A 42026-nucleotide genomic window follows, 5' to 3' on the forward strand; every position below is an offset into this window, starting at 1 on the left:
CCACCTCGTCGAGCATGGCCGCCGTCAGCCTTCCGGTGAGCCCTTCCCACCCCTCGGGCTTGCTGCGGTCGCCCAGGGAGTAGAAGACCTTGACGCGCGAGTCCACGGAGGCGATGTAGGCCAACTCCTGGTGGAAGGCAAAGCCTCCGGCTTCCGCTCCGTGGTACAGCACCACGACATCGGCCTGTCCGGGCAGGGAGTGGATAGTCCGCAACATCGACATGATGGGGGTGATGCCTGCGCCGGCGGCCAGCAGGAGGTACCGTGCCCGCCGGTCTGCGTCGGGCAGGTGGAATGCCCCGACCGGTCCGAGCATCTCGAGGACGGTGCCGGGTTTGACGTTCTCGTGCACCCACGGTGAGACCAGTCCTGTGGGGTCGCATTTGACTGTGATGTCGAAGGTCCACGGCTTGGTGGGGGAGCTTGACAGCGAGTAGCTGCGGTCCACCGCGTCCTGGTCCTCGCCGTTCACGGGAAAGGCGATGTTCACGTACTGGCCCGGGCGGAACGCCAGGGGCGCACCGTCGGAGCGGCGGAACACGAAGGTCATCATGCCGCCCACCTCGGGAACGGTCTCGACACATTCGGCCATGAACTCCTGCGGATGCCAGGGACCCAACGCGCGGGCGGCACGGGCGGGTCCCTCGGTGCTGCCCATCACCCTGTTCCACGGCATCTCAAGACCGCGAATTCGCTGTGGTTCCTGGATTGCCGTCTCAGTGAGGAGTTCAATCATGCCAGGTGCTCCTGCACGCGCTGCACGTACCAGTTGATGAACGCCTCGACCTGGTATTCGCTCTTCATGTACGGGCCGGGCTCATAGGCGGGGCTGCCGGCGCCCTTCTGGCACAGCTCCACGAACGCCTTGTCCTGCAGATTGGTCTGCTTCCAAGTGTGGGTAAGTTTCTCCAGGTCGTAATCGACGCCTTCCTCGGCGTCGTCAGCCACCAGCCAAGTGGTGCGTACCAGTGTCTGGTGTTCGTTCACGGGGAAGACGGCGAACGTGATGACGTGGTCCCCGAGGAAATGGAACCAGCTGTTGGGCTGCAGGTGCATCGAGCAGCGGCCAAGGCGGAAGTCCCGCAAGTCGCCGAGCAGCTTCTTGGAGAGCCTGTGCCCGTCGGGCGAGAACGATTCGCCGTCACCGTCGAGTGAGTCTCGTGAGATGCGGATTCCCGCCACGCGGGTGTCGAGCTCCTCGATGACCTCATAGGGAAGGCCATAGCGGCGGCAACGGTCCTCGAGCGAGGACTGTGCCTCCTTGTTGCGGTCCCACACCTCCTCGAGATGGGGCGGGATCAGGCCCTCCGTCAGCCCCCAGGTGGGAAAGAGGGAACAGGCGAGTTCCGGGTGGCCGTCGCAGTGGTAGCACTCACGGTTGTTCTCCATGACGAGCTTCCAGTTGCCCTCCTCGATGATGTTCTGCTGGTAGGCGATTTTCGTCTTCGACAGATCGTGGGGCGCGAGGTAAGGCTCGAAGATCTTTCCGGTTTCGTCGAAATCCGTCGGCGGTTCGTCCGCAATGCAGACGAAGATGAGTCCGGCGAACACGCGGCTGTGGGCGCGCTTGAGACCAAAGCAGCCCTTGTCGAACTTCGTTTCCCCCGGTGCCGAGGCATGGATCAAATCGCCGTTGGGGGAGTAGGTCCAGGAGTGGTAGCCGCAGACCAGGTTCCCCGTTGTCCCGGCGGCTTCGGTCAGGACCCGGGCGCCGCGGTGGCGGCACACATTGTGCAGGACGTTCACGCCGCCGTCGTCGTTGCGTAGAACGATCAGGGAGTAGGGCCCGTAGTCGACGGTGACGTAGTCGCCCGGTTCCGGCAGCTCGGCGATGCTGGCGGCGAAGATCCAGTGCTGGCCAAAAATGGCCTGCATGTCGATGCTGAAAATCGTCGGATCGGTGTAGAAGGGGGCATCGAGGGAATATCCCACCCGCCGGAAATCGAACAACTCGGTGATTTCCGCCAGCTGCTCGGCAGGCAATGACGAAGCGAGTTTTCCGCGTGAATTGATGGGCACGTTCACTGGAGCAGACATGTGTTTCCTCCCGGGAGGGGTGGGTAAGTGTGCGATTCGTGGGGACCACGGGTTGATGGATGCAACCGGCGTTGTCGAAAACCTTGTACTCATGAGATTAGGGACGATCGATCTGCAACAAAAGCGCAACATTTAGGAGAGAACAGTACACAATGAATGCATGATCGATCCACGGCTTATAACACTTCGGGTCTTTGCCCGGTGCGGCACCGTTGGCGCAACCGCGGAGCTCATGGGGTATTCTCCCTCCGCCGTCTCCGCGCAATTGCGGGAGCTCCAGCGCGTGCTTGGAATGCAGCTGCTGACGAAGGACGGCCGGGGTGTGCGGCTGACCGCCACGGGCCGCTTTCTCGTGGCGGGCTCGGACGCGCTCATTGCGGAATGGGAGAGCCTGCGCGCCGCGGCCATGGAGGCCGGCGAGCAGGTGCAGTCCCGTCTTGGCCTCGGCGGATTCTCCACGGCAGCCGCCCAGTTGCTCGCACCGTTGGCCGCTACCCTGCGCTCAACACGCCCCCTGCTGGAGGTGCAGGTACTCGAGGCCAACCCGGCCCGCTGCTTCGACTTGTTGGTTGCCGAGCGAATCGACCTCGCGGTCATCGTCGCCATGCAGTCCGACACCTATGCTGAGGACGATCCGCGCTTCGAGCAGACCGTTCTGCTCGACGATCCCCTGGACGTGATCATTCCCTCCGACCATCCGTTGGCATCGCGGGAAACGGTGACGCTCGAAGAGCTGGCGTCGGAACCCTGGATCACCGAGGCCGCCGGTTCCACCTACCATTCCCTTTTCACCGCGGCGTTCACGGCAGTCGGGGTGACACCGCGGATTGCCCATGAGGCCGTTGAATGGGAAACCCAGATCGCATTCGTTGGTGCGGGGCTGGGCGTGGGCCTGCTGCCGCGACTGGCGCCCCTGCATAGTGCCGAAAACGTGGTTCGACTGCGCATAACTGGCAAGGGGAGGCCCACGCGCCGCATTGTCGCAGCGGTGCGCAGGGGCAGCATCGCATCGCCCCTGATCCAGGAGTCGCTTGGCATCCTGCAGGTCAGCGCCAATCGGATCCTCACCGCCCGCCCCGAAGACGATCTCTGAAATCAGATGGCCGAGCCGCGTGTAAATGCTGGCTTCGCGGACGTGGTCCGTTGGGCGTCCCTGCCGGACCAGTTCCGTCATTACGGCTCCAAGGGCCGGACTATCGTGCGATCCTACAGTCCGGGCCCCGGCGTGGAGTGTTATTTGCTATGCGTGTGCCTAGGCGGCACGGGCCGGAACCGGCCGCGTACCGCCTAGGCGGGGCTGCTACTCACGGTGCGCAGCTATTTCCTGTCCGGATCCAGACGCTGGGGTCCGACGGTGGGGATTCTCCCCGTGGAAGTCCCTCCCAGACAATCCGAGTCGGGGCACTTTTCGGCGCAGTCGTGCTTTGTTACGAGGTCGAACTGCACGCCGCCGTGTTGTTCCACGCCGGTGCGTATGGCCCGCTCCACTACGGATGTAGCCAGGCGGCGCCGCAAGGAGAGGGGATCGCGACGCAGGTCCTTGGTGAGGGCAAAGCAGAGCAACATCATGACAATGACGAACGGTAGCGCTGCCACGATGGTGATCCGTTGCAGGCCAGCCAGGGCTTCCGATGGTTGATCACCGCCGGCCAGCAGCATGACCGCCGCCACGGCGCCGGTGAGGCAGCCCCAGAAGATGACCACTCCGCGGCGGGGGTGCTCGGCTCCATTGGAGCTGAGCGATCCCATCACGATTGAGGCAGCGTCGGCGCCAGTGATAAAGAAGATGGCGACCAGAGCCATGGCCAGCAAGATAACGGCAGTGATTGCCCAGTCGGGCATGCCCAGGTTCTTGATCAGGTCGAAGAGTGCTCCGTCGAAGTTGACGGACGGTGTCCCGTCGACCATGGTGACCAGGCCGGGGGTGTTGGCCTTGTCGGCTTCCTGCTGGACGTGGAAGGCTGCGCCTCCGAAGACGGAAAACCAAATCACGCTGACGACGCTGGGCACCAGCAGCACACCGGTGACGAACTGGCGGATGGTGCGGCCGCGGCTGATGCGGGCGATGAAGAGGCCTACGAAGGGGGTCCATGAGATCCACCAGGCCCAGTAGAAGATAGTCCAGCTGCTCATCCAGCTACGCAGTGACTCATCGCCGACCGCTTCAGTCCGCGACGACATCTCGGCCAGGTCTCGGGCATAGTCGCCGATCGCGGAGGGGAACAAATTAAGGATGAAAAGGGTGGGGCCGGCGATGAAGACGATCAATGCAAGGGCGACGGCCAGGACCATGTTGATGTTGGAGAGCCACTGGATGCCGCGGCTGATCCCAGAGACGGCCGAAGCGACGAAGCATAAGGTCAGGACGGCAACGATCGCTACAAGCACGGGGGTGCCGATTTCGCCGAACCAACCGTTGGAGGTCATGCCGCTGCCAATCTGCAAGGCTCCCAGGCCCAACGATGCAGCGGTACCAAACAAGGTGGCGAAAATGGCCAGGATATTGATGAACTTCCCGATTGGCCCTTCGACCGTCCTGACCCCGAAGAGCGACGTGAAGGCGACAGAGATCAGTTGCCTGCGACCCAAGCGGTAGGTCCCGTAGGCCATTGCGATGCCGACAACTGCATACATGGCCCAGGGGTGCAGAGTCCAGTGGAAGATCGAGGTGGCCATGGCAGTCTGGATGGCTTCGGGGGTCCGTCCGTTCACAGTGCCGGGCGGGGGAGAGACGTAGTGGTAGAGCGGTTCGGCCACGCCGTAGAACATCAGCCCGATGCCCATGCCGGCGGCGAACATCATCGCGACCCAGGAGACAGTACGGAATTCGGGCTTTTCGCCATCCTTGCCCAGGGGGATGTTGCCGAACTTGCCCAGGGCCAGCCACAGGACGAAGATCACGAAGAGCGATGCCATGAGCATGAAAAGCCATCCGGTGTACTCCATGACCCAGTTAAGGGCACCCGTGGAAGTGTCGGACAGACTGTCGCGTCCCACGAAGCCCCAGATAACAAAGGCAATGGCGATGACGCCTGTGATCCCGAATGTGATCTTGTCGAGACTGAGCTTATGGTTCCGGCGATCCGCAACTGCTTGCTCGGTCTTGGCATGACGCAGCTCTTCGAGGATTTGCTCGTACTCGACGTCCGGCAAGGGGGGTGCGCCTCCTTCCTCCGGATCGAGGACAGCGGTGTTTCTGTCTACGTCGCCGGAGACAGTGATGACTACTTCACTCTTCTCCCCACTTCCAGGTTCTTCGTTACGCCGAGCCTCTGCCACCCTGTTGTCTGCAGGCAGCTCCTCGGGCGTATGGGATTTCAGGTGACTGTCAAAAGCCATGAGCGGGTCCTTTGCTCGGTGAGGCATGGGCCTGAGGTTAAACATGGCCCTCGGAAGTCAGACCGGCCGGAGGTCGGGGGCCTCGTCCGGTTTGATGATCATGATGTTGCCGTCGACGATTTGCACTTCGTGGGTGCGTACCGGCAGTTTGCCGTAGCGCCTCCCCGGATCGGATTACTGAGTGGGGCTTGTGCGTGGGGCGCCTCTTTGGTCAGGTGATTAAGTTCGCGCCAAGGGGTAAGGGCGGGATTGTTCCGCATTACCCAACGAAAATCGCAATTAGCACTGATAAGTTTGATATGTTTTGATTACCAGTAAAGATATATCAGTTACATCGTATGGCAGGACTGGGAGTGTGTCCAGAGATTTTTAGCGGCCGTGTATCAGGCTGAGAGCCTCAGCCCGGGCCGCCGGCAGGCGCAGTTCCCCGCGGACGGCTGAAGTGATGGTCTTGGCCCCGGGCTTGCGGACACCGCGCATCGACATGCAGAGGTGCTCGCACTCAACTACCACAATGGCCCCCAGGGGCCGCAGCGAACTGACCAGCGCATCAACGACCTGGGTTGTCAGCCGTTCCTGGACCTGGGGCCTGCGTGCAAAGACATCGACGAGCCGGGCCAGCTTGCTCAGCCCCGTGACGAGACCCTCAGCCGATGGGATGTAGCCAACGTGGGCTACGCCGTGGAACGGCACCAGGTGGTGCTCGCAGGTGGAGTAGAAGGGGATGTCCTTGACGATGACCATTTCTCCGTGCCCAAGGTCAAAGGTCTTATCCAGCACGGCCAGGGGGTCCTCATGAAGCCCGCCAAATATCTCCGCAGCCGCCCGGGCCACCCGCGCGGGCGTGTCCACGAGCCCTGGCCTGTCCGGGTCCTCTCCGATCGCAAGCAGATATTCACGGACGGCCTGCTCAACCCGCGGCCCGTCCACGCCCTTGGACGCTGTTGCCGTCGTCATGTCGGCGCTCACGCTTCGGCCCGTTCCAGCCGCACGATGACGGACTTGGAAGTCGGTGTACCGCTGGTGTCAGCTACCGAATCGAGCGGCACGAGGACGTTGGTCTCCGGGTAGTACGCTGCCGCACAGCCTTTCGGCGTCGAGTACGAAACAATCCGGAAGTTGTCCGCCCGCCGCTCTGTCCCGCGAAACTCGGAAATCAGATGAACCATGTCACCGTCCCTAAAGCCCAGCTCAGCGATGTCAGCCTCGTTGACAAGAACCACCCGACGCCCGCCATGGATACCGCGGTATCGGTCATCCTTGCCATAGATGGTGGTGTTGTACTGGTCATGTGAGCGCAGGGTCTGAAGGACCAGCCGCCCCTCGGGTACTTTGATGAATTCCAGCTCATTGCCGGTGAAGTGGGCCTTGCCCGACGCGGTGTCGAACTGTCTCGCGTCCCGCGGAGGGTGGGGGAGGACAAAGCCGCCAGGGTGCTGGATCCGCTCCTCGAAATTTTCGAAGCCGTCGATGACCGCCTCGATGTGCATCCGGACCAGGGAGTAGTCGTCTTTCAGCGAGAGCCAGGCAGCTTTAGGCGTGTTGGGCAGTGGGAGGTTGTCACTGTCGGTGAAGAGCTTATGGGCGAGGTTGCACACTATGGCCACCTCTGAGTGGAGGTGCTCGCTGGCCGGCTTGATGCGTCCGCGGGACGCATGGACGGCGCTCATCGAGTCTTCCACCGTCACCCTCTGGTCCCCGGTGCGCTGCGCGTCCTTTTCGGTCCGACCCAGCGTCGGGAGGATCAGCGCGCGCCGGCCCGTGGACACGTGGGAATGGTTCAGCTTCGTGGAGATCTGTACCGTCAGGTCTGTGTTGGCCAAAGCGCGCTCCGTGACCTCGGAATCAGGAGCCGCCCGGACGAAGTTTCCACCCATTCCAATGAAGACGCGGACTTTGCCGTCCCGCATGGCACGAATCGCTGCCACGGTGTCGTAGCCGTGCTTGCGAGGGGAAAGGAACTTGAACTCCCGGTCCAGCCTGTCGTGGAACGCCTCTGGCATCTTTTCGAAGATGCCCATGGTGCGGTCCCCCTGGACGTTTGAGTGGCCGCGGACGGGGCATACTCCAGCTCCGGGTTTACCGATGTTGCCTTGGAGAAGCAGCACGTTAACGACGTCCCGGAGCGTGGGAACTGAGTGTTTGTGCTGGGTCAGGCCCATGGCCCAGCAGACGATGGTGGCATTGGAGGCCAGCAGGCGTTCGCCCGTGGACTTGATCTGTTCCAGGCTCAGGCCCGTGGCGTCGACGATGTCATCCCACTCGACTTTTTCGAGCTGCCGCAGGTATTCGTTGATGCCCACGGTGTGGTTATTGATGAATTCGTGGTCGAGGACCGTGGATAGCCCCGGTGTCTTCCTCCCCTGCGCCTCCGCCTCGAGGAGGTATTTGCCAAGCCCTTGGAAAAGGGCCTGATCCCCGCCCGCCCGGATCTGCAGGAAGTCGTCGGTCAGTTGCGTGCCCACGAGCGTTCCGGAGATGGTCTGCGGGTTCTCGAACCGGAGGAGCCCGGCCTCGGGAAGTGGGTTGACGGAGACGATGACGGCGCCGTTTTTCTTCGCTTTTTCCAGGGCGCTGAGCATGCGCGGGTGGTTTGTACCTGGATTCTGCCCGGCAACGAAGATCAGCGAGGCTGTCTCCAGGTCGGCGAGGCTGACCGAGCCCTTGCCGATGCCGATGGTTTCAACGAGTGCTGAACCCGTGGACTCGTGGCACATGTTGGAGCAATCGGGGAGATTATTCGTGCCCAGTCCGCGCACGAGGAGCTGGTAGAGGAAAGCGGCTTCATTCGAGGTCCGCCCGGAAGTGTAAAAAACTGCCTGGTCGGGATGGCCCATTTCCTTCATCTCCTGAGCGATCAGCTCATAGGCTGCGTCCCATTCGATGGGCGTGTAGTGCGTGGCTCCCTCGGCCAAAAACATCGGGTGCGTCAGCCGGCCCTGCTGGCCCAGCCAGTAGTCGTCCCGCGTTTTCAGGTCCTCGATGGAGTGTCTGGCGAAGAACTCGGGGGTGACACGGCGGCGGGTGCCCTCCTCGGCCACCGCCTTCGCGCCGTTTTCGCAGAACTCTGCGGCGTTGCGCTTTTCGTGTTCGGGCCATGCGCAGCCCATGCAGTCGAACCCGTCGACCTGGTTGACTGCCAGCAGCGTTTGGACACTGCGCAGCGGACCCATCTGCTCGAGGGAGATCTTCAGCGAGTTCACCACCGCGGGGATTCCGACGGCCTTGGTCTTGGGTTTGGTGACGGTCAGCTTTGACTCGTCGATGTTATGAAACGGGGCTTTTGAAGCCATGTGATCTTCCCTTCAGATCCGGGCAGGAAACAGCGGGCCGGGTTTGCTTGGTGGCTTTGTGGTGGCCTCATGCAGCCTCGGCAGGCTGTCCAGGAGACCGGGCAAGCGGCCTAGGTCGTTGAAGGTGTAGACGTGGAAACCGGCAAAGAGGGGATCACCCACCAGCTCTTGGTGAACTTCGCGAATCAGCCGGCCGCTGTCATAGTTCATCAAGTCCCCTCGCTGCCAGAGGGCGCCTGCCATGCCTGAACTGCGGGCCAGCTTGAGCGAACGGCCAACACCGAGGCGTGCTCCCATAGACACCAGCTTCTTGACTGAGACCGGACCGGGCACCCCAACCCACACAGGGAGCTCGACGCCGTTCTTGCGGATCGTCCGAAGGTAGTTGCTGATCGCCGCGGCAGAAAAGCACATCTGGGTGACCAGGGATGACGCCATCGGCGCCTTGATCTCGAGGCTGCTCACGAGTACGTCCTGGCCCAGGTGGGGGTGGCCTTCCGGGTAGCCCGCAATCCCTACTGAAAAATCAGCCGAATACGCTTTGACAGCCTCCAGGAGCTGTCCGCTCCAGCGGTAGGGACCCGCGGGGGTGCGGCGGTCACCGGCCACGAGGAACAGCTCGGAGACTCCCGCGCCCTGCAACTCCAGCAGCAGGGAATGCAATTGGGCCTCGCTGGCGATGCTGCGGGCGGCCAAATGGGGAACCGCGTGGTACCCCCGGCGCGCCAGACGCATGGATGTTTCTACGGTGCGTTCAGGACCGTGGTGCGGAAGGCACGTCACACTTACGGAGCCCGGAGGATCAAATACCGGGGGGAGCGCCGTAAGAAGATCGGCTGAAGGAACAACTTCCAGCCGCACCCTTGCAACAGCTTCATTGCCCATTGCTCTCCATCCGTGGCGTAGGGGTTGCAAAACCCCGCGCAATCCGGGGCTAATCATTTGGAAGGCAGTGTCGCCCTTGACATTCTTATGCTGACGTATTGATATATCAGTTGTTGGAATACTATGTACTGAGAGCCGGGGCGTCAAGGCTCGGACGCACATCGAGAGGAGTCTTGAAAATGGCAAACGCTGGCGGATTACCTGTGGAGGCGGGGGTTTCCTCGGTGCCGCAGCGGGAAGACGACGAGTCCTTTGCCGACTTCGCCTATAGGATTTTGTGCGATGAATTGATCGTTCTGGACATCAAGCCGGGGGAGCCTCTCAACGATGAAGTAATCTCCAAGCGTCTCGGTGTGGGCCGGACGCCAATCCGCGAAGCTATGAAGCGGCTTGAGAGCGACCATTTGGTGGTGGCCTATCCGCGGCGCGGAACGTTCGCCGCGGGCGTGGACATTAAAGATCTGGCTGAAATCTCCGAGATTCGCCACCTTCTGGAGCCTGCCGCAGCCGCGCGGGCTGCGCGGATGGCATCGCCGAAGCTTCGTCAGGAGCTTAGGGACATTGCACGGGAAGTAGAGCAGCTGCTGCCAGGGATGCAGGCGCAGCAGGACCTCATGCGCCTGGACATGCGGGTACACCGGACGATCTATCGCGCCACAGGAAGCCGGCACCTCCAGGATGTCCTGATTCGTTACGACAATCTGGCAACGCGGATTTGGAGCCTGGTGCTGGAAAAGCTCCCGCCGGTGTCCGAGCATATTGCCCAGCATATTGAGCTTCTCGAATGCATCGCGGCTGGGGACTCCGAAGCTGCTGCGCGGTTGACCGCCCAGCACGTCACCGATTTCGAGAAGCTGATCAGGGCTGTGCTGTAGACGGCAACCGGCCGCGGAGGCAGAGGGGCTGGCAAGTGCGTCTACCGGGAATTACCCGGCAGCTTCCAGAGCTAGATCACGCGACTGTTTCCGCGCGGCCTCGGTTGTGTGCAGGAGAAGCAGTGATGTGGTGACGGAGCCCACGCCACCGGGGACAGGGGTCAGCGCCGCGGCGACGCCGCGCACGCTGGCTGCGTCGACATCTCCCACGAGTGATCCGTCGGGAAGGACGTTGGTGCCGACGTCGATCACTACGGCAGCTGAAGACACGTGGTCGCCTTTGAGCAGGCCGGTCCGCCCGGCTGCGACGACCACGACGTCGGCGGTCTTGGTGTATTTCTCCAGCGGACCTGACTTCGAGTGGCAGACGGTAATGGCCGCGTCGCGTTCCAGAAGCAGCAGAGACAACGGCTTCCCGACGACGGCGGAACGGCCAATGACGACGACGTTCCGGCCCGCGAGCGGGATGTCGAAATGGTCAAGGATCTCGATTACGGCGCGGGCCGTGGCCGGCGCGAACGACGGCTGCCCGACAGCCAGTCGCCCAAGGCTCAACGGGTTCGCGCCGTCGATGTCCTTCTCCGGGTCAATATGCCCGACCAGCACATCTGCCTCGACACCAGGAGGCAGAGGCGTCTGGAGGATGATGCCGTTCACTGACGGATCAGCGCTGAGGTCCTTTAGTGCAGTGGCCAAGACCTCCCCGGTAGCGTCGTGGCCAAGGTCCACAATGCGGCAACTGATCCCGGCCCTTTCCGCGGCCCGTTCGATGGACCGGACATACCAGTGCGTGGAGCCGTCGTCCGTTGCCACAACCACCGCGAGCGTTGGGTGCAGCCCGTCGGCTTCCAGTCCCCGGGCCTCATCCTGGGCTTTCTGCTGAATGGTCTTTGCCAGTGTTTTTCCGGAGAGGAGTGAGGTGCTCAACCGAGAATCCTTTCGCGCACACGCCGTACGATGGAGTCCGCCGCAAGGACGACCTTTTCCTCGAGGCCGTCGGTTTGGCCAGCCAACCGTGAACGGGCTGCGGTGTCTTTGATGGCCACCACGTTGATGTCGATGTTCACCCGGGCCGTGGTGGCGGCTGCGCGGGCTGCGTCGGCGGCAGCGGCGATGTCGCTGATCACGTTGGCGTTCGCAACCTCGAAGAGTTCCGTGGCAAGATCCACGATGGCACCGGCGACCTTGATGAGCTGTGCAGGGGGTTGCGCGGCCAGGATGAGGGCTTCCTGGATGGATGCCGTTCGTGCGGCCCTGAGATCTTCCTGTCCGGACGGAAGTTTGTACGAATCGATGACGCCCTGGAACGCATGTTTGTCAGCGTCGGCCAGGCGCAGGGCCTCCACTACGAGTCCGTCGGCGGCGGTGATGGTCCTTTGAACGAGCTCGGCGTGCTGCTCGTATTTCGCACCGGTGGTGTATCGGGCCACCATCGCGACGAGCGCCGCCCCCTGAGCGGCGTGGAGGGCCGCGGCTGCGCCGCCGCCTGGGGTGGGTTCGCGTGCGGCAAGGCTGGCGAGGTATTCGCTGATTGGTTCTGAACTGATCATGTTGTCTCCCTGGGCTGAAGCTCGAGTCGACTAAGCGGGGTGGGGGACGAGCCATGGAAGAGCGGCGGCCCGGACTTTGGTTCGAGGGAATGAGTCCGGGCCGCGCGCCCTCTAATGGTCCGGCGCGTGGTTAGCCGCGGAGCCTGGTCATTGTGGGGTCGTACAGCGGATCTGCGGTGACCGTGGCCTGGATGCGCCGGCCGAAGTACTCGATCTCAACGGAGTCGCCCACCGAGACAGCGGCTGGGAGGTACGCGTAGGCGATCGGTTTGGCGACGGTGTAGCCGTAGGCGGCGCTGGTGACGTAGCCGACTGCCTGGTCTTTGTAAAAGACCGGTTCCTTGCCCAGGACGATGCTCCGGCCGTCGTCGACCGTCAGGCAGCGCAGGTGCCGTGCGGAGTTTTCCTCGGTGCGGCCTTCCAGCGCTTTCTTTCCGACGAAGGATTCCTTGGCCATCTTCACGGCGAATCCCAGCCCGGCTTCCAGGGGATCGTGCTCGGTGGTCATGTCTGTGCCCCAGGAGCGGTAACCCTTTTCAAGACGCAGCGCGCCGAACGCTGCACGACCTGCCGCGATGACACCGTGAGGCTGGCCGGCCTTCCACAGCGCATCCCAGAGGCGCTGCCCATTGTCTGCGCTTGTGTAGAGTTCCCAGCCCAGCTCGCCGACGTAGGACAGGCGCATGGCCGTGACGTTGACGCCGCCGATGACTACCTCCTTGGCGCGGAAGTAACGGAGACCGTCATTGCTGAAATCGTCGCTGCTGACAGTGCTGATCAGGTCCCGGGCGAGGGGGCCCCAGAGACCAATGCAGCACGTGCCGCCCGTCGTGTCGCGCACCTGTACCCAGTCGCTGGCGCTCCCGCTTTCGGTCTGATGGCGGGCTGCCCTCTCAAAGTAGGCAGTGTCGATGTTTCCGTTGGCTCCGAGCTGGAAGGTGTCTTCGCTCAGCCGGGCCACGGTGATGTCGCTTCGGATGCCGCCGGCGTGGTCCAGCAGGAGGGTGTAGGTGACTGCGCCGGGCTTCTTCGCCATGTCCGCGGTGGTGAGTTCCTGCAGCAGCTTCAGTGCGCCCGGGCCGGAGACCTCGAGGCGCTTGAGCGGAGTCATGTCGTACATGGCCACCGCCGTGCGGGTCTTCCAAGCTTCAGCGGCGGCAATCGGCGAGCTGAACATCCCCGACCAGGCGTCGCGGGCCGGCGGCAGCCAGCTGTCCGGCATTTCCTTCAGCAGCTCCGCGTTAGCTTCGAACCAGTAGGGGCGTTCCCATCCGCCGCCCTCCAGGAAGAAACCGCCCAACTGCTTGTGGCGGGCGTGGAACGGACTCACGCGGAGGTTGCGGGGGGAGAGCTTGGACTGGAGTGGGTGGAGGACGTCGTAGATTTCCACGAAATTCTGCTGTGACGTTTCGCTGACGTATTCCGGGGTCAGCTGGACCTCTTCAAAGCGATGAATATCGCAATCACCCAGATCGATCTCCGACCTGCCGGTGGTCAGCAGTTCGGCAACGGCGCGGGCGATACCGGCAGAGTGGGTCACCCACACGGCTTCGGCGACGAAGAAGCCGTCCAACTCCTTGGACTCGCCCACCAGGGATCCGCCGTCGGGGGTGAAGGAGAAGATGCCGTTGAAGCCATCCTCGATGTCGCTTTCCCGCAGCGCGGGCAGCATCCGCTTGGTGGCTTCCCATGCCGGGAGGAAGTCCTCCACGGTGAAATCCAGCCGGGAGGGCATGTTGTGTTCGCTGATCGTGGCGGGCTCAAAGGTGCCGAGTTCGTCAAGGTCCACGGGCATGGGGCGGTGGGCGTAGGAGCCGATGCCGTAGCGGTCGCCGTGCTCGCGGTAGTAAAGGTCCTGGTCCTGGTGTCGCAGAATGGGCAAGGAGGCCCCGTTGGGCAGGTCGTTCTTGCCCTTCAACGCCGGCACCGGAGTGGTCTTGACGTACTGGTGGGCCAAGGGCAGAAGAGGGACGGACATGCCGATCATTTCGCCGATCTTGGCCCCCCAGAAGCCTGCGCAGGAAACCACGATGTCCGCGGGGATAACACCGTCGGACGTCTGGACGCCCGTGACGCGCCGGCCGGACTGTTCAATACCGGTGACCATGGTGTTGCCCCGGTACTGGACGCCCGCGGCTTCGGTACGTTTGATCAGCAGCTGAACGGCGCGGGCGGCGTTGGCCAGGCCGTCGCTGGGGACATGGAGTCCACCCAGGACGTCCTCCTCGTTCAGGAGCGGGTAGAGCTCCATGCACTCTTCACGCGAAAGCATCTTGCCGTTAATTCCATACGATGCCGCGTATCCGAGCTTCCGCTTCAGGTCAGCGAGACGGGTCTCGGTGGTGGCGACCTCGAGGCCGCCGACCTGGTTGAAACAGTTGACGCCGTCCTCGGTCAAGGACAATAGCTTTTCCACCGTGTACTTGGCGAAGAGCGCCATGGACTTTGAGGGGTTCGTCTGGAAGACAAGGCCCGGGGCGTGGGAGGTGGAGCCCCCGGGCATGTTCAGCGGCCCTTGGTCCAGGACGGTGATGTTGTTCCAACCCCGGGTGACCAGTTCATCGGCCAGGTTCGTGCCGACGATTCCGGCTCCGATGATGACAATGCTTGGCGTCGATGCCATGTGGTTTCTCCTGCTGATATTCGTGTGTTGTCTCTGCGGGTTTGGTGGCTTCTACTTACCGGAACACGACGGTGCTGGTCCGATCCAGCAGCACACGGTGTTGGCAGTGCCAGCGTACGGCGCGGGACAGTGCCAGTGCCTCCGCGTCCTGGCCAACCGTTGAAAGGGCGGTCGGTCCGTAGCTGTGGTCGACCCTGATGACTTCCTGTTCGATGATTGGCCCCTCATCCAGTTCCGCGGTGACGTAGTGGGCCGTGGCGCCCACCAACTTGACGCCACGATCGTAGGCCTGGTGGTAAGGGCGCGCACCCTTGAAGCCCGGGAGGAAGGAATGGTGGATGTTGATAGCGCGGCCTGCCAGAGAGCGGCAAAGGTCGTCGGACAGTACCTGCATGTACCGGGCGAGTACGACGAGGTCGATGTTATGCTCGTCCACCAATTCCAGCAGGCGCCGCTCGGCATCTGCCTTGGTCTCGGGGGTCACCGGGAGGTAGATGAAGGGGACGCCGGCGGCCTCGGCCATGGCCCGGTGTGTTTCATGGTTAGAAACCACAAGGGCGATGTCGCCGCCGAGGCTTCCGCCCCGCCAACGAAACAGCAAGTCGTTCAGGCAGTGGCCGAACTTGGACACCATTACGAGGAGGCGCTGCTTCGTCTCGTCATGAAAGCTGAATTTCATGTCGAAGCGGTCAGCGATCGAACGGAATTCTTCCTCGAGCCCGTCCGGGGTGTGGGCAGAGGGGCCCGAGAATGCCGTGCGCAGATGCAGAGTCTCGCGGAGGCCGTCATCGAACTGCTGGTGTTCTTCGATGTTGAAGCCACGCTCAAAGAGGAACGTGGTGACCGCTTGGACGATGCCTGCGCGTTCGACGCACGACAATGTGAGAACGAACTTCTTCGTCGGCTCTTCCCCAAGAATCTCTGACTGGGGCAGCGTGCTGGTAGATGAGTCTGTCGCCATTAGCGTCATGTCTCCGCCTTAGATATATTCTTAGAATTGTTACTGATATATTAGATTTGATCACCAGCGTATACTGGTCATTGGGGGAGGTCAATAGCCTTCTCACTGGAATTGAAGGGGGTCCACGGATGGCTGTCGAAGCTTTGGTGCGTGCTGGTGATGATGCCGCAAGGAGGTCGTTGGCGGATGTGGCCTATGAACGCATTCGGGACCGGCTGCTGATGCTGGACATCAAACCCGGCGATCTCCTTAATGATGACCAGCTCGCCAAGGACCTTGGCGTCGGGCGGACACCGGTGCGCGAAGCCTTGAAGCGGCTGGAGCTCGATCGCCTTGTTGTGTCCTACCCGCGGAGGGGAACTTTCGCGACGCGCGTGGAGGTTACGGACCTTGCGTTCATTTCCGAAATCCGTACGCAGCTTGAACCCCTTGCCGCTTCCCGGGCTGCGCGCGTGGCCACCGCGTCTGCCAGGGAGCAACTGCGCGACGTTATGCGCGAAGTTGAGTCATTCGACGCGAGCGCAGCGTCCGTCGTCGAAACACTGCGGCTGGACGCAAGCGTCCACCGCGGCATCTATGCGGCCGCCGCCAATCCCCACCTCGAAGATGTCCTGATCCGCTACGACAATCTCGCAACACGAATCTGGTGCATGGTCCTGGATCGCCTGCCCGACCTGTCCCGGCACGTCCATGAGCATGTGGACCTGCTCCGTGCCGTTATCGACGGAGATGAGGCGGGCGCCGCTGAACTCGCACGGATCCACGTCAGTGGCTTCGAGCACGCAGTACGCGAAGCTCTTTTCGCCGCCTGACCCAGGCGCCGCCGGCCCCGAAACTAAAGCGCAGCCCGGAATGGGCTGCGCTTTAGCCCGTTCCGGGCCGCTTTGGTCCGCTGCCTGGCCCCCGCCCCGCCGGCCGGGCCGGTTGAAAAATCTGTTGACACCCACCGGCGCCGATAGCATACTTGAGTCACTGAACTAATATATCAACAGGATATTAGAGAGACTAGGAGACATGATGGTCGATGTTCTGACCCGCTCGCTCGCAGAGACCGATCCCCAGATCCACGCCGCTGTGCACCAGGAATTGCTGCGCCAGCAGGGCACATTGGAGATGATCGCCTCCGAAAACTTTGCGCCGACTGCCGTCATGGAAGCCCAGGGATCTGTGCTGACCAACAAGTATGCCGAGGGCTACCCCGGCAAGCGCTACTACGGCGGCTGCGAGCACGTCGACGTGGTCGAGCAGCTGGCCATCGACCGCCTCAAGTCACTCTTCGTCGCTGAATTCGCTAATGTCCAGCCCCACTCCGGCGCCCAGGCCAATGCAGCGGCGATGTTCGCCCTCATCCAGCCCGGCGACACCATCCTGGGGCTGAACCTCGCACACGGTGGCCACTTGACACACGGGATGCGCATTAATTTCTCCGGCAAGCTCTACAAAGTGGTCCCGTATGGCGTTGCCGAAGACACCATGCTGATTGACATGGCTGAAGTCGAGCGCCTGGCGGTCGAGAACAAGCCGAAGCTGATCGTCGCCGGCTGGTCTGCCTACTCCCGGCAGCTGGACTTCGCCGAGTTCCGCCGTATCGCGGACTTGGTAGGGGCCTACCTGATGGTGGACATGGCGCATTTCGCCGGCCTGGTGGCCGCGGGGCTTCACCCGAACCCCGTGCCTCACGCCCACATCGTCACGAGCACCACCCACAAGACCCTTGGCGGCCCGCGCGGTGGTGTGATCCTGACCAACGACGCCGACATCGCCAAGAAGGTCAACTCCGCAGTGTTCCCCGGACAGCAGGGTGGCCCGCTGGAGCACGTCATTGCCGCGAAGGCTGTTGCGTTCAAGCTAGCTGCTGAGCCGTCGTTCCGCGACCGCCAGGAACGCACCCTGGAAGGCGCCCGCATCATCGCAGAACGCATGCTGTCCGCCGACGTTGCAGAGTCCGGCGTGACCGTAGTCAGCGGTGGCACTGACGTGCACCTGGTCCTGGTGGATCTGCGCAATTCGGAATTGGACGGCCAGCAGGGCGAAGACCGCCTGCACCGGATCGGCATCACGGTCAACCGCAACGCCGTGCCCTTCGACCCGCGTCCGCCGATGGTCTCTTCCGGTCTTCGTATCGGCACGCCGGCACTGGCCACACGCGGCTTCGGAAAGGCAGAATTCACCGAGGTCGCGGACATTATCGCCGCAGCACTCAAGCGCGAATTCAGCGACGAGACCGTGGCGGAACTCCGGCAGCGGGTAGAAATCCTGGCCGGAAAGTTTCCCCTCTACCCCAACCTCTCCTCTGACGTGACCGAGGTGGCATGATGGCCGATCTGCTTCCGGAGCACCCGGAATTCCTTTGGCGCAACCCGGACCCCAAGAGGAGCTATGACGCCGTGATTGTGGGCGGCGGCGGGCACGGCCTCGCCACGGCCTACTTCCTGGCCAAGAACCACGGGATGACCAACATTGCTGTCCTGGAAAAGGGCTGGCTCGCCGGCGGCAACATGGCCCGGAACACCACCATCATCCGCTCTAACTACCTCTGGGATGAGAGCGCGGCGATCTACGAGCACGCCCTGAAGCTCTGGGAGATCCTGCCGGAGGAGCTCGAGTACGATTTCCTGTTCAGCCAGCGCGGCGTGATGAACCTGGCCCACACCCTGGGCGATGTGCGCGAGAGCATGCGCCGGGTCGGGGCCAACAAGCTCAATGGCGTGGACGCCGAGTGGCTGGACCCGCAGCAGGTCAAGGAACTTTGCCCCATCCTGAACATCAATGACAACATCCGCTACCCGGTGATGGGCGCCACGTACCAGCCGCGCGCCGGCATCGCCAAGCACGACCACGTGGCCTGGGCGTTCGCCCGCAAATGCGACGAACTGGGCGTCGACATCATCCAGAACTGCGAAGTCACCGGCTTCCTCAAGGACGGCAACCGCGTCGTCGGCGTCAAGACCAACCGCGGCACCATCCACACCGAAAAGGTCGGCCTCTGCGCGGCCGGGCACAGCTCGGTCCTCGCGGAAATGGCCGGGTTCCGGCTGCCCATCCAGTCCCACCCGCTCCAGGCACTGGTGTCCGAACTCCACGAGCCCGTCCACCCCACCGTGGTCATGTCCAACCACGTCCACGTCTACGTCTCCCAGGCCCACAAGGGCGAACTGGTCATGGGCGCCGGCGTCGACTCCTACAACGGCTACGGCCAGCGCGGGTCCTTCCACGTGATCGAGCACCAGATGGCGGCCGCCGTCGAACTCTTCCCCATCTTCGCCCGCGCCCACGTGCTCCGGACCTGGGGCGGGATCGTGGACACCACCCTGGACGCCTCCCCGATCGTGGGGACCACCCCGGTGGAGAACATGTTCGTCAACTGCGGCTGGGGCACTGGCGGCTTCAAGGGCACCCCGGCCGCGGGCCTCACCTTTGCGCACACCATTGCCACGGGAACGCCGCACGAACTGAACAAGCCGTTTGCGCTGGAGCGGTTCGAAACCGGCGCCCTGATCGACGAACACGGCGCCGCCGCCGTGGCCCACTAGAAGAGAGTCCGGACATGCTCCTCATTTCATGCCCCAACTGCGGCTCCCGCGACGAGACCGAATTCCACTACGGCGGCCAGGCCCACATCGCCTACCCCGAAAACCCGAACGAACTGAACGACCGCGAATGGGCCGAGTACCTGTTCTACCGCGACAACACCAAGGGCGCCTTCGCCGAACGCTGGCTGCACAGCACCGGCTGCCGCCAGTGGTTCAACATGCTCCGCGACACGGTCACCTACGAGATCCAGGCTGTCTACCCGATGGGCGCCGCCCGTCCGGACAAAGCCGCCCCGGCGCCTGAATCCGGCACGGCCAGCACCGCCCCGGACAGCACTACCACCGGGACCGCGGCTCCCAGCATCGCTGCAACGAGCATTGCCACAAGCACAGCCCCCGCCAGCGCCACCGCCCCGGAAGGAGCAACCAAGTGACTTCCCAGAACGCCCGCCTCGACGCCGGCGGACGCATCGACCGCACCATCTCCTGGCGGTTCACCGTAGACGGCGAAGAATTCACCGGTCACCCCGGCGACACACTCGCCTCGGCCCTGCTCGCCAACGGCCGCATCGCCGCCGGCAACTCGCTTTACGAGGACCGCGCCCGCGGCATCATGTCCGCCGGCGTGGAGGAATCCAACGCGCTGGTTCGTATTGAACCCCGGTTCCCGGGCCACGTGGCCGAGTCCATGCTCCCCGCCACCACCGTCACCCTGGTGGACGGCCTGAAAGCAGAACTGCTCAACGGACTGGGCAAGCTGGACCCGGAGGAGGACCGCGCCGAGTACGACAAGAAGTACGTCCACACCGACGTCCTGGTCATCGGCGGCGGCCCCGCCGGCCTGGCCGCCGCCCGCGAGGCCGTACGCACCGGCGCCCGGGTGATCCTTATGGACGACCAGCCCGAGTTGGGAGGTTCGCTCCTGTCAGGGTCCGTGGCTCCCGGCCTGGTCGAGACCATTGAAGGCAAGCCGGCCCTGGAATGGGTGGCGGACGTTGAGGCCGAATTGGTTTCCGCTTCCGAGTGCACCGTCCTGAACCGCACCACCGCCTTCGGCGCCTACGACGCCAACTACGTCATCGCCGTCCAGAACCGCACCGACCACCTGTCCAGCCCCGCAGCGCCCGGCGTGTCCCGCCAGCGGATCTGGCACGTGCGCGCCAACCAGGTGGTGGTTGCTCCCGGCGCCCACGAACGCCCGCTGGTGTTCGAGAACAACGACCGCCCCGGCATCATGCTCGCCTCGGCCGTCCGCACTTACCTCAACCGCTACGCCGTCGCGGCCGGGCAGCGCGTTCTTATCAGCACCACCAATGACAGCGCCTACGCCCTGGCTGCGGACCTGCAGGCCGCCGGCGTCAAGGTCGACGCAGTCGTCGATGCCCGTGCCAAGTTCACGGACGTTGCGGCGGCCGCCGTCGAAGCAGGCACCCGGGTGCTGATCGGCAGCGCCGTTGCCAACACCACCGGCTCGGACTCCGGCGACGGCCGGCTCAACGCCGTCACGGTCCGCAGCATCAACGACGACGGCGACCTCACCTCCGGCATCGAAGAGTTCGCCTGCGATCTGCTGGCCGTTTCCGGGGGCTGGAGCCCGCTGGTCCACCTCCACTCCCAGCGCCAGGGCAAGCTGCGCTGGGACGACGAGCTCGCCGCTTTTGTGCCGAGCACCGTGGTCCCGAACCAGCAGACCATCGGCTCCGGCCGCGGCAGCTTCGAGCTCGAGGACTGCGTGGCCGAGGGCATCTCAGCCGGAACATCGGCAGCCATCGCCGCAGGCTTCAACCCTGAAAATGCTGGCGCAGTCGTCGATCCGCTGGTTTTTTCGGAACCGAAGGCGTCGGCCCCGACCCGGCAGCTGTGGCTCGTTCCCGGCCAGTCCGGCACCCCGGAGGACTGGCACCACCACTTCGTTGACTTCCAGCGCGACCAGTCTGTAGCCGACGTCCTGCGCTCCACCGGCGCCGGCATGCGCTCGGTGGAACACATCAAGCGCTACACCTCGATCAGCACCGCCAACGACCAGGGCAAGACGTCCGGCGTCAACGCCATTGGCGTCATCGCCGCGGCATTGCGGCAGGCCGGCGAAGCGTCCCGCGGCATCGGGGACATCGGGACCACCACCTACCGGGCACCGTTCACCCCCGTGGCGTTCGCCGCCCTGGCCGGGCGCCAGCGCGGCGAACTCTTCGACCCCGCCCGCGTCACCTCTATCCACCCGTGGCACGTCGCCCATGGTGCCCTCTTCGAGGACGTCGGGCAGTGGAAGCGCCCCTGGTACTACCCGCAGGCCGGCGAGGACATGGACGCTGCGGTGCTCCGCGAATGCGCCGCCGTCCGCGGCTCCGTGGGCTTTATGGACGCCACCACCCTGGGCAAAATCGAAATCCGCGGCAAGGACGCCGGTGAGTTCCTCAACCGGATCTACACGAACGCGTTCAAGAAGCTCGCGCCGGGTTCCGCCCGCTACGGCGTGATGTGCATGGCAGACGGCATGATTTTCGACGACGGTGTGACCCTGCGTCTCGACGACGACCGCTTCTTCATGACCACCACCACCGGCGGCGCCGCCAAGGTGCTCGACTGGCTGGAGGAATGGCTGCAGACCGAATGGCCGGACCTGGACGTGCACTGCACCTCGGTGACGGAACAGTGGAGCACCATCGCCGTCGTCGGACCCAAATCCCGCGCGGTACTCGCAAAGGTGGCACCGCAGCTTGCCGCCGACGGCGGACTGGAAGCGGAAGCCTTCCCGTTCATGACCTTCCGCGAAACCACCCTCGCCTCCGGCGTGCAGGCCCGGGTCTGCCGGATCTCGTTCTCCGGCGAACTCGCCTACGAGATCAACGTTCCGTCCTGGTACGGGCTGAACACCTGGGAAGCCGTGGCAGCGGCCGGAGCGGAATTCAACATCACCCCCTACGGCACCGAAACCATGCACGTGCTGCGGGCCGAAAAGGGCTACCCGATCGTCGGCCAGGACACCGACGGGACCGTCACCCCGCAGGACGCCGGGATGGAATGGGTGGTGTCCAAGGCCAAGGACTTCATCGGCAAACGGTCCTACGCCCGCCAGGACGCGGGCCGCACCGACCGGAAACACCTGGTCAGCGTCCTTCCCGTGGACGGCACGATCCGGCTGCCCGAAGGAACCCAACTGGTGGAAAAGGGGATAGCCACAAACCCCGCCGACGGCCCGGTCCCCATGCAGGGATTCGTGACCTCGAGCTACCACAGCGCCGCCCTTGGACGTTCCTTTGGGCTGGCACTGATCAAGAATGGCCGCAACCGCATCGGTGAGACCCTCGTGGCCGCCGCCGGCGACCAGCTCGTGGATGTTGTCGTCGCAGAAACCGTACTTTATGACCCCGAAGGGACCCGCAAAGATGGCTAAGACAGCAGCACTGACAGGCGTCAATGGACTCCGGGACATCCGCCGCAGCCCCGCCTCCCACCTGGCCGAGGCCCTGCAGGCTGGCTCCGTCCCGGGCAAGGTCGTCCTCAGCGAAGGCCCGTTCCAGACCATGGTCGGAGTCCGCGTGGACCCTCGCTCCGAGGAAGGCTCGCGAATCGCCCGCGTAGCCGGCAACCTGCCGGTGCGCTGCGGCGAAGTGACCGGCACGGACAGCATCAGCGTCCTCTGGCTCGGACCTTCCGAGTTCCTGGTGGTGGCACCGGAAGCTGCCCATGATTCCTTGGGCGGCAACCTCATCGGATCCCTCGTGGAAGCACTGGGCGACGCCCCGGGCCAAGTGGTGGACCTCTCCGCGAACCGCACCACGTTCGAGCTCTCAGGCCCGCAGGCCCGGGCAGTTCTGGAAAAGGGCTGCTCCCTGGACCTGCACCCCCGCAGCTTCACCGCGGGAACAGCCCTGAACACCGAGGTAGGCAACATCCCGGTGGTCCTTGAGAAGACCGGGGAGGAAAGCTTCCGGCTCTTCCCGCGAGCCTCCTTCGCGGAGTTCCTGGGCCGGTGGCTCCTCGATGCAATGCGCGAGTACGACTCGCCGGAGGTCCCCTGATGGCGCTTAGCGTCCTGGATCTGTTCTCTGTTGGCATCGGGCCCTCGTCGTCACACACGGTCGGCCCGATGCGGGCGGCAAAGCTGTTCGCCGACGGACTCAAGGGCGACGGCCACCTGAGCGCCACCAAACGCGTCCAGGCTGAGTTGTTCGGTTCGCTGGGTGCCACCGGGCGGGGCCATGGCTCGGACAAGGCAGTGGTCCTGGGCTTCAAAGGGCTGGACCCGGAAACCGTGGACACCGCCACGGCTGATGACCAGGTGGCCGCCGCGGCCCTCGACGCCGAACTGTGGGTATGCGGGGACCACCGGGTGGATTTCAACTGGGACGAGGACGTGGTGCTGCACCGGCGCAAGTCCCTCCCGGCGCACCCGAACGGTATGACCTTCCGGGCCCTCGACCACTCTGGGGCCGTCCTGAGCGAACGGAGCTTCTATTCAATTGGGGGCGGCTTTGTGGTGGACGGCGACGCCGACGCCGGCGACCGTGTGGTGGCCGACGCTACAGTTCTCCCCTTCCCGTTCACCACGGCCGACGAACTCCTGGAGATCTGCAAGCGGGAGGGCATGTCCATCTCCGACGTGATGCTCGCCAACGAACTCGTCTGGCGCAGCGAAGCGGAACTCCGCGAAAAGCTGCTGGCACTGTGGGCGGTCATGCGCGAATGCGTGGACAACGGCTGCGCAGCGGAGGGAATCCTGCCCGGCGGACTGAACGTCAGGCGCCGGGCGCCGTCGCTCTTCCAGACCCTCACGGCGGACACCGGCGTCACCGATCCGCTCCGGGCCATGGAGTGGGTGAACCTCTTCGCCCTCGCGGTCAACGAGGAAAACGCCGCGGGCGGCCGCATCGTCACCGCCCCGACCAACGGCGCGGCCGGCATTGTGCCCGCGGTGCTGCATTACTACATCAAGTTTGTTCCGGGAGCCGACGACGACGGCGTGGTCCGCTTCCTGCTGGCGGCGGCCGCCGTCGGAATTCTCTTCAAGATCAACGCCTCCATCTCCGGAGCCGAAGTCGGCTGCCAGGGCGAGGTGGGCTCGGCCTGCTCGATGGCGGCCGCCGGCCTGTGCGAGGTCCTGGCCGGCACCCCCGAGCAAGTGGAGAACGCCGCCGAGGTGGGGATCGAACACAACCTTGGCCTGACCTGCGACCCCGTCGGCGGCCTGGTGCAGATTCCCTGCATCGAACGGAACGCGATCGCCAGCGTGAAGGCCATCAACGCCGCGCGGTTGTCCCTGCACGGGGACGGCAGCCACAAAGTGTCGTTGGACAAAGCCATCAAAACCATGCGCGAGACAGGAGCGGACATGAAAACCAAGTACAAGGAAACCTCCCGCGGGGGTCTCGCCGTCAACGTCATCGAGTGCTGAGCCCTGAAGGACCGGTAGCCCCAAGTGTGAACAAGCACCCAGGCAGGCATCCCATTAGTAAACGCCTGGCTTCGCAGGCATCCCGCCCCTTGGAGCAAGAAGTGTCCCTTAGACCACACTCATACGAACATGTCACCGTCGCCGGCGTGACCGGTGTGGTGGAACAATCCGCTGACGACGACTCCGTCCTTTGGATTGCGGCCGCCGGAGCCAGCACGCGAAAGCTCTTTAATAAGCCGACCGGATATAAGATCCGGGCCTAGCCGGCTCAGGGAGTGCTACTTCCACCCGTAAGCAGTGTCCCGGGTAGAGAGGCGCGGTGGCGTGCGACCGAGCGTTGGAGCAGGGCGTCCTGTCAGCGGGGTGCACCGTCACGATTTTGGCCATATTCTGGCCAAGTGATTACAAACGCCATGAAGTCGGGCCAACAGATTGACAGGCAGGCGCGCATTCTCGAAGCGGCACTGGAGCTGCTGTCGCGCCACGGCATCTCAGGTGTCAATATGCGCGCGGTGGCCCGGGAAGCCGGCGTCGCACTCGGGCTGGTGAACTACTACTTCGAAGACAAGATGAGCCTCATTCGTGCGGCCTTGCATCAGATTGACGAGCGCGACGTCAAGATGATTGCCCCCGATCCGGCATCGCCCCCCGACAGGCAGCTCCAGAAGGCTCTACGCCGCGTTGCGGACCCGGAATTCCTCACCACCGAACATCTGTCCCTGCGCCTCCACCTTTGGGCACTCGCGCAGGCCCATGAAGACTTTGCGCTGATTAACGCGGCGGCCTTCGAGCGGTACCTCAGTGGACTCGCGGCGCTGATAGGTAATGCCAAACCTGAACTTTCCAGTGATGAATGCAGGGTGCGGGCGGCTGACATTGTTGTCGTGCAAAACGGGATGTGGCTGACAGCGCTCCTGGGCGTGGACGAGGCCTCCATCCAAAGGAGCCTCGCCCGAACTGAGGAGATCGCCTTCGCCGCCTAGCGGGGATTGCCTAGGAATTCCGTGAAGGCGCCACCGCCTTCTCCAGCGACGCTAGAACTCTTCAAGCTCAGCCGCCGCGCGGCCCGCCAGCCCCTGGCGCGTACCGAGGCGCCGCAGCCTTTGCACGCAACAAACAAACTTTCTGAACACTTGTCCAGTAGTGCTATTGAACACTTGTTCAAGTTACATTACTGTTCAGCGGTATGACCTACACCACACCAGCAACGTCTCGCGGTTTCACCGGAGCGCCACGGTGCACCGCCAGTTTCCGGAAGCAGGATCACCGGCCCTGGGCGGAAGATCTGCGCCAGGCAGAAGGAGAGTTTGCAGCATGACAAAAACCAACTACGACTACGTCATCGTCGGTGGCGGAAGCGCGGGGTCCGTGCTTGCCAACCGTCTGAGCGATGGAGGCCAGAGCAGCGTCCTGGTCCTCGAAGCGGGGCGGAGTGACTACCCCTGGGACCTCTTCATCCAGATGCCCGCCGCGCTGACCTTTCCCAGCGGCAATCCTTTGTACGACTGGCGATACGAGTCGGACCCCGAGCCTCACATGGGCGGCCGTCGGGTAGCGCACGCACGCGGCAAGGTACTGGGCGGGTCCAGCTCAATCAACGGCATGATCTTCCAGCGCGGAAACCCGCTCGACTACGAACGCTGGGGCGCGGACGCCGGGATGGAAACATGGGACTTCGCGCATTGCCTGCCGTACTTCAACAGGATGGAAAACGCGACCGCCGCGGACCCGGACGATGAACTGCGAGGGCACTCAGGCCCCCTCGTGCTGGAACGCGGCCCGGCCACGAACCCCCTGTTCCAGGCTTTCTTCGCCGCCGCCCAGGAAGCCGGGTACCCGCTGACGGATGACGTCAACGGGTACCGCCAGGAAGGCTTCGCCGCATTTGACCGCAACGTCCACAAAGGCCAGCGGCTCTCGGCGTCCCGCGCCTACCTCCGGCCGAATTTCGGCCGGGACAACTTGACCATCCTGACCCGGGCCTTGGTCACCAAGGTCAACTTCACGGGCAACGTGGCTACCGGTGTCACTTACCGCCGCAACGGCACGACGCACCAGGTGAACGCAGGCGAAGTGATCCTCGCAGGCGGCGCCATCAACACCCCACAGTTGCTCCAGCTCTCCGGCGTTGGAGACGCGCCCCACCTGAACTCCCTGGGCATCAACTCCGTGGTCAACCTGCCCGGCGTCGGCGAAAACCTCCAAGACCACCTCGAGGTCTACATCCAGCACGCCTGCACCCAGCCGGTCTCCATGCAGCCTAACCTTGACCTGTGGCGCTACCCGCTGATCGGGCTCCAGTGGCTGCTGGGCCGGACGGGACCGGCAGCCACCAACCACTTCGAGGGCGGCGGCTTCGTCCGCTCCAACGAGGACGTTGCGTACCCGAACCTGATGTTCCATTTCCTCCCGGTCGCAGTCCGCTACGACGGCCAGAAGGCCGATGCCAAGCACGGCTACCAGGTGCACATCGGCCCCATGTACTCCGACTCCCGCGGCACCCTCAAGATCAAGTCCACCGATCCCACCGTGCACCCGTCCATGGTGTTCAACTATCTCTCCACGGACCAGGACCGCCGCGAATGGGTTGAGGCCGTTCGAGTTGCCCGTGACATCCTGGGCCAGTCCGCCATGGTCCCCTTCAGCGGGGGCGAGCTGTCTCCGGGCCGGGCCGTGCAGACGGACGCGGAGATCCTCGACTGGGTTGCCCGCGACGCCGAAACAGCACTCCACCCGTCCTGCACTGCGAAGATGGGCCCCGATTCCGATCCCATGGCTGTAGTGAACCCGCTGGACATGTCCGTGCACGGCACCAGGGGCCTGCGCGTGGTGGACGCCTCCGCAATGCCCTATGTCACCAACGGCAACATCTACGCGCCTGTCATGATGCTCGCTGAAAAGGCCGCCGACCTGATCGCCGGCAACGCACCTTTGGCGCCGCAGCACACGGAGTTCTACCGGCACGGCGTCAGCCCGCTGGAGCGTAACGGCAACGCCGCCCCTGCGACCAGGGGCTAGGAATGATGGATGCACACACCAGAAGGGGAGACAATGACTGCCACAGCTGAGCAAGTCCATCAGGCCGGGAAATCACGGGATTCCATCAAGGGCCTCTACATCGGCGGAGCCTGGCAGCAGGCGTCCGACGGCGGCACCACATCCGTGCGCTGCCCGGCAGACGGGCACGAAGTGGCAGTTGTCGCGTCGTCCACCGTAGAGGATGCCGAGCGGGCGATCGCCAGTGCACGGGTAACGTTCGATGGAGGCCCGTGGCGCAGGCTCACGGATATCGAGCGGGGCACCGTGCTGCTTCGCGTGGCCGACCTGCTTGAGCGGGACAAGGCCGCCTACGCCCGGGCGGAGGCGCTCGACACCGGCAAACGCCTCGTCGAGGCCGAGTACGACATAGACGACATTGCTGCCTGCTTCCGCTACTACGGAAAGATCGCAGGCCTCGACGCCGGCCGGGTGATCGACACGGGCCGGCCCAACGCCATCAGCCGCGTGGTCTACGAGCCGCTCGGTGTCTGTGCCCTCATCGCACCGTGGAACTACCCGCTCCTCCAGGCTGCATGGAAGGTGGCGCCAGCACTCGTCGCCGGAAACTCGTTCGTGCTAAAGCCCAGCGAGCTCACACCGTCCACCTCGATCCTGCTCATGGAAACCCTCGAAGAGGCAGGCGTGCCTGCCGGCGTCGCCAATCTCGTCACCGGACCCGGCTCGACGGTGGGCGGCCCACTCAGCTCCGACCCGCGCGTCGACCTCGTCTCCCTGACCGGAAGCCTGGCCACAGGCCAGACGATCATGGCCGCGGCCGCGGCGACAGTGAAGAACGTCGCCTTCGAACTCGGCGGGAAGAACCCGAACGTCGTCTTCGCGGACGCCGACTGGGACGCCGCCGTCGACAACGCCCTCACTGCCGTTTTCCTGCACTCCGGGCAGGTCTGCTCGGCAGGGGCGCGGCTCGTCGTCGAGGAGTCGATTGCAGACCGCTTTGTGGCCGAGATCGTGGAACGGGCGAAAAAGATCCGCATGGGCGGGCCGTTCGATCCCGACGCCGAGACCGGGCCGCTCATTTCCGCCAAGCACCGGGACCAGGTCCACGCCTACGTTCAGGCCGGCATTGCGGAGGGCGCCGAGCTACTGTGTGGCGGCTACATCCCTGACGAGGGACCGCTCGCCCACGGTTACTTCTACCCGCCCACCGTACTCGGCAGCTGCCGCTCCGGCATGAGCGTACTGCGCGAGGAGTCATTCGGCCCGGTGCTGACCATCGAGACGTTCCGGACCGAGGATCAGGCCATCGCAATCGCGAACGATACAGAGTACGGCCTGGCCGGCGCGGTATGGACATCGGACGCCTCTAAAGCGCAGCGCGTCGCCGGCGCCCTCCGGCACGGAACCGTGTGGATCAACGACTACCACCCGTACGTACCCCAGGCTGAGTGGGGCGGCTTCGGGAAGTCCGGGATCGGCCGCGAACTCGGCCGGGCGGGCCTCAATGAGTACCGCGAGGCAAAGCACATCTGGCAGAACATCCAGCCCGCACCCAGCGGCTGGTTCGGCGCGGCTCCGGCTCCGAAGGAAACGGGGGAGGGCACAGCCAACTAGGCAACAGCATTGGGGAAACAGCCGGGCGCCACAACGGCGCGGCGCCCGGTCGCTTGGTTTCATCTGCGTCCAAAGCGGCCGCAAATCAACACCATCGTGCTTTTCTGACTTAGGAGTTCCATTGACAGAACCCAGCAAGAGTACTGATTCAAGCGGCATGGACCAGTTCGGCTATGCCCAGACCCTGGACCGAAGCATCGGCAAGTTCGCCAGCTTCGCGGCCGGAGTCAGCTACATCTCCATCCTTACCGGCGTTTTTCAACTGTTCTATTTCGGTTTCGCGATGGCCGGCCCGGCCTACGCCTGGTCCTGGCCGATTGTCTTCGCCGGGCAGCTGATGGTGGCCTTATGCTTCGCCGAACTGGCAGGGCGTTACCCTGTGGCCGGTTCGGTCTACAACTGGGCCAAAAGGCTCTCCTCCAGCACTTTCGCCTGGCTGGCCGGGTGGCTGTTGTTAATTTCCTCAATTATGGCCCTGGGCGCCGTGGCACTGGCCCTCCAGCTCACCCTGCCCCAGATCTGGTCCGGGTTCCAGATCATCGGTGACGGCACCGGCACCTACGACTTCGCCCTCAACGGGGTACTGCTCGCGAGCATCATGATCGGCATCTCCACCCTCATCAACGCCTTCGGGGTGAAACTCATGACCAAGATCAACAGCGTAGGCGTCCTCGTTGAACTTGTTGCCGCGGTGTTGCTTATCCTCGCACTTGCATGGCACATGGTCCGCGGACCCGGTGTCCTCTTCGAAACCACCGGGTTTGGGGCGGACCACCCCTTGGGCTTCTTCGGAGTGTTCATCATCGGCGCCATGGCATCGGGCTACGTAATGTACGGCTTTGATACCGCCAGCTCCCTCGGAGAAGAGACGAAGGACCCGAAGCGCACAGCACCCAGGGCCATCCTGCGGGCGATCACCGCGTCCTTTGTGCTGGGCGGACTGATCCTGCTCACCGGACTCCTCGCGGCCCCGGACCTAAATGATCCCAAGCTGGGCTCTGCTGACGGCGGCCTGCAATACATAGTGCTCTCCGTGCTGGGCGGCCCCTTCGGCAAAGCCTTCCTGCTGTGCATCGTGGTGGCCGTCATGGTCTGCACGCTGGCCGTCCACGCCGCCGCCATCCGCATGATGTTCGCAATGGCCCGGGACAACAACCTTCCGTTCAGCCGCCACCTGGGCAAGGTACACCCCGTCCGGAAGACCCCAACGGTCGCCGCCATCGTGATCGGAATCATCGCGATCATCCCGCTGATCGTGAACGTCTCCCAGCCCGCCATCTTCACCATCCTCTCCAGCATCAGCATTGTCCTGATCTACCTCTCCTACCTGCTGGTGACCGTGCCCATGCTTCGGAACCGCCTGGCCAGAAAGTGGCCGCTGCCCGATGACGGCACCGAGCCCGGCTTCAGCCTGGGCAAATGGGGACTGCCGGTGAACATCCTCGCGGTCCTGTGGGGCGGCGCCATGACACTGAACCTCATCTGGCCACGCCCGGAAATTTACAACTCCGTGCCGCCATTCGAGTGGTACCTGCAGTGGGGCGGGGTTCTCTTCGTCGCTGCCGTCACCCTCACCGGCGTCCTGATGTACCGACTGAAGCTTCGGCACCAGACGGGTGTCCTCGCCGGGCACGCAGCCGCAACCACAGCACCTACGTCGCTGGGCTCCGCCGAGACGAAATCGGGTGTGCCCATTAGCGTGATGTAACGGCCCGGCTCCCGGACGTGAGGCGGCCACCGCGTGATTCTTGAAACGACCCACCAAAGTACGTTTCGAAGAGAGCTCACGCGGTGGCCGCACCCATGTGATGGATGCTGATCAGGATGTGGTCAGCAGGCAGCGTCGCCGGCGTCGGACACTCCGAGCGGACCCGCCGCCTCAGTCACGGCAACCGCAGCACCGAGCCAAGGGTCCTCGGGTGGGTCACCGAGCGCTACTGGCGCCCCGACGGCGTCGGCGGCCTGGACTCAGTACACGACGGCGGACGGCCAACTGACATTCGACTTGCCCGCCGCGTGGACCGTCAGGGATCCCGCCGGTGAGCTGGCAGAAGGCGGGGGATTCTGCGTGCTATAGATTCCACTTCTTCCTCTGGCCGCCCAACTATGCCATGTTCGGGGCGTTCTACGATCCCGCCAACAACGTGACGCCTGGAGACACAGCCCTGCCGTATCTGGAGAAGGCAAAGAGGTACGCGGACACTCCCGAGAGGTGCGCTTCGCGATGGCATCAATGGCGAACGCCGGTACGAACGTCGGCGGACTCTACGAGGAGCTCGGGGGATTAGGATCGCGGTTATGGGGAGACCAGAGGACATCTTCGAAGGGCAGCCCACCGGAATGCCGGAACCGATGCTGCGGCGCACCGCGCCGTACCGGGAAGGGTCCCGCCCCGCGGTGGTCCGGCACCTTGAAGGCTATGGCCCGTTCGTTGAATTCTGCGAGGCCCAGGGAGCCCCGGCCGATGAGCTGGCCGCGGACCCTGAACGGCTTATCCGGTTCCTGCGCACGGTCGGCTCCCATCTCGCCGATGACAGCACCCTCCGTGCGGCTGCGGCGGTCTTCGTCGGGAACACCATCGCCGGGCTGCGGCCGGACGCGAACTGGACAGCCTACGAAGGGACCCCTTCCACGGTGGGAAACCGGGAGAAGGCGTTCGAGGTTGACCGCCTGCTCGAGGCTCTGCGCAGCGCTGACGACGACGCAGTCCGCGGGCTGATTTCCGTGCTGTCCGACTGGGTCCAGGAAGAGCAGGAGGAGCCCCCGGCAAGGCCCCTTCCGGTGTTCCCGTCAGAAGGGCAGCCCCGCTACGTCCGCCCGGCCCTTCCCACTGAGGCCTACTGCAACCGCGACGGGGAGCCGATTCCCTACGGCCGGCAGTGGGGCGGGGGCGGACCCGACCCGGAGTCCTACAACGTGGAGAGCCACCCCGAGCGTTTCGCCGGGCTGCACGTCGTCGTCCGTGCCCTGATCGACCATCTCACTGCCGTGTACGACGTCGCGGTCCTGGACGATCCGGTGCATGCCGGCGAGCTGCTGATCGAGGGCCGGGACGTGCTGAATGCGGTGAAAATCACCCCGAGGGGTTCCGGGGCGGCGGCCCTGACGTTTGTGCTGACGGGGTGCCCGGGCGTGATGGTGCACGCCGGGGCGCTGCATGACTTCGCGTTTCCGGTGTGCGGTTGTGATGCGTGCGACGAAACGGTGGAGACAACAGCCGACCGGTTGGAGATGCTGGTGCTCTCTGTCGCGGCCGGCGGCTACAGCGAACGCTACCCGGTGGGCCGCAAGCGCTGGAGTGAATACGTCCTGACCGCGTTCGACGGCTCCGGCTCGGAAAGCGGCCAGGGTGAACCTGCCCCGGCCAGCGGCGCCCGCCTGCATGACGCGGAGATCCGGCTGCGGGAGGTGGCCGGCGCGTGGAGTCCCTGGCCGCTTCGCCGGAGCTGAGGCGGAAGGCAACGACGCCCCCGGGGAACCATCGTCCCAGTTCAGACACATATTAAGGCTAGATTGGGAGCCGACTCTTACTTCCCATCGCTGTGAAAGGGCCACATGTCCGGCCGACCGCCCCGTACGTCCCTTTTCACCCGCACTGCCTCCGCGGCAGCAGCCCTGCTGCTCGCCGTCGCACTGGTGCCGGCCACGATCCTGCTGCCTGCGCCGCCGTCCGCGGCCGCCGAGGAGTCAGTGCCCGTCATGGTGGTGCTGGATGCGTCCGGCTCCATGATGCAGGACGACGCCCCCGGCCTGCGGATCGACGCCGCAAAGTCCGCGGTGAAGAACCTCATCGGAGCCGTCCCCGACTCCGCCCGGATGGGACTGATGGTCTACGGGACGGGCACCGATTCCGCGCCGTCCTCCAAGGCCGCTGGGTGCGCCGACATCCGGACCCTGGCGCCGGTGGGTGCGGTGAACAAGGCGGCGCTCACGGCCGCCGTCGACGGCATCAAGGCCACCGGCTACACCCCGGTGGGGGCATCCCTCCGGGCGGCCAGCGAGGCCCTGGCCGATGTGAAGGGCCCGCGGTCCATCATCCTGGTCTCCGACGGCATCGATACCTGCGCCCCTCCCGACGCGTGCGACGTCGCGAAGGAACTCGCCGCCGCCGGCACCGAGCTGAGCATCCACTCCATCGGCTTCAAGGTGGACGCCTCCGCCCGGGCGGAACTCGAATGCATCGCCACGGCCACCGGAGGCACCTATACCGACGCCCGGGACGCTGCCGCGCTGACGGAGGAACTCACTATCCGGACCACCCGGGCCATCGGCGTCTACGAGGCGCAGGGCACCCCGATCACCGGAGGGACGTCCCCGGCGGACGCCCCGCTCCTGACCGCCGGGCAGTACCTCGACGTCCTGGACAAGGGGTCGAAGAAGAACAGCACCTCCGAGGCCGGATCCACCCGCTACTACAAGATCCAGCTGGCCCCGGGGGAGCGGACCCACGCCGCCGCGACGCTATTGGTCCCGCGGACCGATGAGACGGACACCTCGGGCACTGCCTACCTTTCCGTCTCCTTCGTGGACGCGCAGGACAAATCGTGCCTCATCCAGGACACCGAGCATGCCAACTCCAACCAGTCCTTCCTCTTCCCGCCGACGGCGGCGCTCAGCACCCCCGCCCTGGGAGAGGACGCCGGCGATAAGTGCTTTGGGGCGGACGCCAACGGTGAGGCCTTCCTGAAGGTGGAGCGCGCCGGCAACTGGGCCTGGACCAAGGAACTGCCCGTGGAACTCCTATTCGCCACCGAGCCCGCGGGCGACACCCAGGGACTGCCGGACGCGTACGCGGCGTCGCTGCCCCCGGTGGTCCCGGCGCCCGGCGGCACCGCAGCCCCGGTGGCCGGCGGCGCCAGCTACAACACCGCCGCCGAGCTCACGCCTGGCCTGTTCTCCGATTCGCTCCTGGGTGCGGAAACCAAGTTCTACAAAATCCCGGTGGGCTACGGCCAGCGGCTCAGCTTCAAGGCGACGGTGACGGCCGACGGCGCCTCCGCCGGGGCGATAGGCAAGAGCCTGAACCTCGCCCTCTTCAACCCGCTGCGCCAGGAGACTGAACTCGCCCGCGGGAGCGAGAACTACATCTCGGGACACTCGCTGAACTACACGTTTATCCGCACCGGTGACAGCCTGGCAGCCAGCATGGCCGTCCCGGTGCGCTACAACAACCGCAACTCGAAGGACTCGGGCATCGAATTGATCGCCTACCCTGGCGGCTACTACTTGGCCGCCTCGCTCGAGGACGGTTCCACCGTGGACATCGGCAGCGAACTGGCCTTCGACCTGGCCATCGACGTCAGCGGCGACGCCGAGGACGGGCCGCTGCTGATAGCAGCCACACCGACCGCGGAGCCCTCGTCGGCGCCCTCCGAACAGCCCTCCGCCGCTGCCGCGGACGCCCCGCAGGAGGCGTCGACGTCGGACAGCACCGGCCCGCTGTGGTGGGGACTCGGCATCGCCGGGCTGCTGGCAGCGTCCGGCGGAGTGTTCGTGTTCCTGCGGCGCAGGGCTTCTCAGCGGAACTCGGGCTAGGGGCTACTGCAGCCCCGGCACCCCGTCCTGGATCGCAAACGATGCCTTCGTGGAAACGGGGGAGCCCGGCGTCGCGACGTAGTCCAGCACCCGGAAGTCGGCGGTCATGGCGTCCTTGGAGATGCGGGTGTTCACGTAGCCGCGGTTGTCGTTGAAGAACTTCAGGTGCGGGTTCCAGGCCTGCACCGGATCCGTGGTGGAACCGGTGCCGTTGCCCGTGGACGAGATGGACGTGCACACCAGTTCCGAGCCCACCACGGGTGACGCCGGATCCTTGTAGTCCACCTTGACGTCGTTGGCCCAGCTGCGGTGCACGTCTCCGGTCAGGACCACGGCGTTGCGGACGTTGGCGTCCACCCAGCCCTGCGTGATGCGGCGGCGCGACGCGGCGTAGCCGTCCCACCCGTCCATGGAGACGTCGTCGATCTCCGGCGCCCGGTTCCGGTCCTTCTCGGCGAAGAACACCTGCTGGCCCAGGATGTCCCAGCGCTGCGTGGAGTTCCGGAAGCCGTCCAGCAGCCACTTCTCCTGCTCCGCGCCGGTGATCGTGCGGTCCTCGGCCAGGCGTTCTGCTACGTTCTTCTTCCAGCCGTCACCGGCGAGCTGGTCGTCGCGGTACTGCCGGGTATCCATCATGTGGAAGTTGGCCAGCTGCCCCCACTGGATGGTGCGGTAGATCTTCATATCGACCCCGGACGGCACGGAGGAGGCCCGCAGCGGCATGTTCTCGTAGTACGCCTGGAAGGCGGCCGTGCGGCGCTGCCGGAACCGCTCGGTGGTGTCGTTCAGCTGGCCGGCGTCGGTGTTCTCCGGGACCTCGTCCGCCCAGTTGTTGTCCACCTCGTGGTCATCCCACACGACCAGCCAGGGTGCGATCGCGTGCGCGGCCTGCAGGTCGGCGTCGGCCTTGTACTGCGCGTGCCGCTGGCGGTAGCCGGCCAGGCTGGTGGTCTCGGGGCCCTCGTGGTCGCGCGGGTTGCCGCCGGCAATCACGTAGCTGTCCTTCTTGTACTCGTACAGGTAGTCGCCCAGGTGCAGCACCAGGTCCGGCTGGTCCTCGGCCAGCCGGGTGTAGGCGGTGAAATAGCCGTGCTCGTACTGCGCGCAGCTGGCGAACGCCATGGCCAGCGCCGCCGGCGTCTCGTGCGGCGCCGGGCTGGTGAGCGTCCGGCCCACGGCGCTGAGGTGGCGTCCGGTGCGGAACCGGTAGAAGTATTCACGTCCCGGCCGGAGGCCTTTCAGCTCCACGTGGACCGAGTGCGCGGTTTCGATCCGGGCGTTCTCGACGCCGCGGGCTACTACCGTGCGCATGCCGGCGTCCTCCGCCACCTCCCACGCCACCGCGACGTTGCGCGACGGCATCCCGCCCAGGCCGTCCTCGGCCACCGGGTCCACTGCCAGCCGGGTCCAGATCACGAAGCCGTCCGGCCACGGCTCGCCGGAGGCGATGCCCAGCAGGAACGGATCAGTGCGGAGGCCGGCGTCGTCCGCGGTGGAAACGGCGACGGCGGCACCCGGCCAGGCGGCGACGAGCCCGGCCCCGAGGCCAGCGGAAAGGATGGATCTGCGTGAAATGTTGTCCATGGCTTCGACCGTACGGAGGGCGGTTGGACAGGTTCTGTGGGCCATGTGAATGTGCGGTTAACTGTGTGACAAAAGTCGTTAACTGGGTTTTGGCAAGTTTCGCTTACATCCCGCTCAGGCCTCATCAGAAGTCGGTCCGCCAAAGGTGTTCTGGTTCAGCGCAGGCTGCACTACCTTTTTGCTATGGCCATGGGCAAGCAGCGGTGCTCTGACCCCCTACAGGAATTTCTACTCAGAAGGAGTGGGAAAGGTCATGAATCCACGAACCAAAATCTTCTTGGGTCTCATCGTCCTGCTGCTGCTGCTGGTTGTTGGCGGGGTGACAATGTTTGCCTTCAACAACACAAACAGAACCACGGCCGCGGAGTACAACCCGCAGATCAACCCTGCCGATTTCACCACCAACATCACCAATGAATACTTCGCCCTCCCTGTCGGCAAGAAAATGACGTACGAGACCACCGAGCAGGGAAAAGTCACCGAGCGGGTTGAGATCGAAATCCTGCCGGAGACCGTGACCATAGAGGGCGTGGAGACGGTGGTGTATCTGGATAAGGAATACAAGAACGGGCAGCTCGTAGAGGAAACCCGGGATTACCTGGCGCAACACAAAAACGGCGACGTATGGTACTTCGGCGAGGACGTGGACAACTACTGGAATGGGATGTTGTTGAACCACTCCGGCAGCTTTTTGCATGGACGAGACGGGGCGAAAGCCGGCATCTGGATGAAGGCCGAGCAGCGCGTCGGCGATTCCTACCGGCAGGAATTCTACGTTGGTCATGCGGAAGACATCCGGGACACCGTCGCTACCGGCGAGACCGTCTCCACGAAGTCCGGCACCTACACCGACTGCGTCAAGGTCTACGACTGGACGCCGCTTGAAAAGAATGCACGGGAGCACAAATATCACTGCCCCCAGGTCGGTGCGCTGGTCCTAACCGAGGACCTGGAAACAGGGAGCCGGTCAGAACTCGTGAATGTTTCCCAGCCCTAGACCTCCAAGGCGATGCGCGGCACTCAAGGGCCGGCGTCGGGCGGCTACTTTTTGGGCCGGGGCTTGGAAACCTTCGGCTCTTTGGGCGGCAGCCCGGCCACGTGCTCAAATGCCTTCTCCACCCATGCCTTGGCCCGCGCCTCATCGCCGGAGCCCTCGGCGTTCCAGACTTCCGGCAATTCGGTGTACCCGCCCATGGGGCGCTCAGGTGGCCCGAACGGAACGGTCCGCTCGGTGCCTTCCAGCATCTCCTTGCGTACAGGAGCTGCCGCCATTGTGGTGGAGCGGCCGACGGCGTTGCCGAGTCCGGAGGGAGGCGCACTCAGGTGCCCCCGCGGTGCCGCGGACTACGATCGCGGTATGGGGACGACAGAGGACTTGTTCGAAGGACCGCCCACCGGCCTGCCGGCGCCAATGTCACGCGGCAGCGCGCTGTACCGGGGAGGGGCGGACCCCGCGGTAGTCCGGCACGTGGGAGGCTATGCCCCGTTCGTTGAATTCTGCGCGGTGCGGGGAGCGCAGGCCGACGAACTGGCCAGTGACCCCGAACGGCTCATCTGGTTCCTGCGCTCGGCCGGCCCCCAGCTCGCGGACGACAGCACGCTCAGTGCCGCGACGGCCATCTTCGCCGGGAACACCATCGCCCGGCTGCGGCCGGACGCGCAGTGGACCGCCTACGAAGGGGCCCCGCCCACGGTGGGAAACCGGCAGAAGCAGTTCGAGGTCGACCGCCTGCTGGAAGGTCTGCGCAGCGTGGACGACGCTGCGGTCCGCGGGCTCGTTGCCGTGCTGTCGGACTGGGCCCGGGAAGAGCGGGATGAGTCTCCGGCAATGCCGCCCCGCCCGGTGACCCCGGCGGCTGGACAGCCCCGCTATGTCCGGCCGCCGCTGCCGGCGGTCACCTACTACTCCCGCGAGGGGGAGCCCATTCCCTACGGCCGGCAATGGGGCGCCGACGGGCCCGACCCGGACTCCTACAGCGTGGACAGCCACCCCGAGCGATTCGCCGGGCTTCACGTCGTCGCCCGTGCGCTGATCGACCACCTGACGGCGGTGTACGACGTCGACGTCCAGGACGATCCGGCCCATGCCGGGGACCTGCTGAGGGAGCGTGGGGACGTGCTACAGGCGGTCAAGGTCACCCCGCGGGATCCAGGGGCGGCGGCCCTGACGTTTGTGCTGACCGGGTATCCGGGAGTCCTGGTCCACGCCGGCGTGCTGCAGGACTTCCCGTTTCCGGTGTGCGGCTGCGATGCCTGCGACGAAACGGCCGAGACCGTGGCGGACCGGCTGGAAATGCTGGTGCTCACGGTCGCGGCCGGCGGCTACAGCGAACGCTACCCGGTGGGCCGCAAGCGGTGGAGCGAGTACGCGCTGAACGCGTTCGACGGCTCCGGATCGGAAAGCGGACAAGGCGAACCCGCCCCCGCCGCGGCCGCCCGCCTTCGTGACGCTGAGGTCAGGCTGCGGGAGGTCGACGGCGGGTGGAGCCCGTGGCCGCTGCGCGGGAGCTAACGCCGGCGCCCTTGTACGGGCCGTTCAGGGTTTGGTGCCAGAAAGGCTCAGCCCTGGCCCCCAGCGGAAGGGGAGTTGCCGCCTGGGGGACCGGACACTGAGGCCGGCGTCCACCGCGGCGGCATACAGCGGAAGTGTCCACGTAAATGATCAACGGTCCCCGCGAAGGTCGGCCGACTTCCGCTGTGTCCGCGGCCTGACGGACGCGCGGCAGTGCCTGAATTTCAACGACGCCGGCGGCCGGCCGCACCTGCCCTGCATGAGGAACCGGCTGGGCATTTCCGCGTCACAAAAGGTCTGCGAAATGAATCGATAGTAAAAACTCAGATCGCGGGTTACTATTTGCAAAAGTCTGGCTAGCAGACTTTAGTTGCGAGGCTTCGGCTCACGCATGAACTTGGGGGATGGACATGCTCGCAACGACGAGTCGATTTCGCTTGCCTGCCTTTATTAGTGCAGTTCTGGCGATATTAATGATGCTGGGTTCCCTCCCGGCCACCGCAATCGATGCGGTTTCGACGACCACCCCGGGTGCCACGATCAGCGGTAAAGTCACCTTTCCCGTAGGCAGCATTCCAGTCGTTTACGTCAGAGCCATTCCGGCGGCCTCCCAATACCAGCCCGGTCAGCCGCTCATAGTGGGACCGGACGGGAACTACAAAGTCACGGACCTGGCCGCGGGCGCCTACAAACTGCAGTTCTCCAGTTCAAGCGGCGAGGTCCTGGAGCAGTGGTACCAGAACGCCACCTCTTTTTCCTCTGCCACACCTGTGACCGTCACGGCAGGCCAGAACCTCGCCGGCATTAACGTCACTGTGACTAAGGCCGCCACGATCAGCGGAAAAGTCTTCGTGCCGGCAGGCGTCAGTCGTTCCGGCATTGGCGTCACCGCCGTCCCGTCTGCCTCGCAATGGCAATCGGGTGGCCAGCACGCCAGCGTGGCCCTGGATGGCAGCTATAAGATCATGGGCCTGGTGGCGGGAACTTATAAGATCCAGTTCTCGGGTGCGGGCACCGGTGCCCTCGATGAGTGGCACCTGAATGGCGCCTCCTTTGAGACTGCCACGGCACTGACGCTCACCGCGGGCCAGGACCTCATTGGACTTAACGCCACTCTTGCGAAGGGCGCCACGATCAGCGGAAAGGTCACCGCCCCGGCAGGTGTCAATCTTTCTGACGCCTACGTGAGTGCCACGCCGGCGGCCTCGAACGGCAGCCCTTTAACTCGGTCGGGAAGCGTTTCATCCGACGGCAGCTACAAGGTCATCGGCCTGGCTGCGGGAGCGTACAAGCTCCAGTTCTCCGGCAGGAACACCGGAGCCCTGGAGCAGTGGTACCGCAACGCCGACTCCTTTGAAACGGCCACTGCCGTGACTGTCACCGCGGGCCAGGACCTCACAGGCATTAACACCACACTGGTCAAGGGCGCCACGATCAGCGGGAAAGTCACCGCCCCGGCAGGGGTCAATGTTGCCAACGTTTCCGTCGAGGTCTGGTCCGCCGACATGAGGCACCGGGGTGAGTCCACCCTGGGGCAGGACGGAAGCTACAAGCTGACAGGCCTGCCGGCGGGATCCTACAAACTCCACTTCTCTGGCTGGAACACCGGCGCCGTTGACCAGTGGCACAAGAACGCAGCCTCCTCGGTGACGGCCACCGCCGTGACCGTCGCCACCGGCCAGGACCTCACCGGCGTCAACGCGAGCTTGGTCAAGGCCCCCACCGTCAGTGGCAAGGTGACGCTGCCGACAGGGATGAGTGCCAGCTCCATCCACGTGGCGCTCTACTCGGCTACTGACCCAGAGCGGTGGACGCACATTCCGGTGAACGCGGACGGCACGTACAAAGCCACAGCTACGGGTCCCGGATCCTACAAGCTGGCCTTCAGGGGAGGCGCGTCCGGCGCCGCTGACCAGTGGTACAAAGCCGCGAGCTCCTTCGGCACGGCCACAGCTGTGAATCTGGCGGCGGCGCAGGACTTGACGGGCATCAATGCCACCCTGGTCCGTGGTGCGACCATCAGCGGAAGAGTCACCGCTCCTGCCGGCGTGGAGCTCAGGAAAGTAACCCAAGAGATGGGCTTGGTGGCAGCGACGACGGTGCTGGTCTATGCGGCGGGCTCTTCCACGACGGAAGTTGCAAGCGCCGATGTCAACGCAGACGGCACCTACCAGGTCACCGGACTGTCGGCCGGATCCTACAAATTCTTCATCGTCGGCCGGAACACGGCCGCGTTGGACCAGTGGTACGACCGCGCGGCCTCGTTCGCTGGTGCCCGCACCCTGTCCGTGACGGCCGGACAGAACCTCACCGGCATCAACCCCGCGCTGAGCGCGGCCTCTGCGATCAGCGGCAAGATCACCGGCGGCGCGGTCTACACACCGGTCAACGTGCTCAATACCGCAGGGGCTATCGTCAAGACCGGCTATTCGAATGTTGACGGTACGTTCAACGTCGGTGGCCTGGCTGCAGGATCCTACAAAGTTGCATTCAACCGAGCCAGCGGCTCCTCTGTCGCGGAAGCGCAGTTCTACAACAACAAGGGCGAATCCGCCGGCGTGGGCGCAGCGCAGACGCTGACCGTCGGGGCGGGCCAGACGGTCGCGAGTATCAACGCCACACTCGTCACGGGCGGCACGATCACCGGCCTCCTGAAGGACAAGGCGGGCATAGCGCTGGCCAACGCCCGAGTGCAGGCATACACGCGCGATGGCCGGCTCATCACACGGAGTGGGAGCACCGACTCCAGCGGCAGGTTCTCCGTCAGGGGCCTCAGCACCGGCAGCTACTTCGTCGTGGCGCGATCCAGCGTGGACGGAACCCAAATCTATTCAGGAAACGTCGCCACCGAGTCGAACGCCAAGGCGATCACGGTCGCCGTCGGCAAGACGACAGATCTGGGCACGCTGTCCTTCGGCACGCCGGCGCCGGCGGCGTTGACGGCGGCTCCGGTGCCGACGGTCACGGGGTTGGCGGTGACGGGTCAGAAGCTGACGGCGGTCCCGGGGACCTGGGGTCCGGCTCCGGTGGCGTTGGCGTATCAGTGGAAGCGTTCGGGGGTGACGATCGTGGGGGCCACCGCCAGCACTTATGTTCTGACGGCCACTGACCTGGGGAAGACGATGACCGTGACGGTGACGGGTTCGAAGGCCGGGTATGTGACGGCGGCGAGGACGAGTCTGGCGACGAAGGCTGTGGCGGCGCCGGCGGCGTTGACGGCGGCTCCGGTGCCGACGGTCACGGGGTTGGCGGTGACGGGTCAGAAGCTGACGGCGGTCCCGGGGACCTGGGGT

General features: G+C 64.6%; 30 protein-coding genes (1 of these 30 cut by a window edge). 18 read left to right on the forward strand and 12 right to left on the reverse strand.

Translation table 11 applies throughout. The annotated features are described in order from the left end of the window. On the reverse strand, positions 1-736 hold the 5' portion of the coding sequence (locus ABIC21_RS08025; RefSeq protein ID WP_354349871.1) for a ferredoxin reductase. It extends 680 nt beyond the left edge of the window; the window shows 736 of its 1416 coding nt (coding positions 1-736); the start codon lies at positions 734-736; its stop codon lies off the left edge, out of view. After that, positions 733-2037: an aromatic ring-hydroxylating oxygenase subunit alpha gene (locus tag ABIC21_RS08030; RefSeq protein ID WP_354349872.1), complete on the reverse strand. Its 1305-nt coding sequence runs from the start codon at positions 2035-2037 to the stop codon at positions 733-735. Before ABIC21_RS08030 ends, ABIC21_RS08025 begins: the two co-directional genes overlap by 4 nt. 160 nt (positions 2038-2197) lie before the next feature. Here ABIC21_RS08030 and ABIC21_RS08035 point away from each other — a divergent pair, with 160 nt between their 5' ends. Beyond that, positions 2198-3130 (forward strand): LysR family transcriptional regulator, encoded by a 933-nt coding sequence (locus ABIC21_RS08035; protein WP_354349873.1) that lies wholly within the window; start codon positions 2198-2200, stop codon positions 3128-3130. A 224-nt stretch (positions 3131-3354) separates the two neighbouring features. On the opposite strand, the gene ABIC21_RS08040 is transcribed toward ABIC21_RS08035, so the two are convergent. From ABIC21_RS08040 to ABIC21_RS08055, 4 genes are all read right to left on the reverse strand, one after another. After that, positions 3355-5376, reverse strand: coding sequence for a BCCT family transporter (locus ABIC21_RS08040; RefSeq protein WP_354349874.1), 2022 nt, complete (start codon positions 5374-5376; stop codon positions 3355-3357). A gap of 369 nt (positions 5377-5745) precedes the next feature. After that, entirely contained in the window at positions 5746-6333 is a 588-nt protein-coding gene (gene folE / locus ABIC21_RS08045; protein WP_354349875.1) for a GTP cyclohydrolase I FolE, read from the reverse strand. Between the two features lie 8 nt (positions 6334-6341). Further along, complete coding sequence (locus tag ABIC21_RS08050; protein WP_354349876.1) at positions 6342-8669, reverse strand: FdhF/YdeP family oxidoreductase; 2328 nt, start codon at positions 8667-8669, stop codon at positions 6342-6344. A 12-nt stretch (positions 8670-8681) separates the two neighbouring features. Continuing rightward, positions 8682-9554 carry a methylenetetrahydrofolate reductase gene (locus ABIC21_RS08055; protein ID WP_354349877.1) on the reverse strand — a complete coding sequence of 291 codons (873 nt, stop codon included), beginning with the start codon at positions 9552-9554 and terminating at the stop codon, positions 8682-8684. Positions 9555-9733: 179 nt separating this feature from the next. Between ABIC21_RS08055 and ABIC21_RS08060 the strand changes: the two genes are divergently transcribed. After that, on the forward strand, positions 9734-10429 hold the full coding sequence (locus tag ABIC21_RS08060; RefSeq protein WP_354349878.1) for a GntR family transcriptional regulator: 696 nt from the start codon (positions 9734-9736) through the stop codon (positions 10427-10429). Positions 10430-10480: 51 nt separating this feature from the next. Here ABIC21_RS08060 and ABIC21_RS08065 read toward each other — a convergent pair whose 3' ends face one another. The 4 genes from ABIC21_RS08065 to purU all read right to left on the reverse strand — a co-directional run bounded on the left by ABIC21_RS08065 (position 10481) and on the right by purU (position 15572). Then, positions 10481-11356, reverse strand: a complete 876-nt coding sequence (locus ABIC21_RS08065) for a bifunctional 5,10-methylenetetrahydrofolate dehydrogenase/5,10-methenyltetrahydrofolate cyclohydrolase (protein WP_354349879.1) — start codon at positions 11354-11356, stop codon at positions 10481-10483. After that, positions 11353-11979 (reverse strand): cyclodeaminase/cyclohydrolase family protein, encoded by a 627-nt coding sequence (locus ABIC21_RS08070; protein WP_354349880.1) that lies wholly within the window; start codon positions 11977-11979, stop codon positions 11353-11355. The genes ABIC21_RS08065 and ABIC21_RS08070 overlap by 4 nt, the downstream gene beginning before the upstream one ends. Positions 11980-12109: 130 nt before the next feature. Continuing rightward, a complete protein-coding gene (locus ABIC21_RS08075) occupies positions 12110-14602 on the reverse strand; it encodes a GcvT family protein (protein ID WP_354349881.1) in 2493 nt (830 codons plus the stop codon). Positions 14603-14657: 55 nt separating this feature from the next. Continuing rightward, entirely contained in the window at positions 14658-15572 is a 915-nt protein-coding gene (gene purU, locus ABIC21_RS08080) for a formyltetrahydrofolate deformylase (RefSeq protein WP_354349882.1), read from the reverse strand. Between the two features lie 119 nt (positions 15573-15691). Between purU and ABIC21_RS08085 the strand changes: the two genes are divergently transcribed. The 13 genes from ABIC21_RS08085 to ABIC21_RS08145 all read left to right on the forward strand — a co-directional run bounded on the left by ABIC21_RS08085 (position 15692) and on the right by ABIC21_RS08145 (position 34637). Next, the gene (locus ABIC21_RS08085) at positions 15692-16375 is read left to right on the forward strand and encodes a GntR family transcriptional regulator (protein ID WP_354349883.1); all 684 of its coding nucleotides are present in this window, start codon (positions 15692-15694) and stop codon (positions 16373-16375) included. Positions 16376-16580: 205 nt separating this feature from the next. Next, positions 16581-17879, forward strand: a complete 1299-nt coding sequence (gene glyA, locus ABIC21_RS08090) for a serine hydroxymethyltransferase (protein ID WP_354349915.1) — start codon at positions 16581-16583, stop codon at positions 17877-17879. Further along, positions 17876-19096: a sarcosine oxidase subunit beta family protein gene (locus ABIC21_RS08095; protein ID WP_502935969.1), complete on the forward strand. Its 1221-nt coding sequence runs from the start codon at positions 17876-17878 to the stop codon at positions 19094-19096. Before glyA ends, ABIC21_RS08095 begins: the two co-directional genes overlap by 4 nt. A 14-nt stretch (positions 19097-19110) precedes the next feature. Then, positions 19111-19530 (forward strand): sarcosine oxidase subunit delta, encoded by a 420-nt coding sequence (locus ABIC21_RS08100; protein ID WP_354349884.1) that lies wholly within the window; start codon positions 19111-19113, stop codon positions 19528-19530. Beyond that, positions 19527-22490 carry a 2Fe-2S iron-sulfur cluster-binding protein gene (locus ABIC21_RS08105; protein WP_354349885.1) on the forward strand — a complete coding sequence of 988 codons (2964 nt, stop codon included), beginning with the start codon at positions 19527-19529 and terminating at the stop codon, positions 22488-22490. The genes ABIC21_RS08100 and ABIC21_RS08105 overlap by 4 nt, the downstream gene beginning before the upstream one ends. Next, complete coding sequence (locus ABIC21_RS08110; RefSeq protein WP_354349886.1) at positions 22483-23118, forward strand: sarcosine oxidase subunit gamma; 636 nt, start codon at positions 22483-22485, stop codon at positions 23116-23118. Before ABIC21_RS08105 ends, ABIC21_RS08110 begins: the two co-directional genes overlap by 8 nt. Next, positions 23118-24491 carry an L-serine ammonia-lyase gene (locus ABIC21_RS08115; RefSeq protein WP_354349887.1) on the forward strand — a complete coding sequence of 458 codons (1374 nt, stop codon included), beginning with the start codon at positions 23118-23120 and terminating at the stop codon, positions 24489-24491. Before ABIC21_RS08110 ends, ABIC21_RS08115 begins: the two co-directional genes overlap by 1 nt. A gap of 413 nt (positions 24492-24904) precedes the next feature. Continuing rightward, on the forward strand, positions 24905-25474 hold the full coding sequence (locus ABIC21_RS08120) for a TetR/AcrR family transcriptional regulator (protein ID WP_502935973.1): 570 nt from the start codon (positions 24905-24907) through the stop codon (positions 25472-25474). A gap of 331 nt (positions 25475-25805) precedes the next feature. Next, a complete protein-coding gene (betA, locus tag ABIC21_RS08125; RefSeq protein WP_354349889.1) occupies positions 25806-27509 on the forward strand; it encodes a choline dehydrogenase in 1704 nt (567 codons plus the stop codon). Positions 27510-27542: 33 nt separating this feature from the next. Continuing rightward, positions 27543-29102 carry an aldehyde dehydrogenase family protein gene (locus tag ABIC21_RS08130; protein ID WP_354349890.1) on the forward strand — a complete coding sequence of 520 codons (1560 nt, stop codon included), beginning with the start codon at positions 27543-27545 and terminating at the stop codon, positions 29100-29102. Between the two features lie 157 nt (positions 29103-29259). Further along, the gene (locus tag ABIC21_RS08135) at positions 29260-30810 is read left to right on the forward strand and encodes an APC family permease (protein ID WP_354349917.1); all 1551 of its coding nucleotides are present in this window, start codon (positions 29260-29262) and stop codon (positions 30808-30810) included. A gap of 590 nt (positions 30811-31400) precedes the next feature. After that, positions 31401-32552 carry a DUF6226 family protein gene (locus tag ABIC21_RS08140; protein WP_354349891.1) on the forward strand — a complete coding sequence of 384 codons (1152 nt, stop codon included), beginning with the start codon at positions 31401-31403 and terminating at the stop codon, positions 32550-32552. 105 nt (positions 32553-32657) lie between these two features. After that, the gene (locus tag ABIC21_RS08145; protein WP_354349892.1) at positions 32658-34637 is read left to right on the forward strand and encodes a vWA domain-containing protein; all 1980 of its coding nucleotides are present in this window, start codon (positions 32658-32660) and stop codon (positions 34635-34637) included. 3 nt (positions 34638-34640) lie between these two features. On the opposite strand, the gene ABIC21_RS08150 is transcribed toward ABIC21_RS08145, so the two are convergent. Continuing rightward, positions 34641-36221 (reverse strand): alkaline phosphatase D family protein, encoded by a 1581-nt coding sequence (locus tag ABIC21_RS08150; RefSeq protein WP_354349893.1) that lies wholly within the window; start codon positions 36219-36221, stop codon positions 34641-34643. A gap of 253 nt (positions 36222-36474) precedes the next feature. Between ABIC21_RS08150 and ABIC21_RS08155 the strand changes: the two genes are divergently transcribed. Then, positions 36475-37218: a hypothetical protein gene (locus tag ABIC21_RS08155; protein WP_354349894.1), complete on the forward strand. Its 744-nt coding sequence runs from the start codon at positions 36475-36477 to the stop codon at positions 37216-37218. A gap of 44 nt (positions 37219-37262) precedes the next feature. Here the strand turns inward: ABIC21_RS08155 and ABIC21_RS08160 are convergent, their stop codons facing one another. Then, positions 37263-37466: a hypothetical protein gene (locus tag ABIC21_RS08160; RefSeq protein ID WP_354349895.1), complete on the reverse strand. Its 204-nt coding sequence runs from the start codon at positions 37464-37466 to the stop codon at positions 37263-37265. Positions 37467-37578: 112 nt separating this feature from the next. Between ABIC21_RS08160 and ABIC21_RS08165 the strand changes: the two genes are divergently transcribed. Both ABIC21_RS08165 and ABIC21_RS08170 read left to right on the forward strand, forming a co-directional pair. After that, entirely contained in the window at positions 37579-38733 is a 1155-nt protein-coding gene (locus tag ABIC21_RS08165) for a DUF6226 family protein (protein ID WP_354349896.1), read from the forward strand. 638 nt (positions 38734-39371) lie between these two features. Next, the coding region (locus tag ABIC21_RS08170) for a beta strand repeat-containing protein (RefSeq protein ID WP_354349897.1) at positions 39372-42026 on the forward strand (2655 nt) is incomplete at its 3' end.

It is taken from the genome of Pseudarthrobacter sp. PvP090 (assembly GCF_040547365.1).
In the GTDB taxonomy this organism is placed as follows: domain Bacteria; phylum Actinomycetota; class Actinomycetes; order Actinomycetales; family Micrococcaceae; genus Arthrobacter.

Bases quoted from the DNA above. Each gene is read 5' to 3' on its own strand.
- ABIC21_RS08030 (WP_354349872.1), bottom strand. From the start codon at position 2,037: ATGTCTGCTCCAGTGAACGTGCCCATCAATTCACGCGGAAAACTCGCT.
- ABIC21_RS08035 (WP_354349873.1), top strand. From the start codon at position 2,198: ATGATCGATCCACGGCTTATAACACTTCGGGTCTTTGCCCGGTGCGGC.
- ABIC21_RS08040 (WP_354349874.1), bottom strand. From the start codon at position 5,376: ATGGCTTTTGACAGTCACCTGAAATCCCATACGCCCGAGGAGCTGCCT.
- folE (WP_354349875.1), bottom strand. From the start codon at position 6,333: ATGACGACGGCAACAGCGTCCAAGGGCGTGGACGGGCCGCGGGTTGAG.
- ABIC21_RS08050 (WP_354349876.1), bottom strand. From the start codon at position 8,669: ATGGCTTCAAAAGCCCCGTTTCATAACATCGACGAGTCAAAGCTGACC.
- ABIC21_RS08055 (WP_354349877.1), bottom strand. From the start codon at position 9,554: ATGGGCAATGAAGCTGTTGCAAGGGTGCGGCTGGAAGTTGTTCCTTCA.
- ABIC21_RS08060 (WP_354349878.1), top strand. From the start codon at position 9,734: ATGGCAAACGCTGGCGGATTACCTGTGGAGGCGGGGGTTTCCTCGGTG.
- ABIC21_RS08070 (WP_354349880.1), bottom strand. From the start codon at position 11,979: ATGATCAGTTCAGAACCAATCAGCGAATACCTCGCCAGCCTTGCCGCA.
- ABIC21_RS08075 (WP_354349881.1), bottom strand. From the start codon at position 14,602: ATGGCATCGACGCCAAGCATTGTCATCATCGGAGCCGGAATCGTCGGC.
- purU (WP_354349882.1), bottom strand. From the start codon at position 15,572: ATGACGCTAATGGCGACAGACTCATCTACCAGCACGCTGCCCCAGTCA.
- ABIC21_RS08085 (WP_354349883.1), top strand. From the start codon at position 15,692: ATGGCTGTCGAAGCTTTGGTGCGTGCTGGTGATGATGCCGCAAGGAGG.
- glyA (WP_354349915.1), top strand. From the start codon at position 16,581: ATGGTCGATGTTCTGACCCGCTCGCTCGCAGAGACCGATCCCCAGATC.
- ABIC21_RS08095 (WP_502935969.1), top strand. From the start codon at position 17,876: ATGATGGCCGATCTGCTTCCGGAGCACCCGGAATTCCTTTGGCGCAAC.
- ABIC21_RS08100 (WP_354349884.1), top strand. From the start codon at position 19,111: ATGCTCCTCATTTCATGCCCCAACTGCGGCTCCCGCGACGAGACCGAA.
- ABIC21_RS08110 (WP_354349886.1), top strand. From the start codon at position 22,483: ATGGCTAAGACAGCAGCACTGACAGGCGTCAATGGACTCCGGGACATC.
- ABIC21_RS08115 (WP_354349887.1), top strand. From the start codon at position 23,118: ATGGCGCTTAGCGTCCTGGATCTGTTCTCTGTTGGCATCGGGCCCTCG.
- ABIC21_RS08120 (WP_502935973.1), top strand. From the start codon at position 24,905: ATGAAGTCGGGCCAACAGATTGACAGGCAGGCGCGCATTCTCGAAGCG.
- betA (WP_354349889.1), top strand. From the start codon at position 25,806: ATGACAAAAACCAACTACGACTACGTCATCGTCGGTGGCGGAAGCGCG.
- ABIC21_RS08130 (WP_354349890.1), top strand. From the start codon at position 27,543: ATGACTGCCACAGCTGAGCAAGTCCATCAGGCCGGGAAATCACGGGAT.
- ABIC21_RS08135 (WP_354349917.1), top strand. From the start codon at position 29,260: ATGGACCAGTTCGGCTATGCCCAGACCCTGGACCGAAGCATCGGCAAG.
- ABIC21_RS08140 (WP_354349891.1), top strand. From the start codon at position 31,401: ATGGGGAGACCAGAGGACATCTTCGAAGGGCAGCCCACCGGAATGCCG.
- ABIC21_RS08145 (WP_354349892.1), top strand. From the start codon at position 32,658: ATGTCCGGCCGACCGCCCCGTACGTCCCTTTTCACCCGCACTGCCTCC.
- ABIC21_RS08150 (WP_354349893.1), bottom strand. From the start codon at position 36,221: ATGGACAACATTTCACGCAGATCCATCCTTTCCGCTGGCCTCGGGGCC.
- ABIC21_RS08155 (WP_354349894.1), top strand. From the start codon at position 36,475: ATGAATCCACGAACCAAAATCTTCTTGGGTCTCATCGTCCTGCTGCTG.
- ABIC21_RS08160 (WP_354349895.1), bottom strand. From the start codon at position 37,466: ATGCTGGAAGGCACCGAGCGGACCGTTCCGTTCGGGCCACCTGAGCGC.
- ABIC21_RS08165 (WP_354349896.1), top strand. From the start codon at position 37,579: ATGGGGACGACAGAGGACTTGTTCGAAGGACCGCCCACCGGCCTGCCG.